The 57,671-nt window shown below is 66.2% G+C and carries 51 protein-coding genes and 2 tRNA genes (2 of these 53 cut by a window edge); 30 read left to right on the top strand and 23 right to left on the bottom strand.

The window, feature by feature from the left end; genetic code table 11:
- Window positions 1–872, bottom strand: the 5' portion of a protein-coding gene (locus G6N43_RS12300; protein WP_110810440.1) for an AraC family transcriptional regulator. Its footprint begins 184 nt before the window's first position; only the first 872 of its 1,056 coding nucleotides appear in the window; it begins with the start codon at window positions 870–872; its stop codon lies off the left edge, out of view.
- Between the two features lie 172 nt (window positions 873–1,044).
- Here G6N43_RS12300 and G6N43_RS12295 point away from each other — a divergent pair, with 172 nt between their 5' ends.
- From G6N43_RS12295 to G6N43_RS12210, 18 genes are all read left to right on the top strand, one after another.
- Window positions 1,045–1,683, top strand: coding sequence for a helical membrane plugin domain-containing protein (locus G6N43_RS12295; RefSeq protein ID WP_234810141.1), 639 nt, complete (start codon window positions 1,045–1,047; stop codon window positions 1,681–1,683).
- Between the two features lie 97 nt (window positions 1,684–1,780).
- Window positions 1,781–2,752 carry an NADH-quinone oxidoreductase subunit B family protein gene (locus tag G6N43_RS12290; RefSeq protein WP_083153393.1) on the top strand — a complete coding sequence of 324 codons (972 nt, stop codon included), beginning with the start codon at window positions 1,781–1,783 and terminating at the stop codon, window positions 2,750–2,752.
- Window positions 2,753–2,826: 74 nt separating this feature from the next.
- Complete coding sequence (locus G6N43_RS12285; RefSeq protein WP_083153390.1) at window positions 2,827–4,434, top strand: nickel-dependent hydrogenase large subunit; 1,608 nt, start codon at window positions 2,827–2,829, stop codon at window positions 4,432–4,434.
- Window positions 4,431–5,288 (top strand): hydrogenase maturation protease, encoded by an 858-nt coding sequence (locus tag G6N43_RS12280; protein ID WP_234810140.1) that lies wholly within the window; start codon window positions 4,431–4,433, stop codon window positions 5,286–5,288. Before G6N43_RS12285 ends, G6N43_RS12280 begins: the two co-directional genes overlap by 4 nt.
- Window positions 5,289–5,293: 5 nt before the next feature.
- Window positions 5,294–5,599: a hypothetical protein gene (locus G6N43_RS12275; protein WP_234810139.1), complete on the top strand. Its 306-nt coding sequence runs from the start codon at window positions 5,294–5,296 to the stop codon at window positions 5,597–5,599.
- Window positions 5,592–6,884, top strand: a complete 1,293-nt coding sequence (locus G6N43_RS12270) for a hypothetical protein (protein ID WP_407664897.1) — start codon at window positions 5,592–5,594, stop codon at window positions 6,882–6,884. The genes G6N43_RS12275 and G6N43_RS12270 overlap by 8 nt, the downstream gene beginning before the upstream one ends.
- On the top strand, window positions 6,884–7,792 hold the full coding sequence (locus G6N43_RS12265; protein WP_083153387.1) for a NifU family protein: 909 nt from the start codon (window positions 6,884–6,886) through the stop codon (window positions 7,790–7,792). The genes G6N43_RS12270 and G6N43_RS12265 overlap by 1 nt, the downstream gene beginning before the upstream one ends.
- Window positions 7,789–8,967 (top strand): NHL repeat-containing protein, encoded by a 1,179-nt coding sequence (locus G6N43_RS12260; RefSeq protein WP_083153385.1) that lies wholly within the window; start codon window positions 7,789–7,791, stop codon window positions 8,965–8,967. The genes G6N43_RS12265 and G6N43_RS12260 overlap by 4 nt, the downstream gene beginning before the upstream one ends.
- Window positions 8,964–11,351: a carbamoyltransferase HypF gene (hypF, locus tag G6N43_RS12255; protein WP_083153382.1), complete on the top strand. Its 2,388-nt coding sequence runs from the start codon at window positions 8,964–8,966 to the stop codon at window positions 11,349–11,351. Before G6N43_RS12260 ends, hypF begins: the two co-directional genes overlap by 4 nt.
- Window positions 11,342–11,593, top strand: coding sequence for a HypC/HybG/HupF family hydrogenase formation chaperone (locus G6N43_RS12250; protein WP_083153380.1), 252 nt, complete (start codon window positions 11,342–11,344; stop codon window positions 11,591–11,593). Before hypF ends, G6N43_RS12250 begins: the two co-directional genes overlap by 10 nt.
- A 20-nt stretch (window positions 11,594–11,613) precedes the next feature.
- The gene (locus G6N43_RS12245) at window positions 11,614–12,309 is read left to right on the top strand and encodes a hydrogenase assembly protein HupF (protein WP_083153377.1); all 696 of its coding nucleotides are present in this window, start codon (window positions 11,614–11,616) and stop codon (window positions 12,307–12,309) included.
- Window positions 12,310–12,311: 2 nt separating this feature from the next.
- Window positions 12,312–12,974, top strand: a complete 663-nt coding sequence (locus G6N43_RS12240; protein ID WP_083153375.1) for a D-sedoheptulose-7-phosphate isomerase — start codon at window positions 12,312–12,314, stop codon at window positions 12,972–12,974.
- On the top strand, window positions 12,974–14,086 hold the full coding sequence (gene hypE, locus G6N43_RS12235) for a hydrogenase expression/formation protein HypE (RefSeq protein WP_083153372.1): 1,113 nt from the start codon (window positions 12,974–12,976) through the stop codon (window positions 14,084–14,086). The genes G6N43_RS12240 and hypE overlap by 1 nt, the downstream gene beginning before the upstream one ends.
- Before the next feature lie 13 nt (window positions 14,087–14,099).
- Window positions 14,100–14,372, top strand: a complete 273-nt coding sequence (locus G6N43_RS12230; protein WP_083153369.1) for a HypC/HybG/HupF family hydrogenase formation chaperone — start codon at window positions 14,100–14,102, stop codon at window positions 14,370–14,372.
- Window positions 14,373–14,386: 14 nt separating this feature from the next.
- Window positions 14,387–15,532: a hydrogenase formation protein HypD gene (gene hypD / locus G6N43_RS12225; RefSeq protein WP_083153366.1), complete on the top strand. Its 1,146-nt coding sequence runs from the start codon at window positions 14,387–14,389 to the stop codon at window positions 15,530–15,532.
- Window positions 15,529–16,272 carry a DUF6390 family protein gene (locus G6N43_RS12220; protein ID WP_083153363.1) on the top strand — a complete coding sequence of 248 codons (744 nt, stop codon included), beginning with the start codon at window positions 15,529–15,531 and terminating at the stop codon, window positions 16,270–16,272. The genes hypD and G6N43_RS12220 overlap by 4 nt, the downstream gene beginning before the upstream one ends.
- Window positions 16,269–17,108: a hypothetical protein gene (locus G6N43_RS12215; protein ID WP_083153361.1), complete on the top strand. Its 840-nt coding sequence runs from the start codon at window positions 16,269–16,271 to the stop codon at window positions 17,106–17,108. Before G6N43_RS12220 ends, G6N43_RS12215 begins: the two co-directional genes overlap by 4 nt.
- A gap of 50 nt (window positions 17,109–17,158) precedes the next feature.
- On the top strand, window positions 17,159–17,911 hold the full coding sequence (locus G6N43_RS12210; RefSeq protein ID WP_083153358.1) for an enoyl-CoA hydratase: 753 nt from the start codon (window positions 17,159–17,161) through the stop codon (window positions 17,909–17,911).
- 1 nt (window position 17,912) lies between these two features.
- Here the strand turns inward: G6N43_RS12210 and G6N43_RS12205 are convergent, their stop codons facing one another.
- The 8 genes from G6N43_RS12205 to G6N43_RS12170 all read right to left on the bottom strand — a co-directional run bounded on the left by G6N43_RS12205 (window position 17,913) and on the right by G6N43_RS12170 (window position 27,647).
- On the bottom strand, window positions 17,913–19,130 hold the full coding sequence (locus G6N43_RS12205) for a dihydrolipoamide acetyltransferase family protein (protein ID WP_083153355.1): 1,218 nt from the start codon (window positions 19,128–19,130) through the stop codon (window positions 17,913–17,915).
- A complete protein-coding gene (locus tag G6N43_RS12200) occupies window positions 19,127–20,113 on the bottom strand; it encodes an alpha-ketoacid dehydrogenase subunit beta (RefSeq protein WP_234810146.1) in 987 nt (328 codons plus the stop codon). The genes G6N43_RS12205 and G6N43_RS12200 overlap by 4 nt, the downstream gene beginning before the upstream one ends.
- 92 nt (window positions 20,114–20,205) lie before the next feature.
- Window positions 20,206–21,348: a pyruvate dehydrogenase (acetyl-transferring) E1 component subunit alpha gene (gene pdhA, locus G6N43_RS12195; RefSeq protein ID WP_083153353.1), complete on the bottom strand. Its 1,143-nt coding sequence runs from the start codon at window positions 21,346–21,348 to the stop codon at window positions 20,206–20,208.
- Window positions 21,349–21,629: 281 nt separating this feature from the next.
- Complete coding sequence (locus G6N43_RS12190; protein WP_083153350.1) at window positions 21,630–22,448, bottom strand: HpcH/HpaI aldolase/citrate lyase family protein; 819 nt, start codon at window positions 22,446–22,448, stop codon at window positions 21,630–21,632.
- 1 nt (window position 22,449) lies between these two features.
- Window positions 22,450–22,938 (bottom strand): MaoC family dehydratase, encoded by a 489-nt coding sequence (locus G6N43_RS12185; RefSeq protein ID WP_083153348.1) that lies wholly within the window; start codon window positions 22,936–22,938, stop codon window positions 22,450–22,452.
- The gene (locus tag G6N43_RS12180) at window positions 22,935–24,095 is read right to left on the bottom strand and encodes an acyl-CoA dehydrogenase family protein (protein WP_083153346.1); all 1,161 of its coding nucleotides are present in this window, start codon (window positions 24,093–24,095) and stop codon (window positions 22,935–22,937) included. Before G6N43_RS12180 ends, G6N43_RS12185 begins: the two co-directional genes overlap by 4 nt.
- Window positions 24,092–26,092 carry an acetyl/propionyl/methylcrotonyl-CoA carboxylase subunit alpha gene (locus G6N43_RS12175; protein WP_083153343.1) on the bottom strand — a complete coding sequence of 667 codons (2,001 nt, stop codon included), beginning with the start codon at window positions 26,090–26,092 and terminating at the stop codon, window positions 24,092–24,094. The genes G6N43_RS12180 and G6N43_RS12175 overlap by 4 nt, the downstream gene beginning before the upstream one ends.
- A 4-nt stretch (window positions 26,093–26,096) precedes the next feature.
- Window positions 26,097–27,647, bottom strand: coding sequence for a carboxyl transferase domain-containing protein (locus G6N43_RS12170; RefSeq protein ID WP_083153341.1), 1,551 nt, complete (start codon window positions 27,645–27,647; stop codon window positions 26,097–26,099).
- Between the two features lie 95 nt (window positions 27,648–27,742).
- Here G6N43_RS12170 and G6N43_RS12165 point away from each other — a divergent pair, with 95 nt between their 5' ends.
- Window positions 27,743–28,378, top strand: a complete 636-nt coding sequence (locus G6N43_RS12165; protein ID WP_083153339.1) for an SACE_7040 family transcriptional regulator — start codon at window positions 27,743–27,745, stop codon at window positions 28,376–28,378.
- Here G6N43_RS12165 and G6N43_RS30425 read toward each other — a convergent pair.
- From G6N43_RS30425 to G6N43_RS12155, 3 genes are all read right to left on the bottom strand, one after another.
- Window positions 28,375–28,530, bottom strand: coding sequence for a DUF6131 family protein (locus tag G6N43_RS30425; protein ID WP_165761883.1), 156 nt, complete (start codon window positions 28,528–28,530; stop codon window positions 28,375–28,377). The genes G6N43_RS12165 and G6N43_RS30425 overlap by 4 nt on opposite strands.
- 37 nt (window positions 28,531–28,567) lie before the next feature.
- A complete protein-coding gene (locus tag G6N43_RS12160; protein ID WP_083153336.1) occupies window positions 28,568–28,777 on the bottom strand; it encodes a hypothetical protein in 210 nt (69 codons plus the stop codon).
- 97 nt (window positions 28,778–28,874) lie between these two features.
- A complete protein-coding gene (locus G6N43_RS12155) occupies window positions 28,875–30,752 on the bottom strand; it encodes an alpha/beta hydrolase family protein (protein WP_083153334.1) in 1,878 nt (625 codons plus the stop codon).
- A gap of 125 nt (window positions 30,753–30,877) precedes the next feature.
- On the opposite strand from G6N43_RS12155, the gene G6N43_RS12150 reads away from it, so the two are divergent.
- Window positions 30,878–31,678, top strand: a complete 801-nt coding sequence (locus tag G6N43_RS12150) for an MmpS family transport accessory protein (protein ID WP_083153487.1) — start codon at window positions 30,878–30,880, stop codon at window positions 31,676–31,678.
- Here G6N43_RS12150 and G6N43_RS12145 read toward each other — a convergent pair.
- Window positions 31,675–32,994: an MFS transporter gene (locus tag G6N43_RS12145; RefSeq protein WP_083153332.1), complete on the bottom strand. Its 1,320-nt coding sequence runs from the start codon at window positions 32,992–32,994 to the stop codon at window positions 31,675–31,677. The genes G6N43_RS12150 and G6N43_RS12145 overlap by 4 nt on opposite strands.
- 25 nt (window positions 32,995–33,019) lie before the next feature.
- Here G6N43_RS12145 and cmrA point away from each other — a divergent pair, with 25 nt between their 5' ends.
- Window positions 33,020–33,826 (top strand): mycolate reductase, encoded by an 807-nt coding sequence (cmrA, locus tag G6N43_RS12140; RefSeq protein WP_083153331.1) that lies wholly within the window; start codon window positions 33,020–33,022, stop codon window positions 33,824–33,826.
- 20 nt (window positions 33,827–33,846) lie between these two features.
- Here cmrA and G6N43_RS12135 read toward each other — a convergent pair whose 3' ends face one another.
- A complete protein-coding gene (locus G6N43_RS12135) occupies window positions 33,847–35,436 on the bottom strand; it encodes a helicase HerA-like domain-containing protein (protein ID WP_083153329.1) in 1,590 nt (529 codons plus the stop codon).
- 25 nt (window positions 35,437–35,461) lie between these two features.
- Between G6N43_RS12135 and orn the strand changes: the two genes are divergently transcribed.
- Together orn and G6N43_RS12125 are read left to right on the top strand one after the other, a co-directional pair.
- Window positions 35,462–36,109, top strand: a complete 648-nt coding sequence (gene orn / locus G6N43_RS12130) for an oligoribonuclease (protein WP_083153485.1) — start codon at window positions 35,462–35,464, stop codon at window positions 36,107–36,109.
- Window positions 36,110–36,136: 27 nt separating this feature from the next.
- Window positions 36,137–36,209: transfer RNA gene (locus G6N43_RS12125), tRNA-His, on the top strand.
- A 143-nt stretch (window positions 36,210–36,352) separates the two neighbouring features.
- Here the strand turns inward: G6N43_RS12125 and G6N43_RS12120 are convergent.
- From G6N43_RS12120 to G6N43_RS12110, 3 genes are read right to left on the bottom strand one after another with little or no spacing between them, the layout of a single operon-like run.
- Window positions 36,353–37,357 (bottom strand): transketolase family protein, encoded by a 1,005-nt coding sequence (locus G6N43_RS12120; RefSeq protein ID WP_163658075.1) that lies wholly within the window; start codon window positions 37,355–37,357, stop codon window positions 36,353–36,355.
- 5 nt (window positions 37,358–37,362) lie between these two features.
- Entirely contained in the window at window positions 37,363–38,226 is an 864-nt protein-coding gene (locus tag G6N43_RS12115) for a transketolase (protein WP_083153325.1), read from the bottom strand.
- 49 nt (window positions 38,227–38,275) lie between these two features.
- Complete coding sequence (locus G6N43_RS12110) at window positions 38,276–39,121, bottom strand: SDR family NAD(P)-dependent oxidoreductase (RefSeq protein WP_133056561.1); 846 nt, start codon at window positions 39,119–39,121, stop codon at window positions 38,276–38,278.
- A 238-nt stretch (window positions 39,122–39,359) separates the two neighbouring features.
- Here G6N43_RS12110 and G6N43_RS12105 point away from each other — a divergent pair, with 238 nt between their 5' ends.
- Window positions 39,360–40,490 (top strand): epoxide hydrolase family protein, encoded by a 1,131-nt coding sequence (locus G6N43_RS12105; protein WP_083153321.1) that lies wholly within the window; start codon window positions 39,360–39,362, stop codon window positions 40,488–40,490.
- A 65-nt stretch (window positions 40,491–40,555) separates the two neighbouring features.
- Window positions 40,556–41,164 carry a TetR/AcrR family transcriptional regulator gene (locus G6N43_RS12100; protein ID WP_083153319.1) on the top strand — a complete coding sequence of 203 codons (609 nt, stop codon included), beginning with the start codon at window positions 40,556–40,558 and terminating at the stop codon, window positions 41,162–41,164.
- A 99-nt stretch (window positions 41,165–41,263) separates the two neighbouring features.
- Here G6N43_RS12100 and G6N43_RS12095 read toward each other — a convergent pair whose 3' ends face one another.
- Window positions 41,264–42,484, bottom strand: a complete 1,221-nt coding sequence (locus tag G6N43_RS12095) for a L,D-transpeptidase (RefSeq protein WP_083153317.1) — start codon at window positions 42,482–42,484, stop codon at window positions 41,264–41,266.
- A gap of 147 nt (window positions 42,485–42,631) precedes the next feature.
- Here G6N43_RS12095 and G6N43_RS12090 point away from each other — a divergent pair.
- Both G6N43_RS12090 and G6N43_RS30420 read left to right on the top strand, forming a co-directional pair.
- Window positions 42,632–42,704: transfer RNA gene (locus G6N43_RS12090), tRNA-Lys, on the top strand.
- Between the two features lie 333 nt (window positions 42,705–43,037).
- Window positions 43,038–43,208 (top strand): hypothetical protein, encoded by a 171-nt coding sequence (locus G6N43_RS30420; protein WP_165761882.1) that lies wholly within the window; start codon window positions 43,038–43,040, stop codon window positions 43,206–43,208.
- A gap of 11 nt (window positions 43,209–43,219) precedes the next feature.
- Here G6N43_RS30420 and G6N43_RS12085 read toward each other — a convergent pair whose 3' ends face one another.
- Window positions 43,220–43,447 carry a DUF3618 domain-containing protein gene (locus G6N43_RS12085; RefSeq protein ID WP_083153483.1) on the bottom strand — a complete coding sequence of 76 codons (228 nt, stop codon included), beginning with the start codon at window positions 43,445–43,447 and terminating at the stop codon, window positions 43,220–43,222.
- A gap of 113 nt (window positions 43,448–43,560) precedes the next feature.
- Here G6N43_RS12085 and bcp point away from each other — a divergent pair, with 113 nt between their 5' ends.
- Window positions 43,561–44,034, top strand: a complete 474-nt coding sequence (bcp, locus tag G6N43_RS12080) for a thioredoxin-dependent thiol peroxidase (protein WP_083153315.1) — start codon at window positions 43,561–43,563, stop codon at window positions 44,032–44,034.
- Here bcp and G6N43_RS12075 read toward each other — a convergent pair.
- The 4 genes from G6N43_RS12075 to G6N43_RS12060 form a co-directional block, all read right to left on the bottom strand.
- Window positions 44,011–45,357 carry a dipeptidase gene (locus tag G6N43_RS12075; protein WP_083153313.1) on the bottom strand — a complete coding sequence of 449 codons (1,347 nt, stop codon included), beginning with the start codon at window positions 45,355–45,357 and terminating at the stop codon, window positions 44,011–44,013. The two genes, bcp and G6N43_RS12075, sit on opposite strands and share 24 nt — an antisense overlap.
- Before the next feature lie 86 nt (window positions 45,358–45,443).
- Window positions 45,444–45,836 carry a holo-ACP synthase AcpS gene (gene acpS, locus G6N43_RS12070; protein ID WP_083153481.1) on the bottom strand — a complete coding sequence of 131 codons (393 nt, stop codon included), beginning with the start codon at window positions 45,834–45,836 and terminating at the stop codon, window positions 45,444–45,446.
- Between the two features lie 24 nt (window positions 45,837–45,860).
- Window positions 45,861–55,094 (bottom strand): type I polyketide synthase, encoded by a 9,234-nt coding sequence (locus tag G6N43_RS12065; protein ID WP_083153311.1) that lies wholly within the window; start codon window positions 55,092–55,094, stop codon window positions 45,861–45,863.
- A 491-nt stretch (window positions 55,095–55,585) separates the two neighbouring features.
- The gene (locus tag G6N43_RS12060; RefSeq protein ID WP_083153309.1) at window positions 55,586–56,308 is read right to left on the bottom strand and encodes a DUF1906 domain-containing protein; all 723 of its coding nucleotides are present in this window, start codon (window positions 56,306–56,308) and stop codon (window positions 55,586–55,588) included.
- Window positions 56,309–56,490: 182 nt separating this feature from the next.
- Here G6N43_RS12060 and G6N43_RS12055 point away from each other — a divergent pair, with 182 nt between their 5' ends.
- Both G6N43_RS12055 and G6N43_RS12050 read left to right on the top strand, forming a co-directional pair.
- Entirely contained in the window at window positions 56,491–57,576 is a 1,086-nt protein-coding gene (locus G6N43_RS12055) for an ABC transporter ATP-binding protein (protein WP_083153307.1), read from the top strand.
- A 3-nt stretch (window positions 57,577–57,579) separates the two neighbouring features.
- Window positions 57,580–57,671: the 5' portion of an ABC transporter substrate-binding protein gene (locus G6N43_RS12050; protein WP_083153305.1), read on the top strand. The gene runs 1,102 nt beyond the window's last position; only the first 92 of its 1,194 coding nucleotides appear in the window; its start codon is at window positions 57,580–57,582; the stop codon falls past the right edge of the window.

The following is a 57,671-nucleotide window of genomic DNA, read 5'->3' as shown; positions in this document are numbered from 1 at the left end:
GGTGAGACCCCGAGCTCTTCCCGAAAGCCCTGCTGAATCGAACGGATGCTCATGTGGACATGGCGGGCGATCGACTCCATGGTGATCGGCTCGGCCAGATGTGTGTCGATGTAGTTCATCGCCTCGGCCACCACCCTGCGGCGGGGATCGCCTGCGGGCCGGATGAACTCCTCGTAATAGTTCGACGGCTGGATGTGCAGCAGGCTGTTCATCAGAAGTTCCTCGATGCCGCTGATCCCGTGGCCCAATTGCACGAGGGACCCCGAGTGGTAAACCTCGGTGTGCAGGAGTTGGACAGCGGCGTGCCAACGCACCGCGACGTCGCTGGTCAAGTCGAATTCAGGGTGGAAAACCAGCGGCCCCGAGAGGCGGCGGCCACGCATCCTGGTCAGGTAGTCGTGCAGTGCCTGCTCCTCGATGCGGATCAACAACTGCGGTGAATCGTCGTCGAAATGCATCGTCAGGCCGGCACCCGGACTGGTGACCAGCGCGTTTATCGTGTTCGCCTCGAAGTCGTGGCCGTTGTGTACACAACGCGCCGTTCCGTTCATGGGCATGTGCACACCGAAATACCGCCCCAGGGCTGGGATCTCGAGAGTGGATCGCACATGCAGATCGAGGTAAAGCATGCTGACGTTGCGCAGTCGCACCCCGTGCATCGTTGCCGCGAAACCTGTCGCGCCGTCCGGCAGCGTGATCCATCCGGGTGCGAGCGCCTGACTGAGCAGGGACCCGGCCTCCCGGACATTCTCGGTGTAGAAGATTTCGTTGTTTGCCAGAGCGGGCGGCACGCCCCGCGACCGCACCTTCCGGCGCACCGGGTTGCCGGTGCGTCGGGTGTCGATGAAGCCCATCCGGGCCAGCCGTGACATCAGCCTTGCCCGGTCGCCACCTTGATTGCGGCTTGACATTTCGTTGAAGAGTGTGCGGCGATCATTCAAGACTCCTTGGCGCATTGATCGCATCTGCGACTACAAGTTTGCGCAATTCTGACAGTGATTGCGCGAAAGCGATAGGCCAAGCGCCCAGTCACAGCTAGCGTCTGTGACCACCGACACACCGGCGCAGGAGGTTCTGGTGGCCGCACAAGGCTCTGTTATCGCGACTTTCGCCAGCGATGAACTGGTCGAGGAGTCCCCCGGCGACCAGCTCGTCGCCCGTCTGGACGATCCGAAGATCGCCTCGTCGATTTCGCTGATCCTTGATCACGCCGATCTCCTGGCGACCGTCATCGTGGGCCTCGACGGCATGCTGCGCAGGGCCGACGTGATCGGCGACAACCTGGCTTCGGGCGTCGCGGAGGTCAAGGAGCTGGCGGGCAACGGCCAGCGCCCATGGCCGAACATCGACCTCGCCGCCCTCAGCGACGCCGTCACGCGGTTGTCGAGCGCGGCGGTCGACGCAAGCCCGGCGATCGAAAGGCTGCTGCACTCACCGCTGGCCGACGTTCAGACCGCCGACGTGATCGCCGATCTCGGCGAGGCACTGCTCCAAGGACGAGCGGCCGCGACGGCTGACCCGCGCGGCCCCAAGGGCATCTTCGCACTCATGAGAGCGACCAAAGACCCTGATGTATCCCGTGGTTTGGGTTTCATGATTCACATCGCGCGGGCTTTCGGTCAGCGGCTTGCGGCATCAGGGACGGCACCGGCAAGCACGAACGGAAGGCACGCCGCAACGTAAGCCACAACTAGTCATTCACAACTAGCCATCGATACACAGCCCACCACTCGTAACAGCCCAACGCCTGCCCAGCCCGCAGGCACCGAGAGGAGTTTTCATGGCGTCCGTGCTCTGGTTTCAAGGAGGAGCGTGCAGCGGAAACACGATGTCGTTCCTCAACGCGGAGGAACCGAATGTCGTAGACCTGATCGTCGACTTCGGCCTCGATCTACTGTGGCATCCTTCGCTGGGCCTCGAACTCGGTGACAACGCTCAGAAGGTGTTCTGGGACTGCGCACGTGGTGAGCGGCCGTTGGACATTTTCGTGTTCGAAGGCACAGTCATCGAGGCGCCCAACGGCACCGGCAGGATGGATATGTTCGCCGACCGGCCGATGAAGGACTGGGTCGACGACCTTTGCGCGGCCGCCCAAGTCGTCGTGGCGATCGGTGACTGCGCATGCTGGGGCGGCATACCGGCAACCGAGCCGAATCCCTCGGCATCCACCGGCTTGCAGTTTCACAAGCGCAACAAGGGCGGTTACCTCGGTCCGGACTTCCGCTCGAAGATGGGCCTCCCGGTGATCAACATCCCGGGCTGCCCCGCCCACCCGGATTGGATCACCCAGATCATCGTCGCGCTGGCGACGGGCCGCGCGGGCGATATCACGCTGGACGAACTGCACCGTCCAGAAACGTTTTTCAAGACATTCACGCAGACCGGCTGCACGCGTGTGCAGTTCTTCGAATACAAGCAGTCGACCATGTCGTTCGGCGAGGGCACCCGCACCGGCTGTCTCTTCTACGAATTCGGCTGCCGAGGACCGATGACGCACTCTCCGTGCAACCGCATTCTGTGGAATCGCCAATCGTCGAAGACGAGGGCGGGCATGCCCTGCCTCGGCTGCACCGAGCCGGAGTTCCCCCACTTCGACCTCGCTCCGGGAACGGTCTTCAAAACGCAGAAGGTCAGCGGCATGATTCCCAAGGAAGTACCCGAGGGCAGCGACCATCTCACGTACATGGCCCATGCCGCGGCAGCGCGCATCGCCGCACCGCAGTGGTCAAAAGAAGACATGTTCGTCGTCTGACCACTGGGCCCTTCTACAGCTAGCCCCCTTCTACAGCCCTCAGCTCTGCCACCAGTCTCGAAAGGACTACCCGTATGACTTCCTTGGATCTGTTCGTCAGTCCTCTTGGACGCGTCGAGGGTGACCTCGACGTACGCGTCACCATCGACGACGGGGTGGTTACCTCGGCGTGGACCGAGGCCGCGATGTTCCGCGGCTTCGAAATCATTCTGCGCGGCAAGGATCCGCAGGCCGGCCTGGTGGTGACACCCCGGATCTGCGGTATCTGCGGGGGCAGCCACCTTTACAAGTCCGCCTATGCGCTGGACACCGCGTGGCGCACGCACGTGCCGCCGAACGCCACGCTGGTCCGCAACATCTGTCAGGCCGTCGAGACGCTGCAGTCGATCCCGCGTTACTTCTACGCGCTGTTCGCGATCGACCTGACGAACAAGAACTACGCCAAGTCGCCGCTCTACGCCGAAGCCGTCCGCCGCTTCGCCCCGTACGTCGGCACGAGCTACCAGCCCGGCGTGGTGCTGTCGTCGAAACCCGTTGAGGTGTATGCGATCTTCGGTGGCCAGTGGCCGCATTCGAGCTTCATGGTGCCCGGCGGTGTGATGTGCGCACCCACGCTCTCGGACGTGACGCGGTCGATCGCCATCCTCGAACATTGGAAGGACAACTGGCTGGAGAAGCAGTGGCTCGGCTGCTCGATCGATCGCTGGCTCGCGAACAAGACGTGGGAAGACGTCCTGGAGTGGGTCGACGAGAACGAGGAGCAACACAACAGCGACTGCGGTTTCTTCATCCGGTACAGCCTTGATGTCGGACTGGACAAGTACGGCAAGGGCGTCGGGAACTACATCGCCACCGGCACCTACTTCGATCCGGCGCTGTACGAGAACCCCACGATCGAGGGCCGCAATGCGGCGCTGATCGGACGATCCGGGATCTTCGCCAACGGCAAGTGGTTGGAATTCGACCAGGCGCGCGTGCGCGAGGATGTCACCCATTCGTTCTATGAGGGCACCGGGGCGTTGCACCCGTTCGACGGCGAGACGAATCCGATCGACCCGGAGGAGGGGCGGAAGCAGGGCAAGTACAGCTGGGCCAAGTCACCCCGCTACGACGTGCCCGGCCTTGGCCACGTTCCGCTCGAGGCGGGGCCGCTGGCCCGACGGATGGCGGCCGGCGGCCCGAACGCCGCACCGCATCAAGACAACGATCCGTTGTTCGTGGACCTGTACAACAAGATCGGCCCCAGCGTGTTCGTACGACAGCTGGCCCGCATGCACGAGGCGCCGAAATATTACAACTGGACCCGGGAGTGGCTCAATCAGCTCGACCTCAAGGAGAGCTTCTACATGAAGCCCATCGAGCATGCCGAGGGCAAGGGTTTCGGATCCACCGAGGCCGCCCGCGGGTCGCTGTCGGACTGGATCGTCATCGAGGACAACAAAATCAAGAACTACCAGGTGGTTACGCCGACCGCGTGGAACATCGGCCCTCGTGACGGCGCGTCCGTACTCGGCCCGATCGAGAGTGCGTTGGTGGGATCCCCGATCGTCGATCCCGAGGACCCGGTGGAGCTGGGTCACGTCGCACGAAGCTTCGACTCCTGCCTCGTGTGCACCGTGCATGCGTACGACGGGAAGTCCGGCCGTGAACTGTCGAAATTCGTCATCAACGGAATGGTGTGATTCCCACGTCAACCACCTCTGACGAGACGAAGCAGCCCGGCGCGATCGACCCCCTAATCGAACCGCCGGGTTGCGCAGTCATGGTCGTCGGTTGTGGCAATCTGTTGCGCGGCGACGACGGCGTCGGACCGATTCTCGTGCGCCATCTATGGGAACGCGGTGTGCCCGAAGGGCTTCGGCTGGTTGACGGCGGTACCGCCGGGATGGACGTCGCCTTCCAGATGCGCGGAGCCGAGCGGGTCGTGATCGTTGATGCGTCGGCTACCGGCGCCGCACCGGGTACCGTATACCGAGTGCCGGGCGAGGAGTTGGGGGAGCTTCCGCCGTTGGAAGGCCTCCACACTCACTCGTTCCGCTGGGATCACGCGCTCGCGTTCGCGCGGTGGGCGCTCGCCGACGACTGTCCAACGGACATCACCGTGTTCCTCATCGAGGCCGCGAATGTCGCTATGGGTGCCGATCTTTCACCCGCCGTCAGCTCCGCGATGGAAACGGTGATCGACGTCATCGAGCGGGACTTCATCTCCGCGCTGCGGCCCGCCGAACCCAACGATCCCGCGGCTCTCGCCGTGGAGTTCACCGAGGACGGTTACCTGCGGTTGGGTGCGGCACTGTGCGCGGCGCACTTCCCCGCCCATGTCGCCGTCGGGGCGGTTCGCGATGATGCGCTGTGGCTCCTGCCGTTGCGAGGGCCGCGCAGCGGCGGCCTCTTGCTCAAACAACGCACTCCGGCAGGCGATCGTGCGCTACTGATTCGCGAACTGCTCGATGACAACTTCCCTGTTGGCGTACGTCACGCGAGCTGGGATGACGCCCAGGCCGCGTTGCGAATTCCGCTGGAGCAGCAGAAGTGATGATGGTGGCCGAGCGACCGGATACCAACCCGACGCCAAGCGATGACGCCGGAGGTGCTTCAGAGCACGACCGGCAGATGCGTCCGCGCACCCGGCGGCGTGCGGACAGCTCGGCCGAAGACGCACTGGCCGTGGACACGGTCGTCACCGAGGAGCGCGGCCGATGGGCCGTCGACATCGTCGTGGTCTTCGCCGACGGCATCGTACACAAGCGCATCGATACCCACTCCACCAAGGCCCGCGCCGAGTTGTCGGCACGCTTGATCAAACGGGCTGCCGAGCGCGAGATCAGAGGACCCCTGAATGGATGACATCACGACTGCCGCCACATCCGTTGTGGAGCACGATATTTTCGACGCGGTCCAACTGATCCCCCGCCCGCAGCCACTCGGACTCTTTCCACTGCCGCTGGGATTCATGCTGATACCGGCAGACGAGCAGGCCGACGCCGTCCGCGAGATGATGTTGGCGGGCCAGCTCCCGACGAGCTGGCCACCGGCGCTACGCGCCCATCAGCTTGCCTTCGAAGGCGACCGCGAGGGCGCGATCGCCGAACTTCGGCGTCACAGCGATCCGGTGAGCATCTACAACCGCTTCGTGCTCGACCCCGACAGCGTCGACACCGACACGCTACGGCGGGAGCTAGGCGAGTTCGCCGTCCTCATGGACGTGGTCCTCTTCGCGCTCGGACGCATCGACACGCCACCGCATTCCGAGGACGCCGACACCGACATCGCGTCCGTGGTGTTGTCAGCTGAGGCGAGCCATGCGATGGCCGCCGGAAATCACAGTGCCGCCATCGAACTGCTCGACCGCGCGACTGCGGCCGCGGACCCGGTATCGACACCGTTGGCCGGAACACTCCAGGGTGCAGCAGGCGCGATCTGCCGTGACATCGGCGATGAGAGCTACCTGGAGCGCCTGCGAAAGGCGTTGTCGGACCTCGTCGGGGCCGACGGACTCCGCGTCGCGCGCGCTGAAATCGAATTGTGCCTCGCCGGCGCGCTGCATGAGCAGGCCGACCAGCATCCCGAACGGCTCACCAGCGCGATCCCCCACTACCACTCGGCGCTTCAGCTGGTCAGGCGCGACGACGCACCGATGCTCTGGGCCGCCGCGCATGCCGGTCTCGCCACCGCGTACCTGACCATGCCGATGGTCGAAGCCTCCAGCCAGTTGCGGCTTGGCGTCGCGGCGCAGTCGCTACGCGCCGCTCTCACCGTCTACACCCGCGATGAGCATCCGCAGGAATGGGCCAGTGTCCAACTGAATCTCGCCAATTCGCTGGTGTACACACCGTCGCGCCATCAGCGCGAGAACCTGGTGGAGGCCGCCGAGATCTACGAGGCGGTGCTGCAGACCCGGCACCGCGACACCGATCCGCTCGGCCGGGCCAGGGTACTGGCCAACCAGGGCAATGTACTCGCCCATCTCGGCGTTTTCGATGACGCGAAGGCCAAACTTTACGAAGCGCGTTTCCTGTTCGAAGAGCTCGGCGACGACGACTCGGTGCGTGCGGTGCGTGGCGTGCTCGACGAGATCGCGCGGCAACGGGTGCTCACCGTCGCTGATGCTGATGACGCGGAGCAACACTGATGTCCACCACGATGGAAGGCGTTTCTCAGCATCAGGCAACCGCGGAGCCGGGATTCGAGGAGCTGGCCAAGCGGGTCGATGAAGCGACGGCCGCACTACGGAGCCTCGACCCCGCGGCACGCGCCGTCGCCGAGGAACTCAAGGGTGCGATCGAGGCGGTCCACCGCGCAGGGCTCGTCACGATCGTGCGCCGAATGAAGAGCGATGACGCCACGCGCCCGGTGCTCTTCGATCTCGTCGACGATCCCGTCGTGCATCTGTTGCTCTCGCTTCACGAGATCATCCGGCCTGACCCGATGACGCAGGCCACCAAGGCGTTGAATGCGGTGCGTCCCCAGCTGCAGGGGCACGGGGGCGATGTGACGCTGGTGGGGATCGAGGACCAGACGGCCTTCGTGCGTCTGCAAGGCGCGTGCAACGGCTGCTCGATGTCCTCGGTGACGCTGCGCAACCTGGTCGAGCAGGCACTCGTCGAGGCTGTCCCTTCCGTGACAGCGGTCGAGGTGCTGCCCAATGATCCACAGCCCACGCTGATTTCGGTTGACTCCCTGTTCCCCTCCAGGCATCGCAGCGAAGAAGGCTGGGTGCAGGCCGGCGCAGCGGCCGACGTTCCAGAAGGTGATCTCAGGGCGGTTGAGCTGTCCAAAGGAGAGTCTGGTCAACCGGTGTCGGTGCTCCTGGTCAATCTCGATGGACGCCTCACCGCCTATGTCAACGAGTGCGCGCACGAAGCCCTGCCTTTGGACAATGCGGTTCTCGACACCTCCAACGGCACGCTGACATGTCCGTGGCACGGCTTCTGCTACGACGCGGCGTCGGGCGAATGCCTTACGGCGCCGGCCGCGCAGCTCGAGCAGCTACCGCTGCGCGTTGACGATGGACGGATCTGGGTCCGGGTGGCCACATGAGCAGCCTCACGGTGCGCACCAGCCTTGCGCCCCGCGCACCGCGCGTCGACATCGGCACCGGGGTGGATCTCGCCGGGGGTTGGCTGCCGGATGTCTGGCTTGGCGCCCCCGCGCCGGGCGGGCTGGCGTTGCCTGCCGCGAGTCCGACTCTGGCCTGGATGTACTCGCCACGCGGCGTGTTCTTCGACGACCACTACCTGGTCGTCGCCGATTCCGGTAACCACCGGGTGCTGATCTGGCACGGGATCCCGACCGAGCAGGAGCAGCCTGCGGATGTCGTGTTGGGCCAACCAGACGGTGTGACCGAGGGCCGCGCCGCCGCGGGGCGCGGCCCGGAGAACGGTATGAACCTGCCGACCGGTGTGCTGGTGCACGAGGGTCGTCTGATCGTCGCCGACGCGTGGCATCACCGCATCCTGGTGTGGCACACGGTGCCCGAGAAGAGTTCGACACCACCGGATCTGGTGCTCGGGCAACCGAACGACTCCGCCGTGGAGCCGAACATGGGCGGACCGGTTTCGGCGTCGACACTGTACTGGCCGTTCGGAATCGCTGTCGTCGGCTCGTACTTCTGGGTCGCCGACACTGGCAACCGGCGTGTCCTCGGCTGGGCGGGCGGACTGCCCGAAGCCAACCGCCCCGCCGACGTCGTACTCGGACAGCCAGACCCGGTCAGCCGCGAGGAGAATCGCGGCGAACCAGTGGGTCCCGCCGGATTCCGCTGGCCCCATGCCATCACGGGTTCCGATGATCTACTGCTGATCGCCGACGCCGGCGATCATCGTGTCCTCGGCTGGTCACCACCGCCGGAGATCGATCGGCCCGCCGACCGCCTGATGGGGCAACCCGACTTCCACACCACCCGGGAGTGGCCATACGGACCGCAGTGCGGCGATCGGTTCAGGTTCCCGTACGGGGTCAGCATGGACGGCGGTCGGTTGGCGATCGCCGACACCGCGAACAACAGGGTTCTGCTCTGGGACGCTGTGACATCCGATGCCGGACCTGCCGACCACGTGCTTGCCCAGCCGACCCTCGAGTCCAACGGCGAGAACCGCTGGAGCGCAGTCACTCACGATTCACTGTGTTGGCCGTACGGCATCTGGCTGCACGGTGACCGCATCGCTGTCGCCGACTCGGGCAACAATCGCGTCATGCTCTGGCGGCGGTCATGACCTCCGCATCGACACGCACAGCGGTCGAAGCCCTGCAGCGGCGGCGGTTCACGGTGACGGGCGTGGTTCAGGGGGTTGGTTTCCGGCCGTTCGTCCATCGGTTGGCCGTCGAACTGGGATTGTCGGGATTCGTCGGGAACGACTCGGCAGCGGTCTTCATCGAGGCCCAGGGTCCGATGGCCGCACTGGACGAGTTCGGCCATCGACTCGTCAGCGACGCACCGCCGCTGGCCGTCATCACCGACGTCGCGTGCACGCGGATCGCCGAAAACCCACTCGGCGACAACGGGTTTCAGATCGTGCCCAGCAGATCAGTCGGTACTGCGCCGACGCCGATCCCACCCGACATCGCGGTGTGCGACGACTGCATGACCGAAGTCTTCGACCCAGCCGACCGCCGCTACCGGCACCCCTTCGCCACGTGCACCAACTGCGGGCCGCGCTTCACCATCATCCGCGGGCTGCCGTACGACCGGCCCAGGACGACGATGGCGGACTTCGCGATGTGCGACCGGTGCGCTGCCGAGTACCACGACCCCACCGATCGTCGCTTCCATGCCCAGCCGATCGCCTGCCCGGACTGCGGTCCGTCGCTGTGGTTCACATCCGGCGACACCCGTGTCACCGGGTCCGACGCAGCGTTGGAGGCCGCACAAGCCACGCTTGCGGCAGGAAAGATACTCGCCGTCAAGGGCATCGGCGGCTACCACCTGGCCTGTGCGGTGGACGATGACGCCGCAATCGCCACTTTGCGGCAGCGAAAGGGACGGCGCGACAAGCCGTTGGCGGTACTGGTTCGTGATCTCGACGTAGCGCGGCGCTTCGCCGATCTCGACGCAACCGACGCCGCCGTACTGACCAGCCCGGCGCGCTCAGTGGTATTGCTGCAACGTCGCAGCGACGCCCCAATAGCGGCAGGAGTCGCGCCGGGCAACCCGTTGATCGGCCTCATGCTGCCGTACACCCCCATCCACCACCTGCTGCTGGCGCGGGTCCCCGGCGCGGAAACGGCCGCGCCGGACGCGATCGTCCTGACAAGCGCCAACCGATCAGGTGAGCCGATCTGCTACACCGACGACGACGCCGCCAAACGAGTGCCCGCATTGGCCGACGCCGTCCTCGACCACAACAGGCCCATTCACGTCCCGTGCGACGACTCGGTGGTGCGGCCGATACGGGACCGGGACCACGTGCGCGAGATACCAATTCGCCGCTCGCGTGGCTACGCGCCCCTCCCCGTCGACCTCGGCATCCACAGCCCACCGGTGCTCGCGGTCGGCGGGGAGCTCAAGAACACGTTCTGCCTGACCGACGGTCGACGTGCGTACTGTTCGGGACATATCGGCGATATGGGTTCGGTCGCCACGCTGAAGGCGTTCACCCGCAGCGTGCGGCAACTCTGCGACATGCGGGGGGTGCCCGCTCGACTGGCCGCCGACCTTCACCCGCGCTACGCGACCCGCAACTGGGCCGAACACAACGCGGGCGATCGCCCACTCGATCTGATCCAGCACCATCACGCGCATGTGGTGTCGCTGCTCGCCGAGCACGAAATGCTGCGCGAGCCGATCATCGGTGTGGCCTTCGACGGCACCGGTTATGGATGCGACGACACCGTGTGGGGCGGCGAGATCCTGCGACTCGGCCACGACAGCCATCGCTTCACCCGCGTCGGGCATCTCGCCGCGGTTCCCCTCGCCGGTGGCGACGCCGCGGTGCGCAACCCCTGGCGCATCGCCTTGGCGCAGCTGTGGCGCGCCCGGGTGCCGTGGGACGCTCAGCTGCCACCCGTGCAGGCCGCAACCACCACCGAATTGCGGCTGCTGCGAACGCAGTTCGCAAGCGGTCGCGGCTGTGTGCCGACCACCAGCATGGGCAGACTGTTCGACGCGGTGGCCGCGCTGCTCGACGTGCGGCAGCACATCGACTACGAGGGACAGGCCGCGATCGAGCTCGAGGTGTTGGCGGCGTCGGCCGACCACACCACAGTCACCTTGCCTTTGCCCGTCGACAGCGGCGGAGTGATCGACCCGGCACCGATGATCGCCACGATGATGGATGCGCTGCATGACGGCGCAGACCCGGCGGAGCTGGCCCTGGCCTTCCATCAAGCCGTTGCACGAGCCGTCTCCGACGTGGTGCGACAGGTCGCAGACGGTGTGACGACGGTCGGGCTGACCGGTGGAGTGTTCCAGAACGTGCTGCTGCTGCAGTCATGCCGACGTCTGCTCGAAGACGGCGGCTTCACCGTCCTCGCCCATCGGGTGGTCCCGCCCAACGATGGTGGACTGGCGTTGGGGCAGGCCGCGATCGCGGCGCTTGCAGCATTGGAAGAAGCCGGCACCGGCGGCGCACACAGCGAAAGGACCGCACGATGTGTCTAGGGATTCCCGGCCGGATCACCGAGATCTGGGACGAACCGGACGGCGGACGTTTTGCCAAGATCGCGTTCGGCGATCAGATCAAGACCGCATGCCTGGCGTACCTGCCCGACCTGGCGGTCGGTGACTACACAATCGTGCACGCCGGTTTCGCACTCACCCGGATCGACGAAGCGTCCGCGATGGTGACGCTGGAAACCATGCGCGACTACGGCGTCTTCGGCGAGCAGGAGGCCGCGTCGTGACGTCACCACCTGCCACGCCCATGGCGCCCGAGCTCGCGATGGATCTCGCACAGGCCTCTCTGACTCTGGCGCAGCGGTTTTCGGACGGCGCCACCATGTGGTGTATCGCGCCAGCCTTCACACCGCACGCACAGCACATCGCGGTCGAGTTCGTCCATCCCGTCGTCGTCGGGAAGCGCGCACTGCCCGCCGTCGCGTTGACCGGACCGGATCTCGTCGGGCAGGTGCGGTTGTCCGCTCGCCCAGGCGATGTGGTCATCGCATGCGCCGGCGCCGATGACCCAGACGTTCGTGCCATCATGCACCGCGCCGCGGCGTGGGGGGTCACCACGATCTGGATCGGCAACGGTGAGCGACCGCAGTTCGGCGCCGCCGATCACGTGCTGTGGCTCGACGATCCCGACCCGACGCTGGCGGCTACGGGTGACTTCGTCCTGCTGTACCACCTGCTGTGGGAGCTCACCCACGTCTGCTTCGAACATCCAGGGCTCCTGAAGCCCCAGACATCGGAGTGCACCGACGAGGTGTGTATCACCTGCAGCGACGAGGGCCGTCCCGCTGAAGTGGTCGGCACCGCATCCGATGGCACTGCCTCGGTGCGCACCCCCGAGGGCATCGAGGACGTCGTCACACTGCTCGCCAGCGAGGCGTTGTTCCCGGGTGACGTCGTTCTCGTGCACGCGGGAATGGTGATCAGCAAGCTGAAGGAGGCGTGACGATGACCGCGAGACAACGTCTCGACGAGCCGACGAACTTCCTCTATCCGTTCATCGACGGCGACGAAAACGACTCCACCGCATTGCTCACCGACCTGGCGGATTCCGCGGCGATGAAGGCGGCGGAGAGCGCCGCCCTGCGCCGAACCACACTGGAGTCCTGTTCGGCTCTCATCGAGACCGCGGCCGCGGAGCTCACCCGTCGATTCGCGGCGGGCGGGCGGTTGTTCGCCTTCGGTAACGGTGGAAGCTCCACGGACGCCAGCACTTTGGCGACACTGTTCGCGCAACCACCGACAGGCCAAGCGTTGCCCGCGTGGTCGTTGACCGCCGATCAGGCCGTGCTGACAGCACTGGGCAACGACGTCGGCTTCGACCTGGTGTTCGCCCGCCAACTCATCGCCAGGGCGCAAGCCACCGACATCGCGATAGCGATGTCCACCAGCGGCAATTCGGCCGACCTGCTGCTCGCCATGCATGAGGCTCACGGTCGCGGCCTGTACACGATCGGATTCACCGGATACGACGGGGGCGCGTTCGCCGCCAACCCAGATGTCGACGTGTGCTTCGTCGTGCGGTCCCAGAGCGTGCACCGGATCCAGGAGTCGCAGGCACTTCTCGGCTACCAGCTGTGGTCGACGGTACAAGCGCAGAAAGGCTTGTGATGAGAGAACACGTGGCCGAATACCTTGCCTCGGGACCGTCCTTCGCCGAGGGTGAGGTCATCGATCGCATCGATACGTTCCGTCGACGCCGCCCTAGGCTTCGGGACAGCGTCGTGACGCTGGCACACGGGGCGGGTGGAAAGGCATCGGCCGCCTTGGTCGACGGGGTGTTCCTCGAAGCATTCCGCAATCCGCACCTCGAATCTCTCGGCGACGGGGCCATCCTCAAGCTCCCGGACGGTCAGCGGATGGCGATGTCCACCGATTCCTTTGTCGTACAACCACTCCGGTTTCCCGGCGGGTCGATCGGCCACCTCGCCGTCCACGGCACGCTCAACGACCTGGCGATGGCCGGCGCGGTACCGACATGGATGTCGGCGGCATTCGTCATCGAAGAGGGCTTCGTCATCGACGAACTTCGGGAGATCGTGGCCGATATGGCCGCCGCTGCGCAGGCCGCTGGCGTGCAGATCGTCACCGGTGACACCAAGGTGGTGCCGAGAGGCGCAGCGGACGGCATGTTCATCACGACCGCCGGGGTGGGCATGGTGCCGGCCGGACGGCAGCTGTCACCGGACAGGGTCAGACCCGGCGACAAGGTCTTGGCCTCCGGTTCGATCGGCGATCACGGCATGGCCGTCATGCTCGCCCGCGGAGACCTCGCGATCGAGGCGGAAATCAGCTCCGATACAGCCTCGGTCAGCCATCTGGTCGAACGCCTGATGGCCGCTGCGCCGTCGACGCGGTGGCTGCGTGACCCCACCCGCGGCGGTATCGGAACGGTGTGCAACGAGCTCGCACAGGCATGCGGGCTGGCCGTGATTCTGGAGGAGGACCGCCTCCCGGTGCGGCCCGAAGTCGCAGGCGCCTGCGAAATGCTCGGCATCGACCCGCTTTACGTGGCCAACGAGGGCAAGTTCCTCGCCGTCGTCGACGCCGCCGAGGCCGATGCCGCCCTAGAGGCGCTTCGCTCCCACCCCGACGGCGAGAACGCCACCGAGATCGGGCACATCGCCGATGAACCCGGGGCCACGGTGGTGGTCCGTACCGGATTCGGCGGAACCAGGATCGTGGACATGCTCGTCGGCGACCCACTGCCCCGGATCTGCTGAGGAAGGACACCATATGTGCCTGGGAATTCCCGGACGAATCGTCGAGATCACCGACGCGGCCAATTGTCTTGCCAAGGTAGAGGTTAGTGGCGTCCGCCGCATCATCAGCGTGCGACTGCTGGAGAAGGATATGCCCGAGCCTGACGACTGGGTACTGGTCCACGTGGGTTTCGCGATGGCCAAGATCGACGAGACCGAGGCGCTGTTGACGCTGGCTGCGGTCAAGAAGATGGGTGACGCGTATACCGACGAGGTCGAAGCGTTCGACAAGTCGTCGATCATCTGAACGGGGGGAAGATCATGCGTTTTGTCGACGAATTCCGCGATCCCGCGGCGGCGCGAAAACTGTTGTCCGCCATCGAAGCACTCGCCAGTCAGGGTGCGCCGAACGAGCACTTCAAGTTCATGGAGGTGTGCGGTGGGCACACCCACACGATCTACCGGCACGGGATCGAACACCTGCTGCCGGACAACGTCGAACTGGTGCACGGACCCGGCTGCCCCGTCTGCGTGATTCCGATGGGCCGCGTCGACGACGCAATCTGGCTTGCCCATCAGCAGGATGTGATCTTCACCTGCTTCGGCGACATGATGCGGGTGCCCGGCTCCAACGGCAGCCTGCTGGATGCCAAGGCGGGTGGCGCCGATGTGCGGTTCGTCTACTCACCGCTCGATGCGCTCAAGATCGCGACCGACAACCCGGACAAGCAAGTGGTGTTCTTCGCGATCGGATTCGAAACCACCGCGCCGTCGACGGCCGTCACACTGGTGCGCGCACGTGAGCTCGGAATCGAGAACTTCTCGGTGTTCTGCAATCACGTCACTATCGTGCCGCCGATCAAGGCGATCCTGGAGTCTCCCGATCTGCGGTTGTCGGGGTTCCTCGGTCCCGGGCATGTCTCCACGGTGGTGGGTAACCGGCCCTACCGATTCGTGCCCGCCGTCTACGGGAAGCCGTTGGTGGTGGCGGGTTTCGAACCTCTCGACATCCTGGTGTCGATCGCGATGCTGCTCCGCCAGATCCGCGAAGGACGCTGCGAAGTGGAGAACCAGTACTCGCGCGTCGTCAACGAAGACGGCAATCCCGCGGCCCTGGCCTTGATGGCCCGGGTGTTCGCGCTGCGGCCCCATTTCGAGTGGCGGGGGCTCGGTTTCATCTCGCAGAGCGCCCTGAGGCTGCACGACGACTTCATCGCTTTCGATGCCGAGCAACGGTTCTCGCTGCCCGGCGTCCGTGTCGCGGACCCGAAGGCGTGCCAGTGTGGCGAAGTGCTCAAGGGTGTACTCAAGCCGTGGGAGTGCAAGGTGTTCGGCACGGCGTGCACGCCGGAGACGCCGATCGGCACCTGCATGGTCTCCCCTGAGGGTGCCTGCGCCGCTTACTACAATTTCGGCAGGTTGCATCGCGATGCCGCGACGCTGATCGGCCAGGGCGCACGGGCATGACAACGGCGGACATCACCGACACCCGCGGTGCGGAGATGTTCGCGCGGTATGCCTGCGCCCCGAATCAGCTCGGTTACTGCGGACCGCAGGACACCAGGTTGTTGATGGGCTCGCGCGACGAGATCGAACAAGCAGCGCGGCAATTCACGGGTGCGTGGCCCTATCTCAAAGTGATGTCGAAGTTGACGGACATCCCCGATCCTCTTGACCACCGGCTGGTCGACTCGTACTGGCTCGGTGGTGGCATCGGCGCCGAGTTGAGCCACCGTTCGTTCACCGCCGAGCTGCTGAAGATGATCGCTCCGCAGGCGGGGCACTACTGGAGCCACCTCACCGAGGACCTCGTCGACGAAGCCGCCCCGAATCACTGCTTCCACGTGTTCGGCGTCTACCCGTGGTCGCGATTGCTCGGGAAGAGCGCGGACGAACATCCCCTGTCCATCCTGGACAACTGCCGAATCTCGTGGGGCACCGTCGTGTCGACAGACGGCACCGCCGCTGTGGTCTCCTCCCCTCGCCTGCGCTGGATCGACTCGATGCTGTCGTTGTCTGCTCCCGAGGAACGCACGGTGGAGATCGGCACACGAGGTCACATTCCCGTGCGTGCAGGTGATCTCGTGGCACTGCACTGGGATCAGATATGCGACTGCCTCACGCCTGAGCAGGCCGCTCGGTTGACGGACAGCACCGAACGGCAGTTGCGGGCCACCACCCGTCGACTGAATTCTGGTCGGCCGTGAGGCCGCGAATCGTCCAGACGGACGGCCAGATCGGGTTCTTCTGGGTGACCCCGGACGGCGTTACGACGACCCTGCCCGACCTGGTGATCGACGACGAGGAACCCGAGCGATTGGTGGCGACCCACCTCGAGGCGCTCGACGACGCGCTGATCATCGCGGCGGCGCGGTTCGGCGAGCTGCTCGGCGGCGGCAGGCTGCCCGAACCCGCAGAACGAGACGACCTGGTCACCCTGCACCGCAATCTCGACTGGCTGGTCCGCGATTATGCACTGGCCGCCGAAATCACGGGAATCATCCCCGATGTGCGGGCGGGCAAGATCATCGGCACCGCCACACTCTTCTCGATATGCGCACGCTTTCCGATCGGCCTGCTCGGTTCCGCACCCTTCGACGGTGAATTGGATGAGCCGTCGCTCGGTGTCATCAGTGGATTCGGGCAGATGACGATGGTCGACCCGGAACGGCCATGGAAGGGCGGTCGGTGGATACTGAAATCCGAGTCGGGGCAACGCTTTCCACTGACTCTGTCGACGATGCTGTTCGACAGCTCCGGGGTGAACAAAGACGCCGCCCGGCGTGAGCACCGCGAGGCTCTCGAAGCCTGCGTCGCAGGTGCGGCCGACGAGGACGCCGATCCATTCGTCGTCGCCTCAGCATTGGACTGGCTGCTCTACGACTGGCTGATGGCACACCGCGAGGATCCCGACAGCGCGGCAATCCAGATTCCCAAAGGGCATGACTCCGACGCGGCGGTGATCGTCGCGGCCGCCTGCGCGTCGGTGCGCACCCGTGCCCGCATCGACCCCGGTCTGACGTCGCCGTTGCCGGCCGAGTGAATTCCGGGGCCTCTGACCGCGGCCTTGACGCCGCTCACTAGCCTGGGGCGATGCCCGATCTTGTAGTGGTCCACGTCGATCACAATGTCGCCGTCATCACCATCAACGACCCCGATCGCCGTAATGCGGTCACCGCCGAGATCTCGGCGGCGTTGCGCGCCGCGGTCGACGCCGCCGAAGCCAACACCGACGTGCACGCGCTGGTCGTCACCGGCGCGGGCAAGGCGTTCTGCGCAGGGGCGAACCTGACGGCGCTCGGCGAGGCGACCGAGGACGGCCTGCGCGTGATCTACGACGGGTTCCTGGCCGTCGCCAACTGCGCGCTGCCCACGATCGCGGCCGTCAACGGCCCCGCGGTCGGCGCCGGACTGAACCTCGCGCTCGCCGCGGATGTGCGCATCGCCGGCCCGAAGGCGCTCTTCGATCCGCGCTTCCAGAAGCTCGGCATCCACCCCGGCGGAGGCGCCACCTGGATGCTGCAGCGTGCGGTCGGCCCCCAGGTCGCACGTGCATCGCTGCTGTTCGGCATGAGTTTTGACGCCGAGGAGGCGGTGCGACACGGACTGGCGCTCAAGGTCGCCGAGGATCCGGTGGCCGCCGCGCGTGAACTCGCCGCCGGGCCGGCCAGCGCGCCGCGCGAGGTGGTCATCGCGACGAAGGCCTCGATGCGGGCGACCGCCAACCCCGGATTCGTCGACATCGACCAGCACCGCATCGCGGTCGACACCGAACTCGGCCCGCAGGCCAGGTCCATCGAGTCGCCGGAGTTCGCTCGTCGGCTGGAGGCCGCCAAGCGCAAATGACCTACAGGTCGAGCAGCGCCAGTTCGGGCGCCTCGATGAGGTCACGGAGTTCGGTCAAGAATTCCGCGGCCTGCGCACCGTCAACGATGCGATGGTCGAACGCGCAGGTCAACGTCATCGTCGGGCGCGCAACAACCTCTCCGTCGACCACGACGGGTCGCGGTTTCAGCGCACCCATGCCCAGGATCGCCGCCTCGGGGTAGTTGATGACGGGGACGCCCTCGTCGAGACCCAGCGCGCCGAAGTTGGACACCGTGAACGTGGAGCCCTGCAGCTCCGTCGGCTTCAGCGTGCCGGCGCGGGCGTCGCGGATCAGCCGAGCGACCACGTCGGCGAGCTCTCGCGTCGTCTTGTCCTGAGCATCCTTGACGACGGGCACCAGCAGGCCGCGCGGCGCCGCCACACCGAATCCCAGATGTACCGCCGGATGGAGATGGATCTGCGGGCCGGCCGTGGTGTCGACCCACGTCGCATTGAGCTTCGGGTGGTGCGTCAGCGCAATCGTCAACAGCCGCAACGTGAGCACGAAGGGCGTGATCGCCGCATCATCACCGGCCTGGTCGCGCATTCGATCACGCAGCCGCAGCAGATTCGTCCCGTCGACGTGCACGCTCGCATGAGCGTCCGGTATCTTCGTGCGCGACAACGACATTCGATGTGCCATCTCGGCCTGCACTCCGCGCACCGCCACCATGTCCGGGCTGGGTGCCGACCGGCCCGCCGAGGACAGGACGTCCTCCCGGGTGATCACGCCGTCGGGGCCGGAGCCTGTCACCTCGTTGAGGTCGACGTTCAGCTCCGCCGCCAGCTTCCGCACCGACGGCTTCGCGCGCGGCCGTGTCGATTCCGGCCGTGACGACTCCGATCGTGTCGATGCCGGTCGCACGCTCCGCCTGCTGTCGTCCATTTCGTCGTCGGTGCCGTACCCGACGAGCACCGGCTTGCGCTTCGTAGCGGTCGACTCGGCAGCATCCGTCGCGATACGCACCAGCACCGCACCGACATTCAGGGTCTCGCCCTCGGCGCCACCGAGTTCGGTGATCCGCCCGGCGTACGGGCTGGGAATCTCGACCTCGGCCTTGTTGGTCTCCACCGTGCACAGGGTCTGGTTCAGTTCGACGGTATCGCCCACCGCGACGTTCCAACTCGTGATCGTGGCGTCCTCGAGCCCCTCCCCGAGATCGGGCACCAAGAAATCCCGAACCTCTTCGCCGGTCATGGCTGCTCCAACGTCCGTTCCACACAATCGAGCAACCGGTCAACCCCGGGCAGCCACAGCTTCTCCAACCGTGCTGGCGGGAACGGTGTGTCAAATCCGGTGGCGCGCAATACCGGTGCCTCGAGGTCGTAGAACAGTTCCTCCTGGATGCGCGCGGCGAGTTCCGCGCCGAACCCCAACGTTCGTGGACCTTCGTGCATGACGACCACGCGGCCGGTTCTGCGCACGGATTCGGCGACGGTGTCGAAGTCCAGCGGGTTCAGCGACCGCAGATCGATGACCTCGACGCTCCACCCGTACTGCTGGGCTGCCAGGTCGGCTGCGCTGATCGCAGTCGCGACCAGCGGACCGTACGTCACCACCGTGACGTCGTCGCCGCTGCGGCGGATCGCCGCGCGTCCGATCGGCAGACCCGGCGTCACGGTGTCGACGGGCTCACGGGTCCAGTACCGTCGCTTGGGCTCCAGATAGAGGATCGGGTCGCGACAGGTGATCGAGTGTCGCAGAAGCCAATACGCATCGGTCGGAGTCGACGGCGACACCACCTTCAGTCCGGCGGTGTGCAACCAGTAGCTTTCCGTCGACTCGGAATGATGCTCGACGGCGCCGATGCCACCGAACGACGGAATCCGCACGGTCACCGGCATTTCGACGTCGCCACGCGTGCGCATCCGGTACTTCGCCAGATGACTGACGATCTGGTCGAACGCCGGCGCCGCGAAGCCGTCGAACTGAATCTCCGGAACAGGCACCAAACCGCGAATCGCCATTCCGATCGCGATGCCGATGATCGCCGACTCCGCCAGCGGTGTATCGAAACACCTTTGCTCACCGAAGGTTTCAGCCAGCCCCTCGGTGACACGGAAGACACCGCCAAGCTTGGCGACATCCTCGCCGAAGACGAGCACGCGGTCGTCGGCCGCCATCGCGTCGTGCAGTGCCCTGTTGATGGCCTGCGCCATCGTCAGTGTCGGGGCCTGCATAGCAGGCGGTGCGCTCGGCGGGATGGGGGTCAGCAGCGGGCCGCGCGGCGGTTCGTCGTCGTCGTGGAATGTCGGCCGCTCGATGATCTGAGTCATGCTCGTGCCCTCCCGTCGCATCGCTCGCCAAGGTCTTCCTTGGCGATCTCCTCCAGGAGCTGTTCGCGCTGCGCCAACAGGTCAGGGGTGATGTCGTGGTAGACGGTGTCGAACACGTCCGTGATGGGGAAGTCGTCGGCCCCGACCACCGCTTCCCTGAGCTCGGTGCGTAATCGTTTCGCTCTGGCGGCGACCCGTTCCTCCAGCCGCTCGCTCCATACGTCTATCGCCTGCAGGTAGGTGCGGTACCGCTGAATCGGATCGCGTGCCGCCCAGAATTCGAGCTCGTCGTCGGAGCGGTAGCGGGTCGGGTCGTCGGAGGTGGTGTGGGGTCCCATCCGGTAGGTGATCGCCTCGATCAGCGTCGGGCCGCCGCCCTCCCGGGCGCGCTTGGCGGCCTCGGCCGTCACCGCGTAGCAGGCCAGTACGTCGTTGCCGTCCACCCGGATGCCGGGCATGCCGTACCCGATGGCGCGGTGCGCGATGGACGGCGCGACCATCTGCTTGCTGACCGGAACCGAGATCGCCCATTGGTTGTTCTGGACGAAGAACACGCACGGCGCGTTGAACACGGCCGCGAAGTTCAGTGCCTCGTGCGCATCGCCTTCGCTGGTCGCGCCGTCGCCCATGAAAGTCAGCGTCACCGAGTCCTCACCGAGGCGCTGCGCGGCCATCGCCGCGCCGACCGCGTGCAGGCCCTGTGTGCCGATCGGGATCGAGATCGGCGCGACTCGCTTTTCGGTGAATCCCAGCCCTCCGTGCCATTTGCCCCGCCAGACCGCGCCGATCTGCGCCGGTGTGAGTCCACGCAGCAGAAACGCGCCGATCTCGCGGTATTGCGGGAACAGCCAGTCGGTCTTGGGCAGACACGCCGCCGCACCGATCTGCGCGGCCTCCTGGCCTCGGCACGATGCGAACAGCGCCAGCTCGCCCTGGCGCTGCAGGTTGACGAACTCGGTGTCGAGCTCGCGGGTGACGACCATCGACTCGTAGAGCCAGGCCAGGGTTTCGGGCGGGAGGTCTCTTCGGTACCGGGTTTCTGCGGTGGCCGTCCCATCCGGGGCCAGCAGCTGTATCGGATCCAGCTCGACGCCAGATTGTGACTCTGACGTGCGCGGGGTCGCTTCGATCCCTGCCATACCGCCTCCTAGGGTCACTGGCGGCGGATCACGCCGTCAGGCGACTGAGGTGCTCAGCACGGAGGCGATCAGAGCAAAACCCCTGGTGGGAGGCTCGTTCGTTGGCGACCGGGGTGTGGCGCCAACGCGACGATGCGCTCTGGGCGCCCCAGTACTGGGGCAATCTCCATTATGCCTTCGCATCGGAGGACGCCCGGCTGACTGCGAGCCGTGTCGAGGCCTTGCGATTTGTGTGCGCTCAGTTGCGGTGAGCGCTCCTAAACGCACACAAATCGCTCGGGCTAGGCGGGATTTTGCGGTGCGAGGGCCATGATGCGTTCGGCCCGTCGCAGGACCGGCATGTCCACCATCTGCCCTTCGAACTGGAACACGCCGCGCTCCGATGCGGCGGTCTCGAGCACCCGGCGCGCCCAGTCGACCTCTTCATCGGTCGGCGCGTACGCCGACCGGATCACCGCGACCTGCGTCGGATGGATGGCGACCTTGGCGTCGAACCCGACGGCGACGGCATCGTCGCTCTCGGCCCGCAACCCGTCGAGATCCTTGATGTCGATGTACACCGAGTCCAGGGCGAGCTTCCCGAACGCCTTGGCGGCCAGCAGGCTCTGCGATCGCACATGCTTGGCCACATCGCGGTAGCTACCATCCGGCCAGCGGTTGGCCGTGCCGCCCGTGGCGGCGAAGAGATCCTCGGCCCCCCACATCACGGCGAACGCATTGTCCATCCGCGCCAACTCGTTGACCTCGATCGCGCCCAGCGGAGTCTCGATCAGCACGACCACCTCGCGCGGCGCGAGGTCGCGCACCTGCCGGGGCGATTCCGTCTTCGCCAGCATCACGACGCTGTAGTCGGTGCGAGCCAGCGCGTCGAGATCGAGCTGATGGTCAGCCGTCGCGCTCGGGTTGATCCGCACCACGGTGCGAGTCGGGTCCAGCGGGGTGTCGATGAGTGCTTGGCGCGCGGCGGGCCTGTCCTTGGCGGCCACGCCGTCCTCGAGGTCAAGGATGACGACATCGGCTGCGGCGGCGGCCTTTTCGAATCGCTCCGGCCGGTCGGCCGGGCAGAACAGCCATGCCGGACCGTTGTTCCCCAACGACATGTCAGGCCGCCCCTTCGGGACGCTTGCGCACCATCGTCTTGCGGGATGCGGTCGCGACGATGTCGCCGTGCTGGTTGCGGCCGATGTGCGAGAAGGTGACGATGCCCTCCCCCGGCCTGCTCTTCGATTCCCGCTTGTCGGTGACCTCGGTCTCGGCGTAGAGCGTGTCGCCGTGGAAAAGCGGCTTCGGGAAGGCGACTTCACCGAATCCGAGATTTCCGACGATCGTGCCCTGCGTCAGCTGCGCCACCGACAGACCGACCAGCGTCGACAACGTGAACATCGAATTCACCAGGCGCTGGTTGAACGGCGGCAGCGCGTCGGAAAACGCCGCATCGAGGTGCAACGCCTGGGTGTTCATGGTCAGGGTGGTGAACAGGACGTTGTCCGCTTCGGTGATGGTGCGGCCAGGGCGGTGCTGGTACAGCACCCCGGTCTCGAACTCCTCGTACCACAGGCCGCGCTGGACGACTATTCGCTTGTCGCTCACAGGCCGGCCTCTCGGGCGATCAGCATCAACTGCACTTCTGTTGTCCCCTCACCGATTTCGAGAATCTTGCTGTCGCGGTAATGCCGGGCGACAGAATACTCGTTCATGAAGCCGTAGCCGCCGAAGACCTGCGTCGCATCGCGCGCGTTGTCCATGGCCGCCTCACTGGCCACCAGTTTGGCGATGGCTGCGGCCTTCTTGAACGGCTTGCCCGCCAACATCAGCGCAGCGGCGTCGTAGTACGCGGTGCGAGCGGAATGCGCGCGTGCTTCCATTCGTGCGATCTTGAACGAGACCGCCTGGTAGGCGCCGATCTTCTGACCGAAGGCCTCCCTCTCCTTGGAGTACTTCACACATTCGTCGACGCAGCCCTGCGCGGCGCCGACCGACAACGCGGCGATGGCAATCCGTCCCTCGTCGAGGATGCGCAGGAAGTTGGCGTAGCCGCGTCCGCGTTCACCCAGCAGGTTCTCCTGCGGCACACGCACGTCGTCGAAGCTCAGCGGGTGGGTGTCCGACGCGTTCCAGCCGACCTTGTTGTAGGCGGGCTCGGCGGTGAATCCCGGTGTGGGAACGGGAACCAGAATCGACGAGATCTCTTTCTTGCCGTCCACTTCGCCCGTCACCGCGGTGACTGTCACCAGCTTGGTGATGTCGGTGCCCGAGTTGGTGATGAACTGCTTGGAGCCGTTGATGATCCAGTGCCCGTCGTCGAGCTTGGCCGTCGTCTTGGTCGCGCCCGCGTCGGTGCCACCACCCGCCTCCGTGAGACCGAATGCGCCGAGCGCCTTGCCGCTCGCCAGCAGCGGCAGCCATTCCTGCTTCTGCTGCTCGTTGCCGAAGCGGTAAACGGGCATGGCGCCCAGCGAAACTCCGGCCTCCAGCGTGATCGCCACACTCTGATCGACCTTGCCGAGTTCCTCCAACGCCAGGCACAGCGCGAAGTAGTCGCCGCCCATGCCGCCGTACTCCTCGGGGAAGGGCAGACCGAACAGCCCCATGTCGGCCATGCCCGCGACGACCTCGTACGGGAAGGAGTGCTCCTCGTCGTGCTTGGCGGCGACCGGGGCGACCACGCTCTGCGCGAAGTCGCGGACCGTCTTGGCGAGCTGCTCATAGTGATCGGGCAACAGGCCCGTCGCGAGAAAATCGGTCATGACTGTTCCTCCTGCGTTGCGGTGGCCGCCACGATGACCTTCGCCAACGGCTGACCCACCTTGACCTGGTCGCCCACGGCGACGAGTAGTTCCACCACGCCGTCGACGGGTGCGGTGAGGGCGTGTTCCATCTTCATGGCCTCCACGGTCACCACGACGGTTCCCGCGTCCACCTGCTGCCCGTCGGAAACACCCACCGCGACAACCGAACCCGGCATGGGGCTGGTCAGCTCGGCATCGCCGCTCAGTTCGTCGTCGGGCCGTACCGGTGCCTCGCGAACCTCTTCGATGACGATGGTGAGTCCGGCACCGGACAACCAGATCTGCCCGTCGGTAGCCGCGACCACGAACTCGGTCCGCAAGCCATCCAACGTCAGCGCGAGCAGCTCTCCGTCCAGAGTCGCTGACAGCGTATGGGTTTCACCGTGTTCGACGGCGGCGGTCGCGGCGCTCGGCGTCCCGGTGAGGTAGACGTGGTCGGTGCGGTCACCGGAGTGCAGCCGGAACGTGGCCGGCGCAGGCTGCCCCATCCGCCAGCCCGACGGCACGGCCCACAGATCGCCGACCGGGACGGCCCATTTGCGCAGCCATTTGTACGCCGCCGCAGCGATCAGCTCACGGTCCCCGGGCTCGGCGGGCGTGAAGTCGGGCATCCGGCGATCGAGCAGTCCGGTATCGAGGTCGCCCGCGACGACATCGGCGTCGGCCAACAGGAACCGGAGGAACTCGATGTTCGTGCCGACCCCAAGCACAGCGGTCTGCGCCAGCGCCGCATCGAGTGCGCGGATGGCGGCGGCCCGGTCGTCGGCGTGCGCGATGACCTTCGACAGCATCGGGTCGTAGTCGCTGCCGACCACAGTGCCGCGGGCCAGCCCGGAGTCCACACGGACCCCTCGTCCGGCGGGTTCGACCAGGCCGAGCACGGTGCCGCCGGTCGGCAGGAAGCCGCGGCCCGGATCCTCGGCATACACGCGCGCCTCGATCGCGTGCCCGGTCAGGGCGACGTCGTGTTGCGCGATGGGCAGCTTGTGACCGGCTGCGATGAGCACCTGCTGCTCGACAAGGTCGATGCCGGTGACCATCTCGGTCACCGGATGCTCCACCTGCAGCCGGGTGTTCATCTCCATGAAGAAGAATTCGTCGGGCCGGTCCGCCGACACGATGAACTCGACCGTGCCTGCGCCGGTGTAGTCCACGCTACGGGCCGTATTGCAGGCCGCGGCGCCGATCCGCTCCCGCGTCGCCGCATCCAGCAGCGGCGAGGGCGCCTCTTCGATCACCTTCTGGTGCCTGCGCTGCAGGCTGCACTCGCGCTCGCCGAGGTGCACCACATTGCCGTAGGTGTCAGCCAGCACCTGCACCTCGATGTGGCGCGGGTTCAGCACGAAGCGCTCGAGGAACAACGTGTCGTCGCCGAACGCGGCACCGGCCTCGCGGCGCGCGCTGGCGAGCGCGGACGCCAACTCCGATGGCTCATGTACGACGCGCATGCCCTTGCCGCCACCTCCGGCAGACGGTTTGACGAGGACCGGATACCCGACCTCCTCTGCGCCGGCGATCAGATCGGCGTCGGTCAGGCCGGGGCGGGACACACCGGGGACGACCGGAACGCCGAAGGCCGACACCGCGGCCTTCGCCGCGATCTTGTCGCCCATGGTCTCGATCGCCGTGGCCGGCGGGCCGATGAAGACGATGCCCGCCGCGTTCAGCGCGGCCGCGAATTGCGCGTTCTCCGAGAGGAACCCGTATCCCGGATGGACCGCCTGAGCTCCAGTGCGTTGCGCCGCGGCGATGACGGCGTCGATGTTGAGATAGCTCTCCCTCGCCGCGGCGGGCCCGATGTTGACGGCCACATCGGCCTCGGCGACGTGCCTGGCGCCGGCGTCAGCGTCGCTGAAGACCGCGACCGAGCGGATGCCCATCGCACGCAACGTGCGGATGACGCGCACCGCGATCTCGCCGCGGTTGGCAATGAGGACAGTGTCGAATACGGTCACGTCATCACATCCGGAATACGCCGTAGGAGACCGGCTCGAGCGGAGCCTGGCCGACGACTGAAAGAGCTAGCCCGACAACGGTTCTGGTATCAGCTGGGTCGATGACGCCGTCGTCCCACAACCTCGCGGTCGAGTAGTAGGGGTTGCCCTGGTCTTCGTATTGCGCTCGGATGGGCGCCTTGAACGTCTCCTCCTCTTCGGGAGTCATCTCGCCCCGAACCGTCGCGAGCACCGAGGCGGCCTGTTCGCCACCCATCACCGAAATCCTGGCATTGGGCCACATCCACAGGAAGCGCGGCGAATACGCCCGTCCACACATCGAGTAGTTGCCCGCACCGTATGAACCGCCGATCACCACGGTCAGCTTCGGCACCCGCGCGCACGCGACCGCGGTGACCATTTTCGCCCCGTGCTTGGCGATACCGCCGGCCTCGTAGTCGCGGCCGACCATGAAGCCGGAGATGTTCTGCAGGAACAGCAGCGGGGTGTTGCGCTTGTCGCAGAGTTCGATGAAATGTGCGCCCTTGAGGGCGGATTCGCTGAACAGCACGCCGTTGTTGGCGATGATGCCGACCGGATGACCGTGGATGTGCGCGAACCCGGTCACCAGCGTGTTGCCGTATTCGGCCTTGAACTCGGCGAATTCGCCGCCGTCGACGATGCGGGTGATCACCTCGTGGACGTCGTACGGCACGCGGGAATCGATGGGTACCACGTCGTAGAGCTCGGTCTGATCGGCGATCGGGTCGACCGTGGGTCTGACATCCCATGGCAGCTTCTCGCGCGGGCCCAGTGTGGCGACGATGCGCCGGACGATGCGCAATGCGTCGCGGTCGTCGTGCGCCAAATGGTCTGTGACACCGGAGGTTCGGGAGTGCAGATCGCCGCCGCCGAGTTCTTCTGCGGTCACGACCTCACCGGTCGCCGCCTTCACGAGGGGTGGTCCGCCGAGGAAGATGGTGCCCTGGTTGCGGACGATGACGGCCTCGTCGCTCATGGCGGGCACATATGCGCCACCCGCCGTACACGAGCCCAACACGGCCGCGATCTGCGGGATGCCCGCAGCGGAGAGGTTGGCCTGGTTGTAGAAGATGCGGCCGAAGTGCTCGCGGTCGGGGAACACCTCGTCCTGTCGCGGGAGGAACGCGCCGCCGGAGTCGACCAGATAGATGCAGGGCAGCCGGTTCTGCCCCGCGACCTCCTGGGCGCGAAGGTGCTTCTTGACGGTGATCGGGTAGTACGTGCCGCCCTTGACGGTCGCATCGTTGGCGACGATCACGCATTCGCGTCCCGAGACGCGCCCGATACCGGCGATCATGCCCGCGCCGGGGCATTCGTCGTCGTACATGCCGTTGGCGGCGAGAGGACTCAACTCGAGAAACGGGCTGCCCGGGTCAAGGAGGCCGTCGACGCGATCGCGCGGAAGCAGCTTGCCTCGACTGACATGGCGTTCACGGGCGCGCTCCGGGCCGCCGAGCGCCGCGGCGGCAAGTTTGGCGCGCAGTTGAGCCACCAGTTCGAGGTGCTCCTCGCGATACGACGTCCGCGTTGTCATCGCAGAAAACCCGTTCGTTTGAGTTAATGACGACTAACTCGTGGTATGTTAGTCACGATTAACCGAAATGTCCACCAGTCCGTTGGAGGGTGCACATGGCCTCCGCTTCGGAGCCTGTCATCACCGCGACGCGCCGCAGCCGGGCCAAATCCGACCGGCGCTCGCAGTTGATCGCTGCGGCCGAACGCCTGGTGGCCGAACGCGGCTATCTGGCGGTACGACTGGAGGACATCGGGGCGGCCGCAGGCGTCAGCGGACCCGCGATTTACCGTCACTTCCCCAACAAGGAGGCGATGCTCGTCGAGTTGCTGGTCGGCATCAGCACTCGACTCCTTGCCGGCGCCACGGACGTCGTCGCGCATGCCAAGGATCCCCGCTCGGCGTTGGACGGACTGATCGACTTCCATCTCGACTTCGCACTGGGCGAATCGGATCTGATCCGCATCCAGGATCGCGACCTTCCCAACCTCCCGCCGACGGCCAAACGTCAGGTCCGCAAGGCCCAGCGTCAGTACGTCGAGATCTGGGTGGATGTCCTGCGGCAGCTGAACCCGTCGCTGGCCGAAGACAATGCCCGGATGATGGCGCACGCAACGTTCGGACTGTTGAATTCGACTCCACATTCGGTGAAGCCGAATGCCACTAAAAAGGCCGAGGTCAACGAGCGGGCCATCCTTCGTGCGATGACGGTTGCTGCGTTGACCTCGGCCGCGCCGAGCGTGAGCGACTAGTACCAGGCTCGGCGGCCACCGACGGGACGTCCGACGGATCCGAGAATCCAGAAGACGGCACCGATGACGACCAGAATGACACCGATCGTCGTCAGGACGCTGATACCGAGGATCCAGCCGAGCACGGCGAGGATGACTCCAAGGATGATCATCGTTACTCCTTCTCTTGAAATGCCAACTGCCAGTGGGCTATTGACTTGGCTGCGGGATATTGCAGTCCGTTACCTTCGGATTGACGCCCGCATAGTTGAGCGGGCCGACGACAACGGTGAGAGCGATGCTTCCCGTTGTCGCGCAGTTGGTTGCGCCAGTTTCAAAGTAACCGCGCTGATACGCCGCAAAAGCGCCGATCAGCAACCAGATGAGCACCAAAACGCCGAGTAGCCCACCGCCTCGCATGCTGCGCCTCCATCTTCAACTGCGCCCCAAATCGGTGCGCACGCAGCGTGTTTACCCAGCAGATAATTCTTCAAACCTGTCGATGACAACGAACGGGTTACGACACCTGACGTGCCGCGAACGCCGTGAGGAGCCATTCGAGCATCGCCTTGACCAGCACGGCGCGGTTTTCGCGCTTGTCGATTTCGTGGCCGTCGTCCTCGAACACCAGGTGCTCGACGGTGCGCCCGAGGGTGCGTAGGGCGGTGTACATCTGCAATGACTCGTCCGGCGGGACGTTGGTGTCGTTGGCGCCGTGGACGAGCAGCAGCGGCGCGGTCAACGCCTCCACGCGTTGCAGCGGCGACAACTGCTCTAGCAGGTCGCGATCACTGACGGGATGCCCGTATTTCGGGTACGCGGCCGCGGCGATCCACGGTTCGGTGGTGCGATACCAGGTGTTGAGGTCGCTCATGCCGCAGATGCTGATGCCTGCCGCGAAGAGGTCCGGATGGAAGGTGAGCGCGGCCTGTGTCAGATAGCCGCCGTAGGACCACCCGCAGCACGCGATGCGGTCACGATGCGCGTGACCGTTGTCGGCGAGGAAGTTTACCGCATCGGCGACGTCGTCGATGGCCGCGAATCGCTTCTCTCGGTCGTCGGCGTGCATGAACGAGCGGCCGAATCCGCCGGAACCGCGCACGTTGGGCAGGAATACCGCAATGCCCGCTTCCAGCAGCGGGGGGAAGAACTCGTTGTATCCGGGCCGGCCCTGTCCTTCGGGGCCGCCGTGCAGGAAGATCATCGCGCCGATCTGCTCGACTCCTTCGGGCGGCCTGAAGAGCCACCCGCTGAACGTCAAACCGTCACGTGCGGTGATGGTCTCCAACGTCGGATCGGCCGACACGGGGCCCAGGCTCGGCTCGCGGTCGACGTGTTCCCATTCGCGCGTGCGGGGTTCGACGAGTTCGACCGTCGGCGGCATCGACGGGCTTTCCACCGTCAGCGCCAACATCGAACCGCCTGCGCTGATACTGAGCTGGCTCGCCACCATTCCGGGCAGCGGGATCGGCGGGTAGGCCGTGTAGTCAGAGAGCTCGACGATCTGTAATTCGCTGGCGCCGTTGATGTTCCACAGGATCGCCACTGTCGAGAGGTCGTCGCTGACGGTGAATTCGTCGAGTTCGTAACCCGGCCGTTCGGCGACCACCTGGTAGGCCACCCCGTCGGCGGTGGTGGTGACCTCGAGCAGTCTGGCGTGCTCGGCGCCGTTCTCACTGCGGATCAGCGCGCGCACATACCCCTCGGTGCTGTTGACGCCGTAGACGCTGGCCGGTTGATACAGCTCGTAGGACTCCCCTTCCAAACCGGCCCGCAGTCGGCGGGGAGTGTGGTCGTCGAGAATGATCCCGTTATCGGTAGTGGAGCCGGGATCGTAAGGCAGCAAGGCGATTTCGGTCTGCCCGCGCAACATGATGAGGTCGCGGTAGCCGCGCGGCCCCACCCGCACGAGGGAGACCCCCGCCCACGCGTCGACCAGCCTGCCGCCCGAGCGCCGGTCGAGCACGACTGTCGTGCCGTCGGCGGGATCGATCAGGCACGAGCTGCCGACGCCGTCGTCGCCCGTCAGGATCGCCGCCACCCGGGTGCCGTCCCAACTGATCAATTCCGCTGTGCCCTCGGGTGTTCCGGCCGGCCAGTTATCGATACGACGCGCGTCACGGTCGTCGGGATCGGTTGTCACCACCCAGATCTGGCTTCGGCTGCCGCCTTCGGGCGCCACCTCACAGGCGAGCCAGTGTCCGTCCGCGGAGTGGACGACGCGGTTCACCGGCCCCTCGACGGGCAGTTCGACGTCTCGGGAGCTACTGGCTCGCCACCCGCGCAGGAACCGCTGCACCGCGCGCGGGTATCCGCCGTCGTCGACGAGATGCGCGAACGCGGTGGCGTCCGGCGACATCGATGCGCCGTAGACGCGGCGAACCTGCTCAGCCATCGGACCCAGAGTAAACCGAGGTCGCAGGCGGTAAACGTGGTGCTAGTGACACGTGAGCGGCGCAATACCGATCACGGAGGTCGGCTGAGCGCCTGCACAGGTACCCTCGCAGCCATGAGGTGGGCATGACCGATTCACCGCACCGCGGGCGTGACGAGCAGTCGGGCTTCCACGACGAGCCGACCCCGCCCCAGCCGCTGGGTAGTGGCTACCCGGGCTACACCGACCCGGCGTACGCCAGCCAGGCCCCGTACGGCGCCACCTACCAGCCCCCCGCCTCGGTGTCCCCGACGCAGCATCTGCCTGCCTACTCGCCGTACGGCTACGACCCCTACGCGACCGGCGAGTACGGCCGCGGGCAGTATTCGCCCGAGGGCCAGGGCGAGCCGTCGCCGGACGAGCCGAAGCCTCCCCGCTGGCTGTGGGTGCTGGCCACGGTGGCGGTGCTGGCCGTCATCGCCCTGGTGATCGCATTGGTCATCGTCTACGACAACAGCGCCCGTCAGGAGACGGTCGTCGCCCCGCCGCCCTCGCTGCCTGAGACCAGCGCCCCGACCCGGCCACCGAGGACGACGTCGCGCACCCCCTCGACCCCGGTGCTCCCACTGCCCACTGTGCCGTCGACGCCGCCGACCACCGCCACCCCGACGGAGCCCCGCGCGACCGAGACGGTGGTCTACACCGTCGACGGCTCGGGACGGGCCATCAACATCACCTACGTCGACAACGGCGGACTGTTGCAGACGGAGTTCAACGTTCTGCTTCCGTGGAGCAAGGAAGTCCAATTGCCGGAGCCCGCAAACTCTTCCGCGAGCATCAGCATCATCAACGTGGGCCGTGAGGTGAACTGTTCGATCTCGGTCAACGGTGTCACGGTCGAGCAGCGCACCGGCGCAGGGCTGACGATCTGCACCGCGATGGGTTAGGTCGCTGCGATCCGGCCCGGCGTCTTCACCGCGAGCATGCCCAGTAGTCCGGCCAGCAGCACGACGATGATCCCGCCGATACCGGCGCGGTCGGTGCCGAAGACGGCGATGAACGTCGAGAACATCACGGGCGCGAGGTACGACACGGCCCGTCCGGTGGTGGTGTAGAGACCGAACGCGACGCCCTCCTTGCCGTCAGCCGACATTCGCAGCATGAGCGTTCGCGCGGCGGAGAGCGTAGGGCCGAGGAACAGACAGAGCAGTAGTCCGCAGATCCAGAACGCGAGCACGCCGGAGAGGGCCATCAGAATCAGGCCGACCGTGATCATCAACGTCAGGGCGCCGACGATCACCGGCTTGGCTCCGAACCTGTCGTCGAGTAGACCCCCGATGATGGCGCCGATGGCGGCGACGACGCTGGCGCTCACCCCGAACAGCAGGACGTCCCCCGACGAGACGCCGTACACCTTGACTCCCAGCACCGCGCCGAAGGCGAAGACACCCGTTAGCCCGTCACGGAATACGGCGCTGGCGATCAGGTAGTACACGACGTTGTGATCCCGGTGCCATTCGCTGCGGATCTCGCGCCACAGCTTGCGATAGCCGCCGAAGAATCCAATTGCCGCCGTGGGCGCGACGTTTTCCGGCTTCGGGGCGGGCACGGCAATGAGAAGCGGACACGCGAAAAGCGCGAACCAGACGGCGGTGAAGACCATGGCGGTGCGGACGTTCTGACCGTCGGCGGCAGGAAGATTCAGCAGACCGGTGTGGTCGCCGTCGCCGGACACGAATACGAAATAGACCACCAGCAGCAATACAACGCTGCCGAAATAGCCTGCCCCGAAACCGATTCCAGAGATCTGGCCGGAGGTTTGGGGCGTGGACAGCTGGCGCAGCATGGCGTTGTACGGCACGGCGGCAAGGTCATTGCATGCCGAGACGGCAGCCACAAGCAGCAGGCCGAGCGCGAGGTAGCGGTAGTCCTCGCGGACCACGCTCATCGCCACCGTCAGGGCGACCGACATCGCGCTCAGCGCGGCCAGCGTGGTCCGGCGCCGCCATGGGGCGTCGACCCACACCCCCGTCGCCGGCGCCAGCAGCGCGACCACCGCGCCTGCGGCGCCCAGCGCCCAGCCGAGCCAGCTCGTCGGGGTGGTCTCACCCGGCAGCCCGTCGCCGACCGCGTTGGTCAGATAGATCGAGAAGACGAAGGTCACCACGACCGCGTTCAGCCCCGTCGAGCCGAAGTCCCACAGCGCCCACGACACGATCTGCGACCGCCTCGCGGCAGGTGCGGACGACCGCGGTTCGCTCATGCTCGCCCACGATATAGTCCGGCCCATGCCAGTACCCGCTCCCAGCGCGGATGCCCGTGCGGTCGTCACCGGCGCGTCGCAGAACATCGGCGAGGCGCTCGCCCTCGAGCTCGCTGCCCGCGGGCACCATCTGATCATCACCGCACGTCGCGAAGAGGTGCTGAGGTCGCTGGCGGACCGGATCACCGGGCAGTACGGCGTGACGGTCGAGGTACGTCCGGTCGACCTCGCCGACCCGGCCGACCGGTCGAAGCTGTGCGAGGAACTGGCGAGCCGCAACATCTCGATCCTGTGCGCCAATGCCGGTACCGCGACGTTCGGTCCGGTCGCGTCGCTCGATCCCGCCGGGGAGCAGGCGCAGGTTCAGCTCAATGTGCTTGGCGTGCACGACCTCGTGCTCGCCGTGCTGCCGGGCATGGTGTCGCGCAAAGCCGGCGGCATTCTCATCTCCGGTTCTGCTGCTGGCAATTCGCCGATCCCGAACAACGCCACCTATGCGGCGACCAAGGCGTTCGTCAACACGTTCAGCGAGTCGCTGCGCGGTGAGCTCAAGCGGGTCGGCGTGCACGTGACGCTGCTGGCGCCGGGGCCGGTGCGCGAGACGCTGCCCGCCGAGCACGAACAGTCGTTGGTGGAGAAGCTGATCCCCGACTTCTTGTGGATCTCGACCGAGTACACCGCCAAGCTGTCGTTGGACGGGCTCGAGCGCAACAAGATGCGGATCGTCCCGGGTGTCACCAGCAAGGCGATGTCGGTGGCCGCCGGGTACACGCCGCGCGCGATCGTGACGCCGATCGTCGGCGCCGTCTACAAGAAGCTGGGCGGCGGCTAGCGTCCTATTTCGCGGCGGGCCTAGCGGCGGCGACGACGCCCGGTGCCGAAGATGCTGCGGGTGATCTCGCGGCCGATGACGGTGCCCGCCGAGCGCATCGCGCTCTTGAACGCCGGACTGTCCATCACCTTCTCGAGCATCCCCGGCTCGGCGGCGCCGCGGCTCTTCACCCCGCCGGCGGCGGTGGCTCCCCCGACGTCGACCGGTACCGGTGGCGGCAGCTGCGGGTCCGCGGCGGGCGGCGGTGCGGCCGGCGGCGGCGCGAGCCTGGCCGACAGCCGCTCGTAGGCGGAGTCGCGGTCGACGGTTTGGCCGTACTCGGCCTGCAGCGGGCTGGCCTGTGCCGCCGCGGCGATCGCCTCGGGCCCGATGGTGTCCATCAGCGAACGCGGCGCCCGCAGCCGCGTCCACGCCACGGGTGTCGGCGCACCCTTCTCCGACAACACGGTGACGATCGCTTCGCCGATGCCCAGCGACGTCAACGCCTCCTCCAGGTCGTAGACGTCGGTCTTGGGGTAGGTGCGCACGGTCTTCGCGAGCGCCTTCTGGTCGTCGGGGGTGAAGGCCCGCAATGCGTGCTGAATGCGCGCCCCCAGCTGAGACAGCACGGCGTTGGGCACGTCGGTGGGCAACTGGGTGCAGAAGAACACCCCCACTCCCTTGGAGCGGATCAGCTTGACGGTCTGCTCGACCTGCTCCAGGAACGCCTTGGACGCATCGGAGAACAGTAGATGGGCCTCGTCGAAGAAGAAGACCAGTTTCGGCTTGTCGAGGTCGCCCACCTCGGGCAGCGACGTGAAGAGATCCGCGAGCACCCACATCAGGAACGTCGAGAACATCACCGGGCGGGCGGCCTGCTCACCGACCTCGAGCAGGGTGATGATGCCGCGGCCCTGGGCGTCGACGCGCATCAGATCCTCGGGCTCCAGCTCAGGCTCACCGAAGAAGGTGTCGCCGCCGTCGGCCTCGAGATTGACCAGCGCCCGCAGGATGACGCCTGCGGTCGTCTTGGACACCGCGCCCAGCGCCTTCAGCTCCGGCTTGCCCTCGTCGCTGGTGAGGTACTGGATCACCGCGCGCAGATCCTTGAGGTCCAGCAGCGGCAGGCCCTTCTGGTCGGCCCAGTGGAAGATCAGGCCCAGCGTGGACTCCTGAGTCTGGTTGAGCCCCAACACCTTTGACAGCAGAATCGGGCCGAAGCTGGAGATGGTGGCTCGCACGGGAACGCCGATGCCGCCGGTACCGAGCGACAAGAACTCCACCGGGTACGCGGTCGGGGCCCAATCGTCACCGGTGTCGGCGGCCCGCTGCTGGGTCCGCTCGCCCGGCTCACCCGGCCGCGACAGCCCGGACAGGTCGCCCTTGACGTCGGCCATCAGGCACGGCACCCCGGCGGCCGAGAGCTGCTCGGCGATCACCTGCAGCGATTTCGTCTTACCGGTACCGGTGGCGCCGGCCACCAGGCCGTGCCGGTTCACGGTGGCCAGGGGGATGCGTACCTGCGCAGCCGGGTCGCAGGTGCCGTCGACGACGACGGACCCCAGCTCCAGGGCCTGACCCTCTACGGCATAACCGGCGGCGATCTGCTGGGCGCTGGAGTCGGTGGTCATGGTCGAAAACAGTACTGTGAGCGCTGTGCGTGACGAACTGGTGTGGATCGACTGTGAGATGACCGGCCTCGACCTGTCGAAAGACCGGCTGATCGAGATCGCGGTGCTCGTCACCGATGCCGACCTCAACATCCTTGGCGACGGCATCGACGTGGTGATCCACGCCGACGATGAGGCGTTGTCGTCGATGATCGACGTGGTCAAAGACATGCACAACCGGTCCGGCCTGACCGAGGAGGTGCGGGCGTCGACGGTCGACGTGGCCGCCGCCGAGGAGCTCGTCCTCGACTACATCCGCACGCACGTCAAGCAGGCCAAGACCGCTCCCCTGGCCGGCAACTCGATCGCCACGGATCGGGGGTTCATCGCTCGGGACATGCCCAAGCTCGACGAGTTCCTGCACTACCGGATGATCGACGTCAGCTCCATCAAGGAGCTGTGCCGCCGCTGGTATCCGCGGATCTACTTCGGCCAGCCCGAGAAGGGCTTGGCACACCGCGCGCTGGCCGACATCCACGAGTCCATCCGCGAGCTCAAGTACTACCGTCAGACCGCCTTTGTGCCGCCTCCTGGGCCGTCGACCAGTGATATCGCCGCCGTTGCCGAGCAATTGGGGGCCCCGAACGGTGACTCGGCGGGTATCGATTCGGCTGCAGAGCGTCCGAGCGGCTAATATCGACAGGCCGCGCGAGCGGCGATGGTGGCTGTAGTTCAGTTGGTAGAGCACCAGGTTGTGATCCTGGCTGTCGCGGGTTCGAGTCCCGTCAGCCACCCCGACTGATAACCCCGGCCCACCTGCGAATACTCAGGTGGGCCGGGGTTTGTATGTTTCGGTCTCGGGCGTCCGTCAGCCGGCCACTAAACCTTCCAGTGCACCCGCGCAGTGGTCAACCCCGAAGCAAGTGGGCTACCCGGGCTACCGCTGCGGCCGGTTCGGATGAGACGGTGCTGGCGGCGAAGCCGATAGTGAAACGCGTACCCGGGCGGCGACCGCCGCCGGTGTCAGCCCGTAGTGTTCGTACAGCACGTGCGGCAACCCGACCGACAGCGGGTGGTCGGGTAACGCGTGCATCTGCAGATCGATACCCACGCCGTGAGTGGCCAGTACGTCAGCGACAGCCGAGCCGAGACCGCCGACGATCCCATGCTCTTCGACGGTGACGATAGCGCGGGTCGTTCGCGCGGCATGCAGAACGGCTTCCTCGTCAACGGGTTTGAGGTAGGCCGCATCCAGCACTGCGACGTCGATGTCGTCGTTGGCGAGCAGCTCGGCCGCGGCCATCGCCAGCTGGGTGCCGAGACCGGTGCCGATGATCGTCGCGTCACGGCCCTGGCGGACGGAGTGGAACCGACCGAGCCCGAAGACCGGCCGTGCGCTGTACACCGGATGGGCGACGCCTTCGGTGAGCCGGATGAACACCGGCCCCTCGATCTTCGCGGTCTGCTCCAGCAGGCTCTGCGCAGCGAAGTCGTCGCAACAGGACACGACGGTCAGTCCCGGGATGGTCCGGGCAATCGCGAGGTCCTCGAGTGCGTGATGGCTGGTGCCGAAGTACCCCATCGCAAGTCCGCTCCAGGCGGACAGGATCCGCACCGGCATGCGGGTGGCGGCCAGGTCCGTACGGATCTGTTCGGCGCATTTCAGGGCGCCGAAAGCACCCATTTGCAGGACATACGGTTTCATGCCGCCGGCAGCGAGTCCGGCCGCGACCGACACCGCGTTGGCCTCGGCGATTCCGGTCTCTACGAACCGGTCCGGATACTTCGCCACGAACGCTCCGGTGACCGGACTGACCCCGAGGTCCGCCGCGACCACGACGATGGACGGGTCCGCCTCAGCCATCGTGAGGAGTTGCGCTCCAACCGCACCGCCGTAATGACTCTCGACTGCGCCTGCGTTGAAGCTGAATGGATCTGCCATTGCGGTCATCGGATCCGGGCTCCGATCTCCGCGCGCGCGGCTTCAAGATCCAGTGGTCCCAGATTGCCGAGATGCCAATCCCGGGGCGCCTTCTCCATAAAGGCGAGACCCTTGCCCTTTCGAGTGCGGGCTATGACGCACGTCGGCGTGACTGCGGAAGGTGGCGGTAGTTCGGCGAAGGCCGCAAGCAGCGCTTCGGCGTCATGACCGTCGACTTCGATGCATCGCCATCCGAACGCCTCAAATCGCTTGCTCAGTGGTTCGATACTCATCACCTCCTCGGTGTGACCGTCTCCGCACGACCCGTTCGCATCGACGATGGCGACGAGATTGCCGACCCCATAGTGCGCTGCCGCCATGGCGGCCTCCCATATCTGCCCTTCATGCAGTTCGCCGTCACCGGTAAGGACGAAAGTGCGGTGATCCTGACCACGCATCCGGGCGGCGAGCGCCATCCCGAGTCCGACCGACAAGTTGTGCCCCAGCGATCCCGAGCTGAAGTCGATGCCGGGCGTTCGCAGCATGTCAGGATGGTCGGTGAGCCGACTGTCCAAAGAGCCGAATGTCTGCAGCCAGTCCTCCGGGAAGTACTCCAGTTCGGCCAACAGCGGCCACAGCGCCACCGCGATGTGGCCCTTGCCGAGCAGGAAGCGGTCGCGCCGGGGCCATGCCGGATCGCCCTTCCGCAGACGCAGGACATGGCCGTAGAGCGTGACCAGGACCTCGGCTGCCGACAGGCTGCTGGAGTAATGACCAAGGCCGGCGAAGCTGATCAGCCGAAGGATCTCCAGCCGCAACCAGTCGGCTTTCCGCTGCAGTTCGGCCGCCGTGACGGGCCGATACCGTTCCAATGTCTGATCATTGTTCATCGAACTCTCCTGCGGTAGCACGCAATTCGGACCGTACGAGGAAGTGGGATCACCAAACCGTCGTCCCACCGTCAACAAGGATGTCGACTCCGGTGATGTAAGAAGCCAGATCAGTCGCCAAAAAGGCTACAACGCCGCCGATTTCGTCCAACATTCCGAACCTCCCGAGCGGAATAGAGAACGGGGCGCTACCCGCGGCGGCGGCGAACTGGTCGTAGGAGATCCCCATCTGTTCGACGATCGGGTCATGGATGCCCGAAAGCACCACTCCCGGGCTGACCGAGTTGACCCGAATCCCGACAGGCGCGAATTCGACTGCCATGGCTTTGGTCAAATGTTTCACCGCGGCCTTGGTTGCGGTGTAGGCCACCGCGTGCCGGGTGCCCGGCAACGCCCGGTTGACAATGCTCGCCGACATCGACGCCGTGTTGACGATAGCTCCGCCGCCGGATTCCCGGATAACACCGGCCGCGCACCTGTTGACGAGGAACATGCCGGTCAGGTTTACGCGCACAATCCTGTCCCACTCCGCGACAGCCATGTCGGCATTGTCGTTCGGCGTGATGATGCCTGCGTTGCTGTGGACGACATCGAGACCTCCGAGAGCCTCTACCGCCGACTCGAACATGGCGTCCACCTCTTTGGGGCTGCCGACATCAGCGCCCAGTGGAACTGCCCGCACGCCGTAGCGGTCGGCTATCTGCGCCGCGACCGATTCAGCATCTCCGAACCGCTCAGGCAGATCGGCGATTGCGACGTCGGCACCGAGATCCGCCAACGCCGCAGCACAGGTCCGGCCGATCCCGCCGGCAGCACCGGTGACGAGGGCTGCCTTACCGACAAGAGTGAACCGATCCTTAACCGGCGCAAGATCGCCGAGCGGTGTAGCGCGCATCACTTCTGATCCTCCAGGTCTACGCGGGCCGCGGTGCCGTTCATCAACAAAATACGTTCGAGGTTGTCATAAATCAACATCTACTTGTTCACTAGACAGATGTATATTGAATGACCGTCATCTTCAATGTGGGTGGGCAGGCGTGTCCTGCCAGTCGACGCTCCGCACGAGCGGTGCACAAGGAAGGGAGCGAACCGTCTTAGTCACGATTAACGACGCGAGGGCCGGACTTCAAAGAGTGAAAATTGAGGTCGCCGACGAACACCTCGAGGATCTGCGCCGCCGGCTGGACTGCATTCGCCTGCCGGATCAAATGCTGCCGGGCACCGGGTGGTCCCGGGGCGCCGATCTCAGCTACGTCAAGAGTTTCCTCGCATATTGGCACCGAGAATACGATTGGCGCGCCTGGGAACAACGACTCAACAACATTCCGCAGTACATCGCCGAGGTCGATGGGACGGTCATCCATTTCCTACACCTCCGCAGCCACGCCGAACACTCGATTCCGCTGTTGTTGCTGCACGGCTGGCCAGGTTCGATCCTCGAGTTCATCGACTTGATCGAGCCGTTGACCGCGCCGGAATCGGGCTACCCGACACCGGCATTCGATCTCGTGATTCCATCGCTACCTGGTTACGGATTCAGTTCCGCGCCAACGGAGCCCGGGTGGGATGTGGTACGCGTCGCCGCCGCCTTCGACGGGCTGATGACCGATACCCTCGACTATCGTCAGTACGGGGTACACGGGGGCGACTGGGGCGGGATTATCGCAACAGTGCTGGGATGTCGACACGCCGCGAACACACTGGGAATCCACGTCAATTTCCCGATGGCCCTCCCCCCACCCGGGGCTGTCGGCGAGGCTGTTTCGCGCTACCACTCGGCCGTAACCGCGTTCGGGTCGAGTGAACAGGCGTACGGCGCAGTGCACATGACCAAGCCGATGTCGCTGGCGATCGGTCAGACAGATTCTCCGGCGGCCTTGGCCGGCTGGATCCTGGAGAAGTTTCAAGGTTGGCACGACCCGGCTCGGTCGATCGACGACGCGTTCGGGCGCGACTGGCTGGCGTCCAACTTGATGATGTACTGGCTGCCGCGCAGCGTGGCGGGTTCACTCAACCTCTACTTCGAGACCGGCCAAACCGAGCCCGAGATCCTGTTTCGGCACCGCGTCGAGACACCGACCGGGATCGCGATCTTCCCCCACGAGTTTCCGACAGTCACCGCGGTCACCGATGACTGGTATCGGCAGCGCTACAACGTCCAGCGCCTGACGCGATTCGACTCGGGCGGACATTTTGCAGCGCGCGAAGAACCCGACGCCCTGATCGCCGACATCCGGGCGTTCTTCGGGGGGCTGCGCCGCTGAATGACGTGCCACCACATCTATACGATGTCTGGTGAGTAGATACATGTCGATTCACCGGAGGACCGATGGCGCCCAAGTCGACTGGCCATAGCTCGGCGCGCGAGCGTCGTCGTCAAGACACCCGCAACGAGATAGTCGAGGCCGGCCTGAAGGTGTTCGAGCGCCGCGGATACCAGCAGGCCACGATTGACGAGATCGTCCGGCTAGCTCGCGTCAGCCGCGCGACGTTCTACCTGCACTTTGCCGACAAGGCCGATGTCGCAGTCGCGATCGGAACCGCCGGACTGCCAGACCTCATCGCGTCCCTGGAACGGCTGGCGGCCACGGACCGCCCAACCGCCGAGGAGATTCGCGACTGGGTCAGCGGTTTCGAGCGGATGTGGCGCAAGTACGACGCGTCGTGGACCGTCGCATTCGCGGCAAGCGCGTCCAGCGACAATTTCGCGGACGTCGACCGCTCACTGTGGGCACGCATGCTCGAAGCGCTCGCCCCGTTGTGGACCACCCACGACGAACCGGAACGGAAAGCCAAGCGGGCCCGATTGATGGTCCTGCTTCTTCAACTGACGATGACCATGCTGCAGATCACGCAGAAACGCCTTCCTATCGCCAAGAACGCGCTACTGGAGGCACTGGCGCAAATGTGGCAGGAGGAACTCTCCCGTGGCTCATGACCGCGCTGTATAACCCGGGTGCGGACGGGAGTCAGCCGGGAGCCGTGGGCTGAAGCAGTCGAGGCATGCATGTATGCCTAGCCACGCACGCAGAGCGCGTCAGAGGTTGGCGTTACCGGCCTTCCATTGCTCCCACGGGATGTTCCAGTCGCCCAGGCCCTCGGTGCCGGGCAGCGTCGAACCCACGGTGTTGACGATCTCCACGACGTCTCCCCGCTTGGAGTTCTCGTAGAACCACTGCCCATTACTGGTGCTCACGTTGACGCACCCGTGACTGACGTTGCTGTAGCCCTGGCTGCCCACCGACCACGGCGCCGCGTGCACATAGATCCCGCTGTAGGAGATCTGGGTGGCCCAATCCACCTCGGTGCGGTAGCCGTTCGGCGAGTTGCTCGGCACGCCATAGGTCGACGAGTCCATGATCATGTGCGAACGACGGTCACCGACGATGTAGGTGCCGTTGTTGGTCGGCGTGCTGTTCTTGCCCATCGACACCGGCATGGTCTTGATCACTTCGCCGTTGCGCGTCACCGTCATCGTCTTGGTGTTGTCGTCGATGCGACTGATCACCTCGTCGCCGATGGTGAAGTGCGTGGTGATGTCCTCCTGGCCGAACAATCCGTCGCCCAGATCGACGCCGTAGGTCTTGACGGTCACCTCGACCTTCGTGCCCGGCTTCCAGTAATGCGCTGGGCGCCAACGCACTTCGCGATTGTTGAGCCAGTAGAACGCGCCCTCGACGGGAGGATTTGTCGTGATTTTGATGGCCTGCTGGGCGGCCACCCGGTTCGGAATGTTCTCGTCGAACTGGACGGCGACCGGTTGACCGACGCCGACCACCTCGCCCTCGCTGGGGATCACGTACGCCATCGTCAGGTTCTCCGGCGAGTGCGTCTCGAACGTCATCTGCCGCGATGTGGCGCCGCCGAGGCCCAGCGCCTCCGCGGTCAGCGTGTAGCGCTTGTTGTACCCGAGAGGCTCGGCGGTGGACCACTGCAGCCCATCTCGGCTGAGCTTGCCCTCGACGGGGGTGCCGTCCTCGTTAACCATGCTGACCGCGCCCAGCACGCCGTCCTCGGCGCTGACGGTCACGGGCACCGCGGTGCTCACGCCGACGTCCCCGTCCTTCACGGTCGCCGCCAGCTTGGGAAGCAGCAGGTCGCCAAATGGTGTGCCCTTGTCGGCGATGACCTGCGGCGCCGGCGGCGCGGACTTAGTACTGCATGCCGACAGGCCGAGCACGACCGCAGGAACAAGCAGGACGGCTGTCAGCCATCGACGATTGCGACGGGGACCGGCCACGGACCTGACCTGCCACATTGTTTGCTCCACCTGACGAAGGGACGAATATCTGGCAATAGTCTAAGGGCAGCCGCGTTTAACGGCACCTGAGACGACTTTGCCCTCCAGCGGTGGCGGGTGCGGATTTCACCCTGTGCCGCGGGGCCTGTTATTGTCGCACACGCAGCGCCGTTAGCTCAGTTGGTAGAGCAGCTGACTCTTAATCAGCGGGTCCGGGGTTCGAAACCCTGACGGCGCACTCACGTCCTCCGCGGTCCAGCTGGAGGCTACCTTCTCCGCACCATCTCTACGGCCTTTGATCCGCCCCCCTGGGCGGTTGCGGCTTTCGTTTGCGTAAATAGATCGTCCGTCGCGGCCTTTGACCTGCCGCGTGTGTGCTGGACCATAACTGAGCCTATCTACGCGACGGATTACACTGGGCGAACGTTCGTTGCGGAAGCAACTCTACGCGCAGATTCTCTTGTTCCAAGCTGCGCAAAGGACACCAATGATGTTAGAGTCCGGGTTAGCTGACGAACCTGGCCACGGCCGGGTGGTGACAGTGTGAACTACGAGACAAGGACTTAGCTGGATGTCGCAGATTGGCGCATCGATCGGAGCCGGCGTCGGTGATGCGCTGGCCGACGATGAGGTAACTGCGCACGGCCCGGTCGCGGTGTACAACTGCAGCCGCATCGGTCGGGTGGCGAATCCGCCGAGCTCCTGGTTCTCCGAACTGTTCCGCGTGGGCCGTCGCCGCTGAGCGGACCGGCCTCAGCGCCGCCTGATCCGACGAATGGCGAGCACGATCACGACGGTGCCGACGCCTGCCAGTGACACGGCCACTGCCGGCTTCTTGACGAACCGCACCAATCCGGCCTTGGCGTCGTCGGCGAGCCGCCGCGGATTGGCGCGCTCAGCCAGCGAGTCAACGGTCAACGCCAGCTGGTCACGAGCCTGGTCGATCTCTTTCTTGATCGTGTCGGGGTCGCGGTCCGCCACGTCCACCTCCCATAAGCTCCAAGCCCTGCGCCAAGTCCGGTGCCTTGCGGAACTACCCTAGATCAGCTCGCAGTAATCGAAGTGAACCGGTCCATGAGAAGGGATGCGCCCGCGTGCCACAGACTCCGCGACTCGAGGTGGGCGACAAGGCCCCGTCGTTCAGCCTGCCCGATGCCGACGGCAAGACCGTCAAGCTCTCCGACTACAAGGGCCGCAAGGTCATCGTGTACTTCTACCCCGCCGCATCGACGCCGGGCTGCACCAAAGAGGCCTGTGACTTCCGCGACAATCTGCGCGAACTCAACGACGCCGGACTCGATGTCGTCGGCATCTCGCCCGACAAGCCGGAGAAGCTGGCCAAGTTCCGCGACAAGGAGAAGCTGACGTTTCCCCTGCTGTCAGACCCCGACCGCAAGGTGCTGACGGCGTGGGGCGCCTTCGGTGAAAAGATGATGTACGGCAAGAAGGTCGAGGGCGTCATCCGTTCGACGTTCGTCGTCGACGAGAAGGGCAAAATCGAAGTGGCGCAGTACAACATCCGCGCCACCGGCCACGTCGCAAAGCTACGTCGCGACCTGTCCGTCTGACCCCAGATTCGCCAGCAGCAACGCCTCCGCTGTTGCGGCGCGCTCCAACACTCCCAGATGCAGGCTTTCGTTGACGCTGTGCGCTTGTGTCGCAGGGTCTTCCACACCGGTCACCAGAATCTTGGCCGACGGGAACGCCTTGGCGAACTCAGCGATGAACGGGATCGACCCGCCCACACCGGTATCGACGGCGTCGGTGCCCCATGCCTGCCGGAACGCCGAACGGGCGGCGTCATACACCGGTCCGGTCGCGTCGATGGCGTAGGGCTGACCGACGTCGCCGGGTACGACGGTGACCTGCGCACCCCACGGCGCATTCCGCTCGAGGTGACGGGTCAGAGCCGTCAGGTGTTCTTCCGCGTCGCCACCCGGCGCGACACGCATGCTCACCTTCGCCCGCGCCCGCGGAATCAAGGTGTTCGACGCCTTGTCGATCGGCGTCGTGTCGATTCCGATCACGGTGATTGCAGGTTTCGCCCAAAGGCGTTGCGGCACCGACCCGGATCCGATTTCGCGGACACCGTCCAACAGGCCGGCCTCCGCACGCACCCGCTCCGGTGGATAGTCGACGTCGGCGGCCTCAGCTTCGTGCAGACCCTCGACGGCGACGTTGCCCTCGTCGTCGTGCAGAGTGGCCAGCAGACGCACCAGCGCCGTCAACGCATCGGGGACGGCACCGCCCCACAGTCCGGAGTGCAGGCCGTGATCCAGGGTTGCCACCTCGACGACACAGTCGGCGAGTCCGCGCAGCGCGACCGTCAGCGACGGCACGTCGGTGCTCCAGTTGTCGGAGTCGGCGATCACGATCACGTCGGACGCCAGTGCGTCGCGATGGTCCGCCAGTAGCCGGGACAGCGACGGCGATCCCGACTCCTCCTCCCCCTCGACGAACACCGTCACCCCGACCGGGGGGTTGCCACCGTGAGCACGGAAGGCTGCCAAATGTGTTGCGATGCCTGCCTTGTCATCGGCGGTGCCACGCCCGTACAGGCGGCCGTCTCGCTCGGTAGGCTCGAACGGCGGCGAGTGCCACTGCGAATGGTCGCCCTCGGGCTGCACGTCGTGATGGGCGTACAGCAACACGGTCGGCGCACCCGGGGGCGCCGGGTGTCGGGCGATGACGGCGGGAGCACCGCCCTCGCTGACGATCTGCACGTCCGCAAAACCCGCCTCAGCCAACAGCTTTGCCACCGCGTCGGCGCTGCGATGGACCTCACCGCGACGCGCCGGATCAGCCCACACCGACTCGATGCGCACGAGGTCTTCGAGGTCCCGCCGCACCGCGGGCAGGACGTCGCGCACCCGCTGCACCAAATTGCTCATGGTTCGACGCTAACCGCGAAATTGCATTCCAGCAGGCCTCTACTCGCAATTTCCCTGCTGGAATGCAATTTCGGCGCAAGAAGCGCCTAACGCTCCTCCAGGATCACCACGGCGGCGGCCGTGTCGGCCTCGTGCGTCATCGACAGGTGGATCGTCACGTCCTTCAGGTGCTCGCCGATGGCGCCGGTGAGCCGCACCTTCGGCCTGCCCCACATGTCGGTGACGACCTCGATGTCGCGGTGGATGCCCTCGGGCAGCATCGGCCGTTTGGCGAACCGCGACCCCGACCACGCCTTGATCACGGCCTCCTTCGCCGCCCACCGCGCCGCCAGATGCCGCGCAGCCGAAGAACTCTTGTCGGCGGCGTCGCGACGCTCACCGGGCGTGAACGTCTCCGCGAACACCGTTCCCGGCTGGTCAACCTGTGCGGCGAAGTCGGGGATGGAAACCAGGTCGATCCCTACACCGACTACCGCCATGGGCAGCACGCTATATCACTGCCGTCAGGCCTTGTATACATCGTCCTCGCTGAGCCGCGCCGCGTCGTCGAGCAGCATCGCGGCCTCCTGTGCCTTCTCCGAGGTGTCCCCGGCGAACCTGCGGTCGGACGGCTTCTCGTACAGCGGCCGTCCACCCGCGATCGCCGACGCCAGCCGCAGCTGACCCGCGAGCACCCGGGCTTCGGCCCGGCGCTGGTAGTCCTCACGCTGTTCGGGACTCAGCGCCGCGATGAACGCCTGCGGATGCACCAACGCCACCAGACCGGACACGTGACCGAACCCGAGGCTGGTGATCAGACCTGCCTTCAGCGGGAACTTGTCGCCCAGCCGCAGGGTGTCGCGCACCCAGACCATGTGGGCGGCGTTGGCGAGTTCGTCGTCGACGCAATCCAGGCTGCGGTTCGGCGGAATGACGCCGTCACGCAGGATCTGGCACAGCCCCATCATCTGGAACGCCGCCGCGCCACCCTTCGAGTGACCGGTCAGGCTCTTCTGCGACACGACGAACAGGGGGGCACCCGGCGAGCGGCCCATCGCGTCGGCCAGCCGCTCGTGCAGCTCGGTTTCGTTCGGGTCGTTGGCCAACGTCGAGGTGTCGTGCTTGGAGATCACCGCGATGTCGTCGGCACCGACGCCCAGCTTCTCGAGTGCCCGCGAAAGCTGCGAACTCTTGCCGCCACGACCGGCGGCCAACGCTCCGAGCCCCGGCGCGGGGATCGACGTGTGGACACCGTCTCCGAAGGACGACACGTACCCGACGACCGACAGCACCGGCAGACCCATCTCGAACGCGAGGTCGCCACGCGCGAGCAGGATCGTTCCACCGCCCTGCCCTTCGACGAACCCGAGCCGACGACGATCGTTGGCGCGCGAGAACTTCGAGTCGCTGATGCCCTTGGCCCGCATCGTCTCGGTGTCGGCCGTCGCCGCCATGTCACCGAAGCCGATGATGGCCTCCAGCGTCAGGTCGTCATAGCCGCCGGCGATGACGAAGTCGGCCTTGCCGAGGCGGATCTTGTCCACACCCTCCTCGACCGAGATCGCCGCAGTGGCGCAGGCGCCGACCGGGTGGATCATCGACCCGTAGCTGCCGATGTAGGACTGAACCACGTGTCCGGCAATGACATTCGGCAGGACTTCCTGCAGGATGTCGTTCGGCTTGTTCCGGCCGAGCAGGTTGCCGTGGTACATCGTCTGCATCGACGTCATGCCACCCATGCCGGTGCCCTGCGTGCAGGCCACCTGGCTCGGGTGCACCCAGCGCATCAGCTCGGCGGGCGTGAAGCCGGCCGACAGGAACGCGTCGACGGTGGTGACGAGGTTCCACAGCGCCAACCGGTCGATCGACGACATCATGTCCGCGGGGACGCCGTAGACACTCGGGTCGAAGCCCGTGGGGATCTGCGCGCCGACCGTGCGGGACAGCTTCGTCTTGCGGGGCACCCGGATCTCGGTGCCCGCCTTACGCGTGACCTGCCAGTCGTTGCTGTCCGGCACCGGCGCGATGACCGTGTGCTCCGGATCGAACTCGACGAACGGACGCGCCTCGGCCTCCGACGACACGACGAACGTGAAGTCCTTGTCGAGGTACACCGAAACCAAAAGCGGCGAAGCGTGATCCGGATCGATCGCACCGTCGTCGACGAACTCGCGGATGCCGACGCGCTCGATGACCGCATCGTGGTAGCGCTCCACCAGCTCGCCCTCGTCGACCAGCTCGCCGGTGGTGGTGTCGTACCAACCCGGGGTCGGGTCGTCCTCCCACTTGACCAGCCCTGTGGTCCAGGCCAATTCGAGGACGCCTGCGGCCGACAGCTCGTTGTCGACCTCCATCTCGAAGCGGGTCCGCGACGAGCCGTACGGCCCGAGCTCGGCGCCGCCCACGATCACCACCAGGTCGGCCGGGTCGACATCGAGGTCGTCCCACTCCGGAGGCGGTGCGGCCTTGTAGCCGCGCGGCGGCGACGGCAGCGCGCGAATGATGCCCGCCTCGTCGTCGTCCTGCTCCTCGGCGGACTCGCCGAGCATCTCCTCGCGGGCCTTGGCCGCCAGCTCGGCCATGTCGAGGTCGACATCGGCCAGGCCACCGGTCAGGTCGGCCTGCAGCGGCTCCCTGGCCGCGGCCACCTTGGACTCGATGTCGCACAGGTCGAGCAACATCGCCGCCATCTCGTCAGTGGTGTAGGTGGTCACACCGGCTTCCTCCACCGCACCCACGATGGCGTCGTTGTGACCCATCAGGCCGGTGCCCTTGGTCCAGCCGATCAGCGCGTGCGCCAACGAAACCCGCTGCGCCCACGACGACTCGGCCTTCCACCGGGTGACCAACGCGTCGAGCGCGGACTTGGACTCGCCGTAGGCACCGTCACCGCCGAACATGCCACGGTTCGGCGATCCCGGCAGCACCACGTGCAGCCGAGCGGCGATGTCGCGTTCGGCGCCGACGTGTGACAGCCCGGCGATCAGCCGCTGCACGGCCCACAGCAGGACCTTCATCTCCATCTCTGCACGCGATCCCGCGTCCGACAGGTCCCCTGCCACGCGCGGCGCGGCGAACGGGAACAGCAGCGTCGGCGTCAACGCGTCCTTGATGTGAATGGATTGCGGTCCAAGGCTTTCCGTCTGCTCGGTACCCACCCACTCGACCAGTGCGTCGATGTCGCTGTAGGACGCCATGTTGGCAGGAACGACCCACAACTTCGCGGCGTACCGCGCGTTGTCGCGGTACAGCGTGCGGTAGAACGCGAGACGCTCGTCGTCCAGCTTCGAGGTGGTCGCGATGACCGTCGCGCCGCCGTCGAGGAGCTGGGCCACCACGGATGCCGCGATGGATCCCTTCGATGCGCCTGTGACGACCGCGACCTCGTCGCTGTAGCGGCCCTTGCCCGGGTTCTCCGCACCGGCCGCGGCGCGGCCGTACAGCGAGGCGTGGATGTTGCGGCCCGCCGCCAGCGCCTTGCCCTGCCACCAGGTGGCCTGGGTGCCGACGATGTGTCCGGCACCCTCGAACCGCTCGGACAGGTGCTGCCAGTCGCTGTCGATCTCACCTTCGTCGAGCAGCCAGATCTTGGCGAGGTCCTCACGTGCGCTGGCCCAGCGATCGTCGAACAGCACCGCCCTGCGGCTGTCGAACGTCGGAGCCACCAAACGCGGCCAGTCCGAACCCAATTCGGCCGTGACCAGATCAATGAGCTCGGCGTCCGTCGCGTCGGGCACGCCGACCGGGGTGTCCAGGCCCAGCTGACCCAGGATCAGGCGCGCCGCCGAGGCCAGCACGCCGTTCGGTCCCGTCACCTGCTCGGCGAACTCGGTCAGCGCCGCGGAATCGACCACGCCGCCACCGCCACCTGCCGCCGCGGGCAGCGTGACCGCAACACCGTTGCGTGCGCCGACCGCTTGCACCGCGGCGTCGATCACCTTGTCGACGCTCGCCGCGTCCGTGACGGCGCCGTCGTGCAGGCCGCCCAGGTCGCCGCCGCGCACGCTGGACCCCTCACGGGTGCCCAGCGCCACCTCGACGGTGACGTGCTTGACCCAGCCGTCGCCCAGCTCCCAGGTCTTCTTGACCCGCTCCGCGATGTACGCAGGCCGCTTACCCGACGGCCCGAGGACCGTGCGGAGCTGATCGTTGATGGCGTCGGAAAGCACTGGGCCGTAAGGCTTGTAAGTGCGGGCCAGCTTGGTGACCTGTCCCTTCAGCCCAGCCAGATCGGCCTCCGCCGCACCGTCGATGGCGCCGAGGTTCAGCTCCGAGCCGAGATCGACCAGCAGCTGGTTGCGGCGCGACGACGCACCATCGGTGATCGACTCGATGGAGTCCAGCGGCTCGATCTGATCGATGCGCATCTTCGCCGACAGCGCGATCAACGCCATCGTGGCGTCCGCCGCATCGAAGACGAGGTCGTCCGGACGCGGGCCGCCTGACGGCGCCGCGGGCGCGGGCGCGGCGGGTGCGGCCTCGACGGGCGCGGCCGCTTCCACCGGCGCGGGTGCCGCGTCGACTTCGACGTCATCGAGATCGGGCTCCGGGTCGGTGTCCGTCGCGAACAGCACTGCGGCGTCGCGCTCCGAGTTCAGCACTTCGGTTGTGCTGTGCGAATACTCGGGCAGCTTCAGCGTGTTGGCGGCGAGGCCGGCAACCGTCGGGGCCGACTTGACGCCGATCTCGACAAACCGCTCGATACCGAGACCGCCGGCGGCCTCCTCGATGAAGAGCAGATCCTGCGTCTCGATCCAGCGCACCGGGCTGGCGAACTGCCACGCGAGCAGCTCGATGACGACCTTGCGCATCAACTCGCGAGGCTTCTCGTTCCGCCAGGTGTCGTAGTCGGCGAGGATCTCGTCGAGCGGTTCGGCGGGCACCAGATCGCGGATCTCCTGGATGAAGTCGCGGTCCAACGTGAACGGCCGCGGCACCAGGTTCGGGATGTACTTGCCGACGATCAGGCTCGGGTCCTGGTCGCGCGGCATGACGCGCTCCAGCGAGCGGCGGAAGTCGGCGACACCGACGCGCAGCACCGACGAGTGGAACGGCACGTCGATTCCCGGCACCAGGATGAACGAGCGCTTGCCGCCGGTGATCTCGCGACGCTTCTCGACTTCCTCCTCCAGCACTTCAAGACCGCGCACCGTGCCCGCGATGGCGTACTGCGAGCCGCGCAGGTTGAAGTTCACGATCTCCAGGAATTCACCTGTGCGTTCGGAGATTTCAGCGACGAAGTCGACGACCTCCGAGTCGTCCAGGTCGATCTGCGACGGCCGGATCGCGGCCAGCCGGTAGTTGGATCGGCCGAGGTGGTCGCGCGGAACGATGTCGTGCATCTTGCTGCCGCGGTGGAACACCACCTCGAGCAGCGCCTCGAGCTCGTAGACGCCACTGACGCAGGCCAGCGCGGTGTACTCACCGACGGAGTGCCCGCAGGCGATCGCATCCTCGACGAACGCGCCCTGCTCACGCATCTCGGCGACCTGCGCGGCCGCGACAGTCGCCATGGCGACCTGAGTGAACTGCGTCAGGAACAGCACGCCGTCGGGATGGTGGTAGTGCACACCGCTGGCGATCAGGCTGGTCGGGTTGTCCCGCACGACGTGAAGCACGGAGAAGCCCAAGGTCTCGCGCGTGAACTTGTCCGCGGTGTCCCAGACCTTGCGGGCGGCCTTGGACCGGGCGCGCACCTCCATGCCCATGCCCTTGTGCTGAATGCCCTGACCGGGGAACGCATACACGGTCTTCGGTGCCGCCAGCTGTGCCGTCGCCGACATCACGAGCTCGTTGTTGACCCGCGCGGCGACCTCGACGATCTCTGCGCCACGGTCGATTCCGACACGGTCGACCCGGAACTCGATGTCATCACCCGGCAGGACCATGCCGAGGAATCGCGACGTCCAGCCGACGACGCGCGCCGGCGGAGCGGGCTTGCCGTCGGTGGCGGTGACGACGTGTTGCGCGGCCGCCGAGAGCCACATGCCGTGCACGATGGGCGATTTGAGCCCGGCCAGCAATGCGGCGGCACGGTCGGTGTGGATCGGGTTGTGGTCGCCGGAGACCACCGCGAACGCGCGCATGTCGGTCGGCGCCGACACGGTGACATCGCGGCGGCGACGACGCGGAGTCTCGGTCGCGTTGTCGGTGATCGCACCACCCGCACGCGGTGGGTCGTCCAGTTCGGCGGTGCCGGTGCGGCCCCTGATGGCGAACCGCTCCTGCAGTTCGGCCAGGACGGTGCCCTCGGCGTCGGAGACCTTGACGGACACCGGCACGACGCGGCCGTACTCGGTGTCGAAGGCCGCCGAACTCGTTGCGGTGACGGTCAACTCGGCCGTCGTCTTCGGCATAGGTGCGAGCAGGTGCGCGGCGTGGTCCAAGTGGACCAGGCTCAGCAGACCCTCGACCACGGGGAGACCGTCGTCGGTGACCGCGGCACCGATGGCCGCGAAGACCGCGGGCCAGCAGTGGCCGACGAGCGCATCCGGCACCAGGGTGAGACCCGGCGCCAGCGGCGCACCGAACGTGGCGGTGACGCCGGTGTGGTCGGCGACCTGCTCGGGATCCCAGTCGACGGTGACCGTCGAGGTGTTGTCGTGCACCGGCGGCAGATCGTCGGGACCGTCGACACCCGCGGCGATCGCGAGGACCGAGCGCATGGCCTTCGACGCGTCCTCGACGGTCACGACCGGCATACCGCCGTTGACCGTGCAGGGCGGCAGCGTGAAGCGGATATCGATCCAGATATCGCTCAGCGGCACGCTGAGCGTCACAGTGCCTTCAGCCGTCAGCTCCAGCCGTGCGCCCGTGGACGGGTGTGTGGCACTGCGGTTTTCGTTGGCCTGCCATTCCTGCGGCGCACCGATGCGGTGCACGGGGTTGATGGCGGTCCGGCCGGCCCACAGCACGTCGGGCGAGTCGAGCACGACCGCGAGCGCACCGGTGACGTCGTTGCGCGCCTGGCGGCGAGACACGACGGGCACCGGCTCGGCACCCGATGCGAGCAGCTCGTCGATCGAGGCCTGTTCGAAGCGGTCCAGCAGTTCGCCGACGGGCTCGTCGACCCGCGTTATCCCGGCGACCGACTGGGTGCCCGGGATGATGCAGACCTGGTCGGCGCTGTAGCGCGCGTCGTGTGCCTGCCACAGCGAGTCGCTGCGCCACCAGCGGCGCACGTCCTTGTCGATGACGGGCACGAAGTTGACGGGCTTACCCATGGTCTTGCACAGCGTGATGAAGAACGGCACGTCGGCCGGATGCAGCTTGAGCGTCGCCGCGTCCGGATAGCGCTCCAACAGCCGATCGATCGCAGCCCGCGGATTGTCCAGCAGCGCTTGGCCTTCCGCAGTGTCCGCGTACAACGTCTCGATCCGACCGGAGTCCTGCGGATGCAGACGCGCCTCGGCGCGCTTGAGCATCTCGGCGAACCGGTCGCGCCAGGTGTCCGCGATCCACGGGCTGTCGGGCGATGCGGTGTCGGCAGTGCTGTTGCCGTCACCGATCGTCAACTCGACGTACCGGTTCAGCCACTGCAGGTAGGTCATCTCACCGACGTCGCCGAAGTACGGCTTCGCCGTGTTGGCCATCGCGGCGATCAGTTCGTCACGACGCGCCTCGACCGCCTCGGCGTCACCGGCCACCTCGTCGAGCAGGCGGCCGCACCGCGACGCCGTGTTGTCTATTTCGTGGATATCCGCGCCGAGCTGGCTGCGGCTGGAAGCCATTCCGCCGCTGGCTTTTCCGGCGCTGATCCATTCGTCGGTGCCGGTGGTGTCGACCAGCATCTGCTTGACGGCCGGCGAGGTGGTGGCCTCCAGCGTCGCCATGGCGGCGGTGCCGACGAGGATGCCGTCGACCGGCATCTCGGGGAATCCGTACGCCTTGGCCCAGGCACCTGACAGGTACTCCGCGGCACGTTCCGGGGTGCCGATGCCGCCGCCCACGCAGACGGTGATGTTCGTCAGCTTCCGAAGGTCGGCGTAGGTCGCCAACAGCAGGTCGTCGAGGTCCTCCCACGAGTGGTGACCGCCCGCGCGCCCACCCTCGATGTGCACGATCACGTCCTTGTCGGGCACCTCGGTCGCGATCTTGATGACCGCCTTGATCTGGTCGACGGTGCCAGGCTTGAACACCACGTTGCTGATGCCGACGGAGTGCAGCTCGTCGATCAGCTCGACGGCCTCCTCCAGATCGGGGATGCCTGCGCTGACGACCACACCGTCGATCGGGGCGCCGGACTGACGTGCCCTCTGCACCAACCGCTTTCCGCCCACCTGCAGCTTCCACAGGTAGGGATCCAGGAACAGCGCGTTGAACTGCACCGCGCGACCCGGCTCGAGCAGGTTGGTGAGCTCTTCGATGCGGTCGGTGAAGACCTCCTCGGTGACCTGACCGCCGCCTGCGAGCTCGGCCCAGTGACCCGCGTTGGCGGCCGCGGCGACGATCTTGGCGTCGACGGTCGTGGGGGTCATGCCGGCGAGCAGGATCGGCGAGCGCCCGGTCAGCCGGGTGAACTTGGTGGACAGCTTGACCGAGCCGTCGGGCAGCTTGACGGTGGTCGGCTTGAAGCTCGACCACGGCGGCAGCACCTCGGGTTCGGCGCCGACGGTGAACAGGTTGCGCTGCCCCGCGCGGGTGGCCGCGGGGACAATGCCGATGCCCAGGCCACGGATCACCGGAGCCGTCAGGCGCGTCACGGTGTCGCTCGGTCCGAGGTCGATGATCCACTTGGCGCCCGACTCGTGCAGCCGCTCGACTTCGGCCACCCAGTCGATCGGGCGAACGAAGATCGCCTCCGTCATCTCGTGGGCCATCTCGGCGTCGATGCCGCACTTCTCGGCCCAGCGGTCGACGACCTCGACACCGTCGGCCAGCCGCGGGGTGTGGAAGCCGACCTCGACCTGCACACCGTGGAACTCGGGGGCGAACACGGCGCCGCCACGGATCTTGTTCTTCCGTTCGGCCTCTTCGCGCTCGGTGATCTTGCTGCAGTAGAGCTGGAACCTACCGAGTTGCTCCGGGGTTCCTGTGATGACGACGGAGCGCCTGCCGTTGCGGATCGACAGCACCGGCGGGAGCACGGTGCGGACGTCCTTGCTGAATTCCTCGAGGAGTTCGCCGATGCGTTCCGGGTCGACGTTGGTCACCGACACCATCGGCGTCTTGTCGCCGCGGCCGACCATGCCCCGACGCCGCGACACCAGCGAGCCGGCCGCACCGATCAGCTGCAGCAGCGCCAGCAGCTCGGCGTCCTTCGCACCGTTGGCGCGCAGCGCCTCGCAGGCGATGATGCCCTGCGAGTGGCCGGCCATCGCGACCGGCGGAGTGTTGTACAGATCAAGGCCCTGACGCGTCAGGGCGCGGATGGCGGCCATCTGGGCCAGCAGGATGCCTGGGCCCGAGATCGCGGCCGTCACGAGTTGTTTGGTGGCCGGCAACGGCTCCTCGGCGGCGAGCGCACGCACCCACTGCAGGGGTTCGAAGCCGATCGGCCGCACGACGACCAACTCACGGGCCACGGGCTGCAGCAGCAGCTCGGCCTCGCCGACCACCTCACTGAGTTCGGACTCGATACCCGCGGAGCTGACCAGCTCCTCCAAATTCTCCAGCCATGACGCACCCTGGCCGCCGAACGCGACGGCGTACGGCTCACCGGCGTTCAACCGATCGACGAGCGCATGCGCGACGGGGCGGGCTCCCGAGCGCTCGGTGGTTGAGTCGGCGGTCACCCGGTGCTGCTCGTTGATCGTCACGTGTCGTGTTCTCCTCGGTACTGTCTGCGCGTATCGCTCGTCGTCTATGGCGGCCGTGTCGTCTCTAGAAGCTCAGCCGGCCCACGCTCCCGTGCGGGGCCATGCGATTCAGCGTCGAATCCGACTCGTTCGTCCGTTCCAGCGGACATTCCAGCCGTACTAAGAGTGTCATAAGAGACGACCCCATTTTCGTCCCCAAAATGGTTACTAGCGAGTTCTACGCATGGGTAACAGCCAGTTGGGTAACACGGGCCCTCAGGCGCGCGGAGCCCTTCCGGGACAAACGTCCTGCATGCGGGTGGTTACGGTCGAGTAAGTGCAACTGCGCAGATCAAAGCAGTACTGTTATCGAATCGTTACATAAAATTCTCGGCGCTTTCGGCGGGCGTCGCCGCGGCGCGCAGAGGCGACAAACGGACCAGATTTGTCTCACCGACGGCGCCGGCGACGCCAGAAAGTTTGCTGGCGTTACTTACTCGTCGGTAATGTTTTCAGTCCCACTGCCCGAATTGGGGCTTCAGAATGTGGTTGATGTCGACGCCGACTCCCCCGACCGATCGCTTGTCTATTTCCACCTGATGCAGATGCGCGGCCGGATGGGCGATCTTGCCCGGCGAGCCCCAGTTGTGCTGCCAGAAATAGGAGCCCAACCCGTCCTGCAGCGCCCACTCGATGGTCTTGGAGTTGGCGTAGACGCCGGTGCGCTGGTGGCCCAGCACCGCCTCCCAGCCGCGCAGGTAGGGCGCGACCTGCTGCTTGTACTGCTCGTATGTCGGATCGTCGTCGATGGACGCGTAGATCGGCGCCCCGTAGGAACCGCCGGCGGCGACGTGTAACTCCCATCCCCGCTTGGCATGCGCCACACCGGCATTCTGCCCGCCGAGCCAGTCAGCGGTGTCCTGCTTGCCGTACTGATAGCAGGACACGATCTTGAGCCCGCTCTGGTAGAGATCACGTGCCTCGGGCAGCTGGATCGGCTTTCCCAGCATCCATTGGCCGCCCGGTCGGCGGTCCGAGACGTACCGAATGGCACCCAGAGCGCCCGCGGCGCGGATGTCGCTGGCACGGATGACCCCGGCGGCGTAATCGAGCAGGATGCCCAGCGGTGCCGCCGAGGCGGTTGCTGACGTCAGCGCTTGCAGGCCGGCACCGACCGCGAGCGCGGCAGGCACCGCCGCCGCACCTTTCAGCACGTCGCGCCGGGAAATTGACACGTGCCACAGAGTACGACAGTTGCATCACATTTCACCCCAGCGCCACTGGTCACAGCTGTATCAAGATTACGGAGCGTGACAGCAGGGCGCACCGACCCGGTGTGGTAGCCGAGCGAACTCCGACCGCGGGAAATTTCGTCGTTGAAGTGGCGGTCCGAGCGTGCGCATCCATACGATTAGCCATGCCTTCGGAGACAATCGGCGCAGAATCCGCTGTGAATGTGCCGTTCGTGGTTCGAAATCCGCAGGTTGAGCTGATCGGTGTTCGCAAGGAGTTCGGCACCGGGGTCGTGGCTGTCGACGGTGCCGACCTCACTGTCGGTGACGGCGAGCTGTTCGCGATCCTTGGCCCGTCCGGTTCGGGGAAGACCACGGTCCTGCGCATGATCGCGGGATTCGAGCAGCCCACCTCGGGCGTGATCAAGCTCGGCGGCGTCGACGTCACGGGGCTGCCCGCGCGACACCGCGACGTCAACACCGTGTTCCAGGAATACGCGCTGTTCCCGCACATGACCGTCGCGCAGAACGTCGAATACGGCTTGAAAGTGCGGGGTGTGCCCAAGGCCGAGCGCAGGCGGCGCACCGCCGACGCACTCGACATGGTCCGGCTGACCGAGCACGCGCCTCGGCGCCCGGCACAGCTGTCGGGCGGACAGCAACAGCGCGTCGCCCTGGCCCGGGCGCTTGTCGGGCGCCCACGGGTGCTGCTGCTCGACGAGCCCCTCGGGGCGTTGGACCTCAAGCTCCGCGAGCAGATGCAGGTCGAGCTCAAGGCGATCCAGCGCGAAGTCGGCATCACGTTCGTGATCGTCACCCACGATCAGGACGAGGCACTGAGCGTCTGTGACCGGCTGGCGGTGTTCAATCACGGACGCATCGAGCAGATCGGCGCAGCGCGCGACGTGTACGAGAACCCGGTGAACCGATTCGTGGCGGATTTCGTCGGCACCTCGAATGTGCTCGACGGCGCCGCGGCCGAGGCGCTCGTGGGACGCCCGGGGATGTTCGTGGTCCGACCCGAGCGCATCGGCGTGTTCGCGGCGGGCACCGACTCGGTGCCCGGCGTGCGGACGGTCCCCGCGACGGTGTCGGAGCTCATCTACGCCGGCCCCACCACCCGGATCACCGCGCACACGCAGGTCGGCGTCACCTTGACCGCCACGGTTCTCACGGCTAGTACTTGGCTACCTCCAGACCTGCAGCACGGCAGCGCAATAACGTTGGCATGGCCGGACAAAGCCGTGCACAGCCTGACGAAAGAGGAGTGACGAATGCCGTCGAAGTCACGGGCCGCCCTGGTGTTCACCGCGTGTGCCCTACTCGTGCTGGCCGGCAGCACCGCCTGCAGTTCCGAACAAGCCAG

The sequence above is a fragment of the Mycolicibacterium moriokaense genome, from assembly GCF_010726085.1.
Lineage (GTDB): Bacteria > Actinomycetota > Actinomycetes > Mycobacteriales > Mycobacteriaceae > Mycobacterium > Mycobacterium moriokaense.
The sequence above is the reverse complement of the archived record's forward strand: the minus strand, read 5'-3'. Positions and strand labels throughout refer to the sequence as shown.

Coding starts and splice junctions, on each gene's coding strand:
- G6N43_RS12075 (WP_083153313.1), bottom strand. CDS start 45,357: ATGAGCAATTTGGTGCAGCGGGTGCGCGACGTCCTGCCCGCGGTGCGG.
- G6N43_RS30420 (WP_165761882.1), top strand. CDS start 43,038: ATGTCGCAGATTGGCGCATCGATCGGAGCCGGCGTCGGTGATGCGCTG.
- acpS (WP_083153481.1), bottom strand. CDS start 45,836: ATGGCGGTAGTCGGTGTAGGGATCGACCTGGTTTCCATCCCCGACTTC.
- G6N43_RS12110 (WP_133056561.1), bottom strand. CDS start 39,121: ATGCGCGCTACACCGCTCGGCGATCTTGCGCCGGTTAAGGATCGGTTC.
- G6N43_RS12205 (WP_083153355.1), bottom strand. CDS start 19,130: ATGACCGGCGAAGAGGTTCGGGATTTCTTGGTGCCCGATCTCGGGGAG.
- G6N43_RS12160 (WP_083153336.1), bottom strand. CDS start 28,777: ATGCGAGGCGGTGGGCTACTCGGCGTTTTGGTGCTCATCTGGTTGCTG.
- hypD (WP_083153366.1), top strand. CDS start 14,387: ATGCGTTTTGTCGACGAATTCCGCGATCCCGCGGCGGCGCGAAAACTG.
- G6N43_RS12250 (WP_083153380.1), top strand. CDS start 11,342: ATGTGTCTAGGGATTCCCGGCCGGATCACCGAGATCTGGGACGAACCG.
- pdhA (WP_083153353.1), bottom strand. CDS start 21,348: ATGGCAGGGATCGAAGCGACCCCGCGCACGTCAGAGTCACAATCTGGC.
- G6N43_RS12165 (WP_083153339.1), top strand. CDS start 27,743: ATGGCCTCCGCTTCGGAGCCTGTCATCACCGCGACGCGCCGCAGCCGG.
- G6N43_RS12115 (WP_083153325.1), bottom strand. CDS start 38,226: ATGAACAATGATCAGACATTGGAACGGTATCGGCCCGTCACGGCGGCC.
- hypE (WP_083153372.1), top strand. CDS start 12,974: ATGAGAGAACACGTGGCCGAATACCTTGCCTCGGGACCGTCCTTCGCC.
- G6N43_RS12100 (WP_083153319.1), top strand. CDS start 40,556: ATGGCGCCCAAGTCGACTGGCCATAGCTCGGCGCGCGAGCGTCGTCGT.
- G6N43_RS30425 (WP_165761883.1), bottom strand. CDS start 28,530: ATGATCATCCTTGGAGTCATCCTCGCCGTGCTCGGCTGGATCCTCGGT.
- G6N43_RS12265 (WP_083153387.1), top strand. CDS start 6,884: ATGTCCACCACGATGGAAGGCGTTTCTCAGCATCAGGCAACCGCGGAG.
- hypF (WP_083153382.1), top strand. CDS start 8,964: ATGACCTCCGCATCGACACGCACAGCGGTCGAAGCCCTGCAGCGGCGG.
- G6N43_RS12150 (WP_083153487.1), top strand. CDS start 30,878: ATGACCGATTCACCGCACCGCGGGCGTGACGAGCAGTCGGGCTTCCAC.
- G6N43_RS12170 (WP_083153341.1), bottom strand. CDS start 27,647: ATGACAACGCGGACGTCGTATCGCGAGGAGCACCTCGAACTGGTGGCT.
- G6N43_RS12260 (WP_083153385.1), top strand. CDS start 7,789: ATGAGCAGCCTCACGGTGCGCACCAGCCTTGCGCCCCGCGCACCGCGC.
- G6N43_RS12190 (WP_083153350.1), bottom strand. CDS start 22,448: ATGTCGTTGGGGAACAACGGTCCGGCATGGCTGTTCTGCCCGGCCGAC.
- G6N43_RS12230 (WP_083153369.1), top strand. CDS start 14,100: ATGTGCCTGGGAATTCCCGGACGAATCGTCGAGATCACCGACGCGGCC.
- G6N43_RS12055 (WP_083153307.1), top strand. CDS start 56,491: ATGCCTTCGGAGACAATCGGCGCAGAATCCGCTGTGAATGTGCCGTTC.
- G6N43_RS12200 (WP_234810146.1), bottom strand. CDS start 20,113: ATGCAGGCCCCGACACTGACGATGGCGCAGGCCATCAACAGGGCACTG.
- G6N43_RS12290 (WP_083153393.1), top strand. CDS start 1,781: ATGGCGTCCGTGCTCTGGTTTCAAGGAGGAGCGTGCAGCGGAAACACG.
- G6N43_RS12220 (WP_083153363.1), top strand. CDS start 15,529: ATGACAACGGCGGACATCACCGACACCCGCGGTGCGGAGATGTTCGCG.
- G6N43_RS12270 (WP_407664897.1), top strand. CDS start 5,592: ATGGATGACATCACGACTGCCGCCACATCCGTTGTGGAGCACGATATT.
- G6N43_RS12240 (WP_083153375.1), top strand. CDS start 12,312: ATGACCGCGAGACAACGTCTCGACGAGCCGACGAACTTCCTCTATCCG.
- G6N43_RS12145 (WP_083153332.1), bottom strand. CDS start 32,994: ATGAGCGAACCGCGGTCGTCCGCACCTGCCGCGAGGCGGTCGCAGATC.
- G6N43_RS12245 (WP_083153377.1), top strand. CDS start 11,614: ATGGCGCCCGAGCTCGCGATGGATCTCGCACAGGCCTCTCTGACTCTG.
- G6N43_RS12095 (WP_083153317.1), bottom strand. CDS start 42,484: ATGTGGCAGGTCAGGTCCGTGGCCGGTCCCCGTCGCAATCGTCGATGG.
- G6N43_RS12155 (WP_083153334.1), bottom strand. CDS start 30,752: ATGGCTGAGCAGGTTCGCCGCGTCTACGGCGCATCGATGTCGCCGGAC.
- cmrA (WP_083153331.1), top strand. CDS start 33,020: ATGCCAGTACCCGCTCCCAGCGCGGATGCCCGTGCGGTCGTCACCGGC.
- G6N43_RS12135 (WP_083153329.1), bottom strand. CDS start 35,436: ATGACCACCGACTCCAGCGCCCAGCAGATCGCCGCCGGTTATGCCGTA.
- G6N43_RS12285 (WP_083153390.1), top strand. CDS start 2,827: ATGACTTCCTTGGATCTGTTCGTCAGTCCTCTTGGACGCGTCGAGGGT.
- G6N43_RS12180 (WP_083153346.1), bottom strand. CDS start 24,095: ATGACCGATTTTCTCGCGACGGGCCTGTTGCCCGATCACTATGAGCAG.
- G6N43_RS12210 (WP_083153358.1), top strand. CDS start 17,159: ATGCCCGATCTTGTAGTGGTCCACGTCGATCACAATGTCGCCGTCATC.
- G6N43_RS12120 (WP_163658075.1), bottom strand. CDS start 37,357: ATGGCAGATCCATTCAGCTTCAACGCAGGCGCAGTCGAGAGTCATTAC.